Annotated in this window: 59 protein-coding genes, 1 tRNA gene and 1 riboswitch (1 of these 61 running past the window's edge); of the genes, 24 read left to right on the top strand and 36 right to left on the bottom strand. The window is 65.8% G+C overall.

The window, feature by feature from the left end; all coding sequences use genetic code 11:
* From DC366_RS14415 to DC366_RS14395, 5 genes are all read right to left on the bottom strand, one after another.
* On the bottom strand, positions 1-338 hold the 5' end (the start) of the coding sequence (locus DC366_RS14415; protein ID WP_108692937.1) for a phosphomannomutase/phosphoglucomutase. Its footprint begins 1,156 nt before the window's first position; 338 of the gene's 1,494 nt are visible here — the first part of the coding sequence; it begins with the start codon at positions 336-338; the stop codon falls past the left edge of the window.
* Between the two features lie 115 nt (positions 339-453).
* Complete coding sequence (locus DC366_RS14410; RefSeq protein WP_108692936.1) at positions 454-2,085, bottom strand: KpsE/RkpR family capsule polysaccharide export protein; 1,632 nt, start codon at positions 2,083-2,085, stop codon at positions 454-456.
* The gene (locus tag DC366_RS14405) at positions 2,063-2,722 is read right to left on the bottom strand and encodes an ABC transporter ATP-binding protein (RefSeq protein WP_108692935.1); all 660 of its coding nucleotides are present in this window, start codon (positions 2,720-2,722) and stop codon (positions 2,063-2,065) included. The genes DC366_RS14410 and DC366_RS14405 overlap by 23 nt, the downstream gene beginning before the upstream one ends.
* A 188-nt stretch (positions 2,723-2,910) precedes the next feature.
* Positions 2,911-3,939 carry a permease gene (locus tag DC366_RS14400; protein ID WP_108692934.1) on the bottom strand — a complete coding sequence of 343 codons (1,029 nt, stop codon included), beginning with the start codon at positions 3,937-3,939 and terminating at the stop codon, positions 2,911-2,913.
* Entirely contained in the window at positions 3,932-4,276 is a 345-nt protein-coding gene (locus DC366_RS14395; RefSeq protein ID WP_108692994.1) for an ArsR/SmtB family transcription factor, read from the bottom strand. The genes DC366_RS14400 and DC366_RS14395 overlap by 8 nt, the downstream gene beginning before the upstream one ends.
* Before the next feature lie 107 nt (positions 4,277-4,383).
* Here DC366_RS14395 and DC366_RS14390 point away from each other — a divergent pair, with 107 nt between their 5' ends.
* On the top strand, positions 4,384-4,974 hold the full coding sequence (locus DC366_RS14390; RefSeq protein ID WP_108692933.1) for a uracil-DNA glycosylase family protein: 591 nt from the start codon (positions 4,384-4,386) through the stop codon (positions 4,972-4,974).
* Positions 4,967-5,746 carry an SseB family protein gene (locus DC366_RS14385; RefSeq protein ID WP_108692932.1) on the top strand — a complete coding sequence of 260 codons (780 nt, stop codon included), beginning with the start codon at positions 4,967-4,969 and terminating at the stop codon, positions 5,744-5,746. The genes DC366_RS14390 and DC366_RS14385 overlap by 8 nt, the downstream gene beginning before the upstream one ends.
* 36 nt (positions 5,747-5,782) lie before the next feature.
* Here the strand turns inward: DC366_RS14385 and DC366_RS14380 are convergent, their stop codons facing one another.
* The 6 genes from DC366_RS14380 to DC366_RS14355 all read right to left on the bottom strand — a co-directional run bounded on the left by DC366_RS14380 (position 5,783) and on the right by DC366_RS14355 (position 12,439).
* On the bottom strand, positions 5,783-6,718 hold the full coding sequence (locus tag DC366_RS14380) for a 2-hydroxyacid dehydrogenase (RefSeq protein ID WP_108692931.1): 936 nt from the start codon (positions 6,716-6,718) through the stop codon (positions 5,783-5,785).
* Between the two features lie 4 nt (positions 6,719-6,722).
* Positions 6,723-7,862, bottom strand: coding sequence for a rod shape-determining protein RodA (gene rodA / locus DC366_RS14375; protein ID WP_108692930.1), 1,140 nt, complete (start codon positions 7,860-7,862; stop codon positions 6,723-6,725).
* The gene (gene mrdA / locus DC366_RS14370) at positions 7,859-9,799 is read right to left on the bottom strand and encodes a penicillin-binding protein 2 (RefSeq protein WP_108692929.1); all 1,941 of its coding nucleotides are present in this window, start codon (positions 9,797-9,799) and stop codon (positions 7,859-7,861) included. The genes rodA and mrdA overlap by 4 nt, the downstream gene beginning before the upstream one ends.
* Positions 9,796-10,341, bottom strand: a complete 546-nt coding sequence (locus DC366_RS14365; protein ID WP_108692928.1) for a rod shape-determining protein MreD — start codon at positions 10,339-10,341, stop codon at positions 9,796-9,798. The genes mrdA and DC366_RS14365 overlap by 4 nt, the downstream gene beginning before the upstream one ends.
* A complete protein-coding gene (mreC, locus tag DC366_RS14360; RefSeq protein ID WP_108692927.1) occupies positions 10,334-11,281 on the bottom strand; it encodes a rod shape-determining protein MreC in 948 nt (315 codons plus the stop codon). The genes DC366_RS14365 and mreC overlap by 8 nt, the downstream gene beginning before the upstream one ends.
* Positions 11,282-11,392: 111 nt before the next feature.
* Positions 11,393-12,439: a rod shape-determining protein gene (locus tag DC366_RS14355; protein WP_076531468.1), complete on the bottom strand. Its 1,047-nt coding sequence runs from the start codon at positions 12,437-12,439 to the stop codon at positions 11,393-11,395.
* A gap of 227 nt (positions 12,440-12,666) precedes the next feature.
* On the opposite strand from DC366_RS14355, the gene DC366_RS14350 reads away from it, so the two are divergent.
* Genes DC366_RS14350 through DC366_RS14340 form a run of 3 tightly spaced genes read left to right on the top strand, consistent with a single transcriptional unit; the run spans position 12,667 to position 14,142 of the window.
* Entirely contained in the window at positions 12,667-12,873 is a 207-nt protein-coding gene (locus DC366_RS14350) for a hypothetical protein (protein ID WP_108692926.1), read from the top strand.
* 34 nt (positions 12,874-12,907) lie between these two features.
* Positions 12,908-13,774 carry an urea carboxylase-associated family protein gene (locus DC366_RS14345; RefSeq protein ID WP_108692925.1) on the top strand — a complete coding sequence of 289 codons (867 nt, stop codon included), beginning with the start codon at positions 12,908-12,910 and terminating at the stop codon, positions 13,772-13,774.
* A complete protein-coding gene (locus tag DC366_RS14340; protein WP_108692924.1) occupies positions 13,771-14,142 on the top strand; it encodes a cupin domain-containing protein in 372 nt (123 codons plus the stop codon). Before DC366_RS14345 ends, DC366_RS14340 begins: the two co-directional genes overlap by 4 nt.
* A 33-nt stretch (positions 14,143-14,175) precedes the next feature.
* On the opposite strand, the gene DC366_RS14335 is transcribed toward DC366_RS14340, so the two are convergent.
* Entirely contained in the window at positions 14,176-14,913 is a 738-nt protein-coding gene (locus DC366_RS14335) for a leishmanolysin-related zinc metalloendopeptidase (protein ID WP_108692923.1), read from the bottom strand.
* 235 nt (positions 14,914-15,148) lie between these two features.
* The gene (gene ctaD / locus DC366_RS14330) at positions 15,149-16,822 is read right to left on the bottom strand and encodes a cytochrome c oxidase subunit I (RefSeq protein WP_108692922.1); all 1,674 of its coding nucleotides are present in this window, start codon (positions 16,820-16,822) and stop codon (positions 15,149-15,151) included.
* A gap of 236 nt (positions 16,823-17,058) precedes the next feature.
* Here ctaD and DC366_RS14325 point away from each other — a divergent pair, with 236 nt between their 5' ends.
* A complete protein-coding gene (locus DC366_RS14325) occupies positions 17,059-17,565 on the top strand; it encodes a hypothetical protein (RefSeq protein WP_133176217.1) in 507 nt (168 codons plus the stop codon).
* A 141-nt stretch (positions 17,566-17,706) separates the two neighbouring features.
* Here DC366_RS14325 and lipB read toward each other — a convergent pair whose 3' ends face one another.
* Positions 17,707-18,357 carry a lipoyl(octanoyl) transferase LipB gene (gene lipB, locus DC366_RS14320; protein WP_108692920.1) on the bottom strand — a complete coding sequence of 217 codons (651 nt, stop codon included), beginning with the start codon at positions 18,355-18,357 and terminating at the stop codon, positions 17,707-17,709.
* Positions 18,358-18,480: 123 nt separating this feature from the next.
* Here lipB and DC366_RS14315 point away from each other — a divergent pair.
* Positions 18,481-18,566: transfer RNA gene (locus DC366_RS14315), tRNA-Leu, on the top strand.
* A gap of 31 nt (positions 18,567-18,597) precedes the next feature.
* Here DC366_RS14315 and panC read toward each other — a convergent pair.
* Together panC and panB are read right to left on the bottom strand one after the other, a co-directional pair.
* Positions 18,598-19,446, bottom strand: coding sequence for a pantoate--beta-alanine ligase (gene panC, locus DC366_RS14310; RefSeq protein WP_108692919.1), 849 nt, complete (start codon positions 19,444-19,446; stop codon positions 18,598-18,600).
* Positions 19,443-20,282 (bottom strand): 3-methyl-2-oxobutanoate hydroxymethyltransferase, encoded by an 840-nt coding sequence (panB, locus tag DC366_RS14305; protein ID WP_108692918.1) that lies wholly within the window; start codon positions 20,280-20,282, stop codon positions 19,443-19,445. Before panB ends, panC begins: the two co-directional genes overlap by 4 nt.
* Positions 20,283-20,507: 225 nt before the next feature.
* Here panB and DC366_RS14300 point away from each other — a divergent pair, with 225 nt between their 5' ends.
* Positions 20,508-21,338 carry a hypothetical protein gene (locus DC366_RS14300; protein WP_133176216.1) on the top strand — a complete coding sequence of 277 codons (831 nt, stop codon included), beginning with the start codon at positions 20,508-20,510 and terminating at the stop codon, positions 21,336-21,338.
* 107 nt (positions 21,339-21,445) lie between these two features.
* Positions 21,446-22,465 (top strand): type I glyceraldehyde-3-phosphate dehydrogenase, encoded by a 1,020-nt coding sequence (locus DC366_RS14295; RefSeq protein ID WP_108692916.1) that lies wholly within the window; start codon positions 21,446-21,448, stop codon positions 22,463-22,465.
* Here the strand turns inward: DC366_RS14295 and DC366_RS14290 are convergent.
* Positions 22,449-23,132, bottom strand: a complete 684-nt coding sequence (locus DC366_RS14290; RefSeq protein WP_108692915.1) for a tyrosine-protein phosphatase — start codon at positions 23,130-23,132, stop codon at positions 22,449-22,451. The genes DC366_RS14295 and DC366_RS14290 overlap by 17 nt on opposite strands.
* A gap of 134 nt (positions 23,133-23,266) precedes the next feature.
* Between DC366_RS14290 and DC366_RS14285 the strand changes: the two genes are divergently transcribed.
* Entirely contained in the window at positions 23,267-24,484 is a 1,218-nt protein-coding gene (locus DC366_RS14285) for a pyridoxal-phosphate-dependent aminotransferase family protein (protein WP_108692914.1), read from the top strand.
* On the opposite strand, the gene DC366_RS14280 is transcribed toward DC366_RS14285, so the two are convergent.
* Genes DC366_RS14280 through smpB form a run of 5 tightly spaced genes read right to left on the bottom strand, consistent with a single transcriptional unit; the run spans position 24,481 to position 28,449 of the window.
* Positions 24,481-25,581, bottom strand: coding sequence for a pyridoxal phosphate-dependent aminotransferase (locus DC366_RS14280; protein WP_108692913.1), 1,101 nt, complete (start codon positions 25,579-25,581; stop codon positions 24,481-24,483). The two genes, DC366_RS14285 and DC366_RS14280, sit on opposite strands and share 4 nt — an antisense overlap.
* Before the next feature lie 39 nt (positions 25,582-25,620).
* Positions 25,621-26,805 (bottom strand): amino acid aminotransferase, encoded by a 1,185-nt coding sequence (locus DC366_RS14275; protein ID WP_108692912.1) that lies wholly within the window; start codon positions 26,803-26,805, stop codon positions 25,621-25,623.
* A gap of 1 nt (position 26,806) precedes the next feature.
* On the bottom strand, positions 26,807-27,664 hold the full coding sequence (sseA, locus tag DC366_RS14270) for a 3-mercaptopyruvate sulfurtransferase (protein WP_108692911.1): 858 nt from the start codon (positions 27,662-27,664) through the stop codon (positions 26,807-26,809).
* 60 nt (positions 27,665-27,724) lie between these two features.
* Positions 27,725-27,973 carry a hypothetical protein gene (locus DC366_RS14265; protein WP_108692910.1) on the bottom strand — a complete coding sequence of 83 codons (249 nt, stop codon included), beginning with the start codon at positions 27,971-27,973 and terminating at the stop codon, positions 27,725-27,727.
* On the bottom strand, positions 27,973-28,449 hold the full coding sequence (gene smpB / locus DC366_RS14260) for an SsrA-binding protein SmpB (protein ID WP_108692909.1): 477 nt from the start codon (positions 28,447-28,449) through the stop codon (positions 27,973-27,975). The genes DC366_RS14265 and smpB overlap by 1 nt, the downstream gene beginning before the upstream one ends.
* A gap of 137 nt (positions 28,450-28,586) precedes the next feature.
* On the opposite strand from smpB, the gene DC366_RS14255 reads away from it, so the two are divergent.
* The gene (locus tag DC366_RS14255) at positions 28,587-29,630 is read left to right on the top strand and encodes an aldo/keto reductase (RefSeq protein ID WP_108692908.1); all 1,044 of its coding nucleotides are present in this window, start codon (positions 28,587-28,589) and stop codon (positions 29,628-29,630) included.
* Here the strand turns inward: DC366_RS14255 and DC366_RS14250 are convergent.
* Positions 29,627-30,487, bottom strand: coding sequence for a helix-turn-helix domain-containing protein (locus DC366_RS14250; protein WP_108692907.1), 861 nt, complete (start codon positions 30,485-30,487; stop codon positions 29,627-29,629). The two genes, DC366_RS14255 and DC366_RS14250, sit on opposite strands and share 4 nt — an antisense overlap.
* Positions 30,488-30,594: 107 nt before the next feature.
* Here DC366_RS14250 and DC366_RS14245 point away from each other — a divergent pair, with 107 nt between their 5' ends.
* Positions 30,595-30,801, top strand: coding sequence for a DUF2061 domain-containing protein (locus DC366_RS14245; protein ID WP_108692906.1), 207 nt, complete (start codon positions 30,595-30,597; stop codon positions 30,799-30,801).
* A complete protein-coding gene (locus tag DC366_RS14240; RefSeq protein ID WP_108692905.1) occupies positions 30,794-31,678 on the top strand; it encodes a fatty acid desaturase in 885 nt (294 codons plus the stop codon). The genes DC366_RS14245 and DC366_RS14240 overlap by 8 nt, the downstream gene beginning before the upstream one ends.
* An 18-nt stretch (positions 31,679-31,696) precedes the next feature.
* Here DC366_RS14240 and DC366_RS14235 read toward each other — a convergent pair whose 3' ends face one another.
* The 3 genes from DC366_RS14235 to DC366_RS14225 form a co-directional block, all read right to left on the bottom strand.
* Entirely contained in the window at positions 31,697-32,392 is a 696-nt protein-coding gene (locus DC366_RS14235; RefSeq protein ID WP_108692904.1) for an NUDIX hydrolase, read from the bottom strand.
* 4 nt (positions 32,393-32,396) lie between these two features.
* Positions 32,397-32,786: a DUF983 domain-containing protein gene (locus DC366_RS14230; protein ID WP_108692903.1), complete on the bottom strand. Its 390-nt coding sequence runs from the start codon at positions 32,784-32,786 to the stop codon at positions 32,397-32,399.
* Positions 32,787-32,897: 111 nt separating this feature from the next.
* A complete protein-coding gene (locus DC366_RS14225) occupies positions 32,898-34,310 on the bottom strand; it encodes a diguanylate cyclase (RefSeq protein WP_243405142.1) in 1,413 nt (470 codons plus the stop codon).
* An 87-nt stretch (positions 34,311-34,397) separates the two neighbouring features.
* On the opposite strand from DC366_RS14225, the gene DC366_RS14220 reads away from it, so the two are divergent.
* From DC366_RS14220 to DC366_RS14205, 4 genes are read left to right on the top strand one after another with little or no spacing between them, the layout of a single operon-like run.
* The gene (locus DC366_RS14220) at positions 34,398-34,682 is read left to right on the top strand and encodes a DUF3572 domain-containing protein (RefSeq protein WP_108692901.1); all 285 of its coding nucleotides are present in this window, start codon (positions 34,398-34,400) and stop codon (positions 34,680-34,682) included.
* Positions 34,679-35,392, top strand: a complete 714-nt coding sequence (locus DC366_RS14215) for an HAD family hydrolase (protein WP_108692900.1) — start codon at positions 34,679-34,681, stop codon at positions 35,390-35,392. The genes DC366_RS14220 and DC366_RS14215 overlap by 4 nt, the downstream gene beginning before the upstream one ends.
* A complete protein-coding gene (locus DC366_RS14210) occupies positions 35,389-36,297 on the top strand; it encodes a DMT family transporter (protein ID WP_108692899.1) in 909 nt (302 codons plus the stop codon). Before DC366_RS14215 ends, DC366_RS14210 begins: the two co-directional genes overlap by 4 nt.
* A 60-nt stretch (positions 36,298-36,357) precedes the next feature.
* Positions 36,358-37,920, top strand: coding sequence for a trimethylamine methyltransferase family protein (locus DC366_RS14205; protein WP_108692993.1), 1,563 nt, complete (start codon positions 36,358-36,360; stop codon positions 37,918-37,920).
* Positions 37,921-38,049: 129 nt separating this feature from the next.
* Here DC366_RS14205 and DC366_RS14200 read toward each other — a convergent pair whose 3' ends face one another.
* The 4 genes from DC366_RS14200 to DC366_RS14185 are packed head-to-tail and all read right to left on the bottom strand — an operon-like array spanning position 38,050 to position 41,118.
* On the bottom strand, positions 38,050-38,787 hold the full coding sequence (locus DC366_RS14200; RefSeq protein ID WP_108692898.1) for an ABC transporter permease: 738 nt from the start codon (positions 38,785-38,787) through the stop codon (positions 38,050-38,052).
* On the bottom strand, positions 38,784-39,506 hold the full coding sequence (locus tag DC366_RS14195) for an ABC transporter ATP-binding protein (RefSeq protein ID WP_108692897.1): 723 nt from the start codon (positions 39,504-39,506) through the stop codon (positions 38,784-38,786). Before DC366_RS14195 ends, DC366_RS14200 begins: the two co-directional genes overlap by 4 nt.
* On the bottom strand, positions 39,503-40,174 hold the full coding sequence (locus DC366_RS14190; protein WP_108692896.1) for a TenA family protein: 672 nt from the start codon (positions 40,172-40,174) through the stop codon (positions 39,503-39,505). Before DC366_RS14190 ends, DC366_RS14195 begins: the two co-directional genes overlap by 4 nt.
* Positions 40,171-41,118, bottom strand: a complete 948-nt coding sequence (locus DC366_RS14185) for an ABC transporter substrate-binding protein (protein ID WP_108692895.1) — start codon at positions 41,116-41,118, stop codon at positions 40,171-40,173. Before DC366_RS14185 ends, DC366_RS14190 begins: the two co-directional genes overlap by 4 nt.
* Before the next feature lie 102 nt (positions 41,119-41,220).
* A riboswitch (TPP riboswitch) is annotated at positions 41,221-41,325 on the bottom strand.
* A gap of 162 nt (positions 41,326-41,487) precedes the next feature.
* On the opposite strand from DC366_RS14185, the gene DC366_RS14180 reads away from it, so the two are divergent.
* The 3 genes from DC366_RS14180 (at position 41,488) to DC366_RS14170 (ending at position 45,023) form a co-directional block, all read left to right on the top strand.
* Entirely contained in the window at positions 41,488-43,239 is a 1,752-nt protein-coding gene (locus DC366_RS14180; RefSeq protein ID WP_165802922.1) for a DUF4153 domain-containing protein, read from the top strand.
* A gap of 63 nt (positions 43,240-43,302) precedes the next feature.
* On the top strand, positions 43,303-43,890 hold the full coding sequence (locus tag DC366_RS14175; protein ID WP_108692893.1) for a heme NO-binding domain-containing protein: 588 nt from the start codon (positions 43,303-43,305) through the stop codon (positions 43,888-43,890).
* A gap of 17 nt (positions 43,891-43,907) precedes the next feature.
* Positions 43,908-45,023 (top strand): diguanylate cyclase domain-containing protein, encoded by a 1,116-nt coding sequence (locus DC366_RS14170; protein ID WP_341476699.1) that lies wholly within the window; start codon positions 43,908-43,910, stop codon positions 45,021-45,023.
* 152 nt (positions 45,024-45,175) lie between these two features.
* On the opposite strand, the gene mnhG is transcribed toward DC366_RS14170, so the two are convergent.
* The 6 genes from mnhG to DC366_RS14140 are packed head-to-tail and all read right to left on the bottom strand — an operon-like array spanning position 45,176 to position 51,126.
* On the bottom strand, positions 45,176-45,565 hold the full coding sequence (gene mnhG, locus DC366_RS14165) for a monovalent cation/H(+) antiporter subunit G (RefSeq protein WP_108692892.1): 390 nt from the start codon (positions 45,563-45,565) through the stop codon (positions 45,176-45,178).
* A complete protein-coding gene (locus tag DC366_RS14160) occupies positions 45,562-45,831 on the bottom strand; it encodes a K+/H+ antiporter subunit F (RefSeq protein ID WP_439331662.1) in 270 nt (89 codons plus the stop codon). The genes mnhG and DC366_RS14160 overlap by 4 nt, the downstream gene beginning before the upstream one ends.
* A 14-nt stretch (positions 45,832-45,845) precedes the next feature.
* On the bottom strand, positions 45,846-46,346 hold the full coding sequence (locus tag DC366_RS14155) for a Na+/H+ antiporter subunit E (RefSeq protein ID WP_108692890.1): 501 nt from the start codon (positions 46,344-46,346) through the stop codon (positions 45,846-45,848).
* A 1-nt stretch (position 46,347) separates the two neighbouring features.
* Positions 46,348-47,889: a monovalent cation/H+ antiporter subunit D gene (locus DC366_RS14150; RefSeq protein ID WP_108692889.1), complete on the bottom strand. Its 1,542-nt coding sequence runs from the start codon at positions 47,887-47,889 to the stop codon at positions 46,348-46,350.
* Positions 47,886-48,254, bottom strand: a complete 369-nt coding sequence (locus DC366_RS14145; RefSeq protein WP_108692888.1) for a Na+/H+ antiporter subunit C — start codon at positions 48,252-48,254, stop codon at positions 47,886-47,888. The genes DC366_RS14150 and DC366_RS14145 overlap by 4 nt, the downstream gene beginning before the upstream one ends.
* A gap of 1 nt (position 48,255) precedes the next feature.
* Positions 48,256-51,126, bottom strand: coding sequence for a monovalent cation/H+ antiporter subunit A (locus DC366_RS14140; RefSeq protein ID WP_108692887.1), 2,871 nt, complete (start codon positions 51,124-51,126; stop codon positions 48,256-48,258).
* A gap of 103 nt (positions 51,127-51,229) precedes the next feature.
* Here DC366_RS14140 and DC366_RS14135 point away from each other — a divergent pair, with 103 nt between their 5' ends.
* Genes DC366_RS14135 through DC366_RS14120 form a run of 4 tightly spaced genes read left to right on the top strand, consistent with a single transcriptional unit; the run spans position 51,230 to position 54,462 of the window.
* Positions 51,230-51,505, top strand: coding sequence for a LysR family transcriptional regulator (locus DC366_RS14135; protein ID WP_165802921.1), 276 nt, complete (start codon positions 51,230-51,232; stop codon positions 51,503-51,505).
* Positions 51,506-51,539: 34 nt separating this feature from the next.
* On the top strand, positions 51,540-52,667 hold the full coding sequence (locus DC366_RS14130) for a molybdopterin cofactor-binding domain-containing protein (RefSeq protein WP_243405141.1): 1,128 nt from the start codon (positions 51,540-51,542) through the stop codon (positions 52,665-52,667).
* Positions 52,664-53,206 (top strand): (2Fe-2S)-binding protein, encoded by a 543-nt coding sequence (locus tag DC366_RS14125; protein ID WP_108692884.1) that lies wholly within the window; start codon positions 52,664-52,666, stop codon positions 53,204-53,206. The genes DC366_RS14130 and DC366_RS14125 overlap by 4 nt, the downstream gene beginning before the upstream one ends.
* 41 nt (positions 53,207-53,247) lie before the next feature.
* Positions 53,248-54,462, top strand: coding sequence for a cytochrome c (locus tag DC366_RS14120; protein WP_207768727.1), 1,215 nt, complete (start codon positions 53,248-53,250; stop codon positions 54,460-54,462).
* The last annotated feature ends 518 nt before the right edge of the window (positions 54,463-54,980 follow it).

Here is a 54,980-nt window from a genome sequence, read left to right as displayed (position 1 = left end):
GCAGGTGCATCCAGATGAAACTGCGCGAAATAGGCCATCGGGCTGAGCGCAGGGCCGATATCCAGCACCTTGATCCCGGCCTGCATCAGGCCCAGCATCAGCGCGTTCTTGATCGTCAGCGAATAGTCGCGGTAATCGTTGCCGACCGCGATCACCGGGTCGATCCCGCGCGCGATCATCTGCGTGCCAAGGCCGAGGCCAAGCGCCGTCATGCCGGGCAGGTTGATCTCCTCGGGGTATTTCCAGCGCGCGTCATATTCGCGAAACCCAGTGGGCGCGATCATCGGATCGCGCAGGAATTCCCAAGTATTCGGCGTCACGGTAGGGGCGGGTTTCATCACGGCGTAAATCTCACTTGTTCGAAAGGCGCATGTTGCCCGGACGCCTCGGCGCACCCGGATAAGAAACGGATCGTTGACCGACGCGATGCCAGATCGCGCCCGTAAATTCAATTCACGATGACACCTGTTCGCGCAGGATCGACGCGGTCAGCGAAATCATCAGGTAAATCCCGGCAAAGACCAGAAACGCCAGAATCGTGTTTTCGAACGCCCGGGGATAGGAGGCATCCTGCGAGGCAAGCGGCTTCACGCTGACGGTCAGATAACGCACCTGCTTGTTGGCCTCGCTCGTGCTCATCCTCTGCGCCTCAAGCGCGGCCTGAAGCACCATGTCGGCGGTCAGCAGATCGGCCTGCGCCATCTGGATATCGGCCGTCTGGGAGGCGAGCGAGGCGGATTCTTCGGTCGCGTCCGTCAGGCGGGCGCGCTGCTTGCTCAGCTCGCGTTGCAGCACGCCTATTTCGCTGGTCAGCGCCTCGACCCTGGCACTGTTGGGCCTTGCGTTGTTCATCTGCGTGTTCAGCGCCAGCTGCTTTTCCTGCAACTGCAATTCGACATTGCCGATCAGCGAGCGGATGTTGGCAATCTCGCCCTCAGGGTCCAGGACGCTGCCCTCCTGCATGGCGACCAGCTGGCGCTGCGCCTCGCGGCGCTCTTCCTTGGCCTGCTCAAGGCTGGCGGTCGAGGATTCCACGGCATCCTCGCGCTTGCGGCGGGACAGCTCGTCAACGCGCTCTTCGGCATAGTTGATCAGCTTGCGCGAGAATTCGGCGCTGACCTCGGGATCGGCGGTGGAGACCTCCATGCGCAGCACGCCTTCGGTCGGATCATAGCCGATCTTCATGTATTTCTTGTAAAGTTTATACGCTTCCTCATTGCTGGCATCCGCGTCCAGACGCTGGATCGGGTCGATCCATGGCTGGCTGAAATGCTCGCGAAAGCCGACATCGCGATCAAGACGCAGCATCGCGTCCTTGGACATCAGGTAGGATTGCGTCGCGATCGCGTCCTGGCCGGTGGCGAACTGGCTGGGCAGTTTGAAGCCGCCCATCCCGCCGGCCCCGCCGCCATCGGCGGACAGGATCAGGAATTCGGACTTGGTCGAATACATCGGCGTTGCGACGTTGTAATAATAGTATCCGGCCAGCACCGTGGGCAGAAAGACGAACGCCGCCAGCCGCGTGAAGAGCAGCAGCAGCTTGCGCCGGCGCCGGCGGCCGATATCGCGCTGGATGCGCATGATTTCCTCGCCGCGCCTGTCGGCTGGGCTGAGATGCGTGGAGGGCAACATGGTCTGCGCGGGGACCGTCTGCGGCAGTTGCACGCGCTGCGCGTCCACGTCGCGGCCCTTGGCAGGAACCATGTCACCGTCGCCCGGCTGCTCATCGTCGGCGACCAGTTGCAGGATGGACGACCGCTGGAACGGATCGATCCCCTTGGCGCGCAACAGGCGTATGGCGTCGAAATCCGATGTCGGTGCCAGCCCGTGCTTTTGCGCCACGCGCCGCGCCATGCGCAGCTGCCTGCCGGTCAGCCCCTCGCGGCGTATGTCGTCGATGCTCTGCGATACGCTCATTTCGCGCGCGCTGCTGACATCGCCGCTGCGCGCGGCGTCCTGCGACGTGCCCTCGGGCCGCTCGCCGGGTGCGTGCGCGTCGTCTGCGCCTTGCTGCCCTGTGGCCTGATGCACGATGTCGGCGCTGCGGCGAATGCGAAATTTTCTAGCCTTGGGTTTCGTAGTCATAAAGCTGTTTTGCCTCTTCCAAGGTGTCGAACATATAGAGCTGCCCGCCCATCAGCACAGCGGCGGAGGTTGCGAATTTCTCCAGCGTGGCGGGTGAGTGGGACACGATCACGACCGTCGTCGTCTCCAGCCGCTCGCGCAGGATCTCGCCCGCCTTGCGGTTGAATTCCACATCGGTCGAGCTGGGCATGCCTTCGTCGATCAGGTATATATCGAAATCCAGCGCCAGCATCAGCGAAAAGGTGAAGCGCGATTTCATACCGGCGCTGTAGGTGCCCAGCGGCTGATCGAAATACTCGCCCAGATTGCACATCCAGCGGCAGAACGCCTCGACATAGTCGGGATCCAGGCCATAGAGCCGCGCGATGTAGCGGCTGTTCTCCATCGCGGAAATCTTGGTGATGACCCCGCCCATGAAGCCCAGCGGAAAGCTGATGCGGCAGCCGCGCCTGATTTCGCCCTCGTCGGGTTTCTCCAGCCCGGCCATCATGTTGATCAGCGTCGTCTTTCCCGTGCCGTTCGGCGCAAGAATGCCGATGGAGCGGCCCAGCTCGACGCGAAAGCTGACCTTCTCAAGGATCACCTTGCGCTGTGTGCCGGTCCAGAAGGACTTGCTGACATTGTCGAATTCGAGCATGCGCTCTCCGAAAACCGCGAAATGCCCGCTTGGTCTGGGGCGCTGGGGCCGCACCCGGCCCGCAGTGATTCCCCTTTATGGAGGATGGCGCCAACTATATACAGGGATTCAAGGCAGAAATGTGCCGCGCGGCGGTAAAAACCCGCCCTGATATCGTGGCTTTTAGCTGATATGGAAACAGTTCACCGTCACGCCACTGCCTGCCATGCCAGCCCGGCCAGAACCGCGCCGATCATCGCAAGGCCGATATAGGCCGCAAAGATGCGCGGCTTGACCAGCGCCCAGACGGCAATCGCGGCCGGAATGCAGCTGACCCCGCCGGCCAGGACAAAACTCATGGCGGCGCCCTGGCTCATCCCCTGCGCCAGCAGCGCGTCGACCATCGGCACGGCGGCATAGCCGTTCAGGTAGGCCGGCGCGCCGACGAGGGCGCCCAAAAGGATCGGCGTGACGCCGGTGCCGCCGAGCGCGCCCGCGACCGCCTCGGCCGGGATGTGGCGCAGCATCAGTGCCTCGATCAGGTAGGCAAGGCTCAGCCATTTCAGCAGGAACATCGCGTTGGTGGCCGCCACCTGCCCGAAGGTTTCGCGCCGGTCGGCATGTTGCCAGAATTTCCAGACGGGCGCGCCCTCGTAGGGTTTCTTGCTGCTGCAGCAGCCGCCGCACGACGCGGGGTTGGAGCGAAGCGGATCGGCAAAGAGCGGGCTGCGCGACAGGGCCATCACCGCAAATCCGCCCATCAGGCCAAGGCCCAGCGCCGCCAGCGTCTTGGCCAGCGCAAACTCCCATCCCAGCGCGGCGCTGGTGATCGCGAACATCGCCGGATCCATCAGGGGCGAGGCCAGCCAGAACGCCATGACCGCCGCCAGAGGCGCGCCGAGGGCCAGCATCGCGGCGATGAAGGGGATCACCTCGCAACTGCAAAAGGGCGCGATGCCGCCGACCAGCGCGGCGAGGAAGATCATGCGCACCCGGCCGCCCTGAAACGCCTTGGCAACCAGCCGCTCGGCCCCCGACGCGCGCAAGTAAGCGACGGCAAGGACCGCGAAGGCGATGAAGGGCGCGGTGTGCCACATCGCTCCGATGGTGAAGATGACGGTGTTCCAGAACTCCCCCGGCTCGAAGATCGCCACGAGCGCGAGGATGATCGCCAGCGCCGCCCATGCGCGGTCGATCCGGCGCCTGGGGCCGTGGGTATGTGCCGCTGTTTCAGCCATGATCGTGCTCCTCGCAGGGGGCGATGCTGTCGGCGCAGCATTCGCGCAGCAGGAATTCGGAAAGGGTGCGCAATTCGTCATAGGCGACGGCCGCGCAAATGATGCTGCGCCCGCGCCGTTCCTGCCGCACAAGGCCCGCCATCGCGAGGATCTTCATGTGATGCGTCAGGGTGGAGCCGGCAACGCCGCTGCGCGCGCCCAACTCGCCAATGCTCAGCCCTTCGGGACCGGCGCGCACAAGCGCGCGCAACACGCCAAGGCGCTGTTCGCTGCCCAAGGCGGCAAAGGCCGAGGCGGTGATCGCCAGATCGGCGTCGGGGAGGGGGGACTGTTCCATGATTCTCGAAATATCGAACTTGGCGCGATCCCGCAACCATATTTCTAAAATCATCGAAATATGGCGCTCCGCTTGGATTTCCCCGCGCGGCGGCATATCTGCGAGCCATGCCCGACCTTCCCAAGCAGATCACCCGTTGCCGCCTCTGCGCCGACCGCTTTGCGGCGACGGCGACGGCGCATCGCCCGCGTCCGGTGGCGTGGTTCGCGCCCGGCGCGCGGATGCTGGTCGCGGGGCAGGCGCCGGGGGCGCGGGTGCATGCATCGGGCGTGCCGTTCGACGATGCCTCGGGCGACCGGCTGCGCGATTGGCTGGGGCTGGACCGGGCGGCGTTCTACGACCGCTCCCGCGTGGCGATCGTGCCGATGGCGTTCTGCTTTCCGGGCTATGACGCCAAGGGCAGCGATCTGCCCCCGCCCGCCATCTGCCGCCAGACATGGCATGACGCGGTGATGGCCGAGCTTGCCCCGATCCGCCTGCGCGTGTTGGTGGGCGCGCACGCGCACCGCTATCACCTGGGCGCGCGCGGCAGCGTGGCGCAGATTGTGGCGAACTGGCGCGCCCATGCGCCCGAGGTTTTCGCCTTGCCGCATCCGTCATGGCGCAATACCGCTTGGATCAAGAAAAATCCGTGGTTCGAGGCCGAGGTTCTGCCCGCCTTGCGTGCCCGCGTGCAGGAGGTGATGAGCGATGGCTAAGACGGAACTGGACCGCGCTCACGCGGCGATGGAGGCCGGGGACGGCGCGGAGCGGCTGGGATTTTACCACGCGCTCGCCGATTGCCAGCTGTTCGTGCTGCTGACCGAGGAGGCGCGGGGCGACGACATCTCGCCGCAGACCTATGATCTGGAAGGGGTCGCGCATGCGCTGGCCTTCGATACCGAAGCGCGGCTGGCCGAATTCACTGGCGCCATCGCGCCCTATGCTGCGCTGCCGGGGCGCACTCTGGCGGCGATGCTGGCGGGGGCGGGGGCGGGGCTGGCGCTGAACCTTGGGGTTGCGCCCTCGGCGATCCTTTTACCGCCCGAGGCGCTGATCTGGCTGGACCGGACGCTGGGGCAGGGCGGCGGCGCCGAGGGCGGCGCGCGACCCGAGGCGCTGACCGCGCCGCAAGGCGTGCCGCAAGCGGTGCTGAGCGCGCTCGATGCCAAGCTGGCCCGCGCGGCCGGGTTGGCGAGCCATGCATGCCTGACCGGCGCGCGCTATGCGGGCGGCGGGGCGGGGCATCTGCTGATTTTCATCGGCGCGGCGGCGGGGGCGGAGACGGTGCTGACCCGCGCGGTGTCCGAGGCGCTGACATTCTCCGGTGTCGAGGCCGGCACGCTCGACGTCGCCTTTGCCGGGACGGGCAGCGCATTGGCCGAGCGGGCGGAGCGCGTCGGATTGCGGTTTGACCTGCCGAAACCCGAGACGCCCGCGCGAAGGGCGGCGCCGGGATCCGATCCATCGAAGCCCCCGAAACTGAAATAGTTCGACGGACCGGCTGAGACGTGCCGGGGCGCGGCCTTAGTATCCCAGATCGCGGTCCACCAGATGCAGCAGCGGCTCGCCCGCCTCGCTGCGGCGGATGTTCTCGGCGATGACCTCGCTCGCCGTATCCTCGCGCGTCTCGGACGCGACATGCGGCGTGACCGTGACCGAAGGATGCGCCCAGTAGGGATGCTCGGGCGGCAGCGGCTCTACCCGGAACACATCCAGAGTGGCATGCGCGATATGCCCGCTGTCCAGCGCCTCCAGCAGCGCCTGATCGTCGATCAGCGGGCCGCGGCCGGGATTCACGATGAAAGCGCCTTCCGGCATGAGGGCCAGCTTTTGCGCGTTCAGCAGGTTCTCGGTCTCCGGCGTCTTGGGCAGCAGCAGCACAAGGATCTGCGCCGTGCCAAGCGCCTGGCGCAGCCCGCTTTCGCCGTTCAGGCAGCGCACGCCGGGCACGTCCTTGGCCGAGCGGCTCCAGCCCGTCACGTCAAAGCCGAGCGCGACCAGCGCCTCGGCGCACGCCGTGCCAAGCGCGCCGAGCCCGAGGATCGTGACGGGACGGTCCTGCGCCAGAGGCGGATTGACCTTGCGCCAGACGCCGTCCTGCCCGTGAATATGCGTGTCCATCCCCAGATGATGGCGCAGCACATGGCCGGTGACCCATTCCACCATGCCTTGCGTCAATCCATGATCGACCATCCGCGCCAGCGGCTGCGTCAGGGTGGGGTTGCTCACGACATCCTCGACCCCGGCCCAGAGGTTCAGCACCGCCTTGCAGCGCGTATAGGGCGAGAAATCCTGCACCGGCCCGTTCGGGGCCAGGACGATGTAATCCACCTCCTGCGGCGCGATATCGGTGGACAGGTTGAAATCCGTGACACCCGCCGCGTTCAGCGCCGCGGTCAGGGGCCGCTCGTATTGGGGCCAGCGCGCTTCGAGGGCGGCGAACAGGATATTGATGGTCATGGATCTACCTTGGCTTGTGGACATGTGCGCTTTGGACCATGCCGAAACCCAGCAGCAGGATCAACATGGCAGAGCCGCCATAACTGACCAGCGGCAGCGGCACACCCACGACAGGCGCAAGCCCCATCACCATCGACATGTTGACCGCGAAGAACAGGAAAAACGTCGCCGCGATCCCCAGCGTCAGCAGCGACGAGAAACGGTCGCGGTTCGTCATCGCGGTGCTGATGCAGAACACGATGATCAGCGCATAAAGACCCAGAAGGGAGATCGCGCCGATAAAGCCGAATTCCTCGGCCAGCGTGGTAAAGATGAAGTCGGTATGCTTTTCCGGCAGGAAGTTCAGCCGCGACTGCGTGCCCTGCATGAACCCGCGCCCCGTCCAGCCGCCCGAGCCCAGCGCGATCTTGGACTGCGTGATGTGATAGCCCGCGCCCAAGGGATCCTGGGAGGGGTCCAGAAAGGTATCGATGCGGCGAAACTGGTAGTCGGCCAGCAATTGCCAATCGGTCCCGCGGCTTTTGAGGACGGTCGTCACAAGGCCGATACCGGCCGCGATGACCGCCGCGAAATAGGCCCAATGGACCCCGGCCAGAAACATCATGCCACCGCCGGCCGTGATCAGCAGGATCGACGTGCCCAGATCGGGCTGCGTCAGCACCAGATAGACCGGGATCAGGATCAGCACGACGGGCAGCAGCACCCATAGCGGGCGGGAGGTCTTGTGCAGCGGCAGCCAGTCGTAATAGGCCGCCAGCGCCATCACCAGCGTGATCTTCATCAGCTCGGACGGCTGCAGCCGCAACACGCCCAGATCGATCCAGCGCTGCGCGCCCATGCCGATACTGCCGAACATCTCGACCGCAACCAGAAGCGCCAGCGACACCGCATATGCCAGACCGGCAATGTTGCGCCAGAACCAGATCGGCACCATCGCCGCCGCCAGCATCAGCGCGAAACCGACGCCAAAGCGTTTCATCTGCGGGTCCATCCACGGCTCGGCCGAGCCGCCGGCGACGGAATAGAGCATCAGGAACCCCACGCAGGCCACCGCCGCGAGCAGCAGCGCCAGCGGCCAGTTGACATAGAGGATCTTGCGCAGGCCCGTGGGAACGCTCTTGACCGAATATTCCAGATAGCTCATGCGCGGTCGCTCGGCTTGGGGCCGTATTGGGGGCGGGCATTGCGCAGGCGCTCTTGCTGGGTGCGGATGCGGCCCTGATCCGCGGCCGGATACGCCTCCAGCGGCGGGTCGCCCTTGTAGAGCGCCTGAAGCGTCACGTCGCGCGCGATGGGGGCCGCCACGGACGAGCCGCCGCCGCCATGTTCGACCACGACCGCCACGGCAACGCGCGGATTGCTCGCCGGGGCATAATTCACGAACAGCGCGTGATCGCGCCGCTCCCAGGGCAGGTCCTCGTTGCGGCGCACGCCCTGGGCGCGTTCGGCGGCGGTGATGTTGCGCACCTGGCTGGTGCCGGTCTTGCCGGCCATTTCCATGCCCTCGGCGACAATGCGGCTGCGGTAGGCGGTGCCGCGCTTGTTGTTGGACACGTCATACATGGCGCGCCGGATGTTGCGCAGGTTGTTCTGGTTCAGGCCCAGATCCTCGCCATGGCCGGTGGGCGCCTCGACGCCGTCGATCGATTTGATCAGGCGCGGCGTTACCGCGCGCCCCGTGGCGATGCGCGCGGTCATCACCGCCAGTTGCAGCGGCGAGGTCAGCACGAAGCCCTGCCCGATGGACGAGTTCACGCTATCGCCGATCACCCATTCGGCCCCGCGCGCGGCGCGTTTCCATTCCTTGGTGGGAATCAGGCCGTCGGCGACGCTGGTCATCGGCAGATCATGCGTCACCCCAAGCCCGAGCCGACGCGCCATGTCGCTGATCCGCTCGATCCCCACGCGCAGCGCCATGTCATAGAAATAGACATCACAGCTTTCGCGCAGGGCGCGGTAGAGGTCGACATTACCATGCCCGGCCCGTTTCCAGCAGTGGAAGCGTCGCCCGGCCACTTCCAGGTGGCCGGGGCAATAAACGGTGTCATCCGCCGTCGCCTGTCCGTCCTCCAGCGCGGCCAGCGCCGTCACCATCTTGAAGGTCGAGCCGGGCGGATAGACGCCCTGCACGGCCTTGTTGGGCAGCGGGCGATACTTGTTGTCCAGAAGCGCCTTGTAATCGGCCACGGAAATGCCGCGCACGAACAGGTTGCTGTCAAAACCCGGGGTCGAGACGGTCGCCAGGATATCGCCCGTCTCGCAATCCATCACGACGACAGCGGCGCTTTCGCCCTCCAGCCGCGCGTGGATATAGGATTGCAGGTTGCTGTCGGTGGTGATCTGGATGTCCTTGCCGGCCACACCCTCGCGGCGGTCCAGCTCGCGCATGACACGGCCGGCGGCGTTCTGCTCGATCCGCTTGGTGCCGGCCGTGCCGCGCAGCATGTCCTCGCGCCGGGCCTCAAGCCCGATCTTGCCGATCTGAAAGCGGGGGATCAGCAAAAGCTGGTCGGGCGCGTCGATCTGTTCCAGGTCGCGGTCGCTGACCGGGCCGACATAGCCCAGCACATGCGCGTATTCCTGATCCATCGGATAGCGGCGCGACAGGCCCACTTCGGGGCGCACGCCGGGCAGGGCAGGGGCGTTGACGGCCACGCGGCTGAGCTCTTCCCAGCTGATGCGGTCGGCGATGGTGACGGGATGGATGCGCGAGCGGCGCATTTCCTCGCGCGCGCGCTCCAGCTCTTCGGGGTCGAGCGTGATGAGCTTTCCCAGGCGCGCGATCGTATCCTCGACATCGCCGGCCTCCTCGCGCTCCAGAATGATGCGATAGCTGGGCACGTTCTCGGCCACGACCAGACCGTTGCGGTCAAAGATCTGGCCGCGCGCGGGGGGGATCAGCCGGATCTTGATGCGGTTTTCCTCGGCCAGCAGGCGGAACTGGTCGGCCTGATCGACCTGAAGATGCCGCATCCGCCACGCCAGAAGCCCCAGGAACCCCGCCTGACCCGCGCCCAGCAGCAGGCCGCGCCGGGTGATGCGCTTCTGGCTGAGCGCGGAATCGCGCGATGCCCGTTTCATGTGCCGAACCTCCTGCCGCCGCTGACCGATTCGCCCGGTCTGGCCTTGCGTACGCCAGTGATCATCGCCGAAGCCAGGACCACCAGCGGATAACATAATGCCGTCATCGCCATTTGCATCAGGCTAAGCGCCAGCGGCGCCTGCGGCACCATCAAAACGGCGAGGGTCAGCCGATAGCCGATGACGATGGCCCCGATCATGACCGCCACGGTGATCCATTCGGCGCCAAAGCCCCGGTCGCGCAGACCCGGCGCGCGCGCCTTCAGCGCCTCGCAGCCCAGCACGACCAGCGCGGCCCAGAGGCCGGGGGGCCGCTGAAACATCAGGTCCGCCAAGAGGACCAGAAGCGCGATCAGCAGCGCGGGCGCATAGGCCGGGCGCCGCAGCACCCAGGCAAAGCTGAGCGCGGTGATCAGGTCCGGCCCCGCCCATCCGCGCGGAACGGTGCTGAGCGGCAGGATGCGCCAGAAGATAACCATCAGGCACAGCGCCGCAAAAACCGCGCGCATCGCCCAGATATGCAGCCGCGAGCGATCAGCCATCGACGGGCTCGCCCGGCTCGGGCGCCTCCGGCGGACCGGCGCTTGCCTCCGGCCGGACCTCCGCGGGCGGCGCGGGCGGGCCGCCGGGCGCGATCAGATCGCCGGGCGTGTCGATGCGCGGGCTGGCATGATCGCGCAGCACGCGCAGGAACTCCAGCCGCTCGTAATCGGCCGCAAGGCGCAGGCGCAGGCGCCCGCCGGGATCGGCGGCAACGCGCCCCACCAGCAGGCCGGCGGGAAACACCCCGCCATCGCCCGAGGTGATCACGCGGTCGCCGGGCCGCACCTTGCCTGCGTCCTCCAGGAAATCGATGGGGGGCGCGACGGTGTTGTCGCCGAGGATCAGCGCCCGCTGGCCCGAGGGTTGAACGGTGACAGGGATGCGGCTGGATGTATCGGTCAGCAGGATCACGCGCGCCGAATTGTTGCCGACGCCCGAAATCCGCCCCACAAGGCCCAGCCCGTCCATCGCCGCCCAGCCATCGACGATGCCGTCGCGCGCGCCGACGTTCAGCAACACCGACTGGCGAAAGGGCGAGCCGGAATCAGCGCTGACAACGCCGGTCACATAGGTCAGGCGCGGATCCAGCCGCACGTTGTTTAGATCCAGCAGGCGCGCGTTTTCCTGCTCCAGTTGCAGCGCGGCCTCTTTCCAGGATTGCATGCGCTGCAATTCGCGGCGCAGCTCCTGATTTTGCTGGTAAATGCGCTGGTAACTTTGGAAATCGCGGAACAGGTTCACGGTGCCGGTCACGGGCGCCATCGCCCAGTCCAGATTTGGTACGACCTTGTCGATCACGGCGGCGCGGAACCGTTCGACCCGCGGGCTGTCGATGCGCCACAGCAGGAACAGCCCCAGAAGGCAGACGATCAGGACACCCAGCAAAAGCCGCTTGAGCGGGCCGGCATAGTCTTCGGTCTGTTTGCGGTCCTTCGCCAAATGGAGCTTCCCTTGGAAAGGGGTGGATGGGGCGGCACCATAGCGGCGCACTGCGCGCCGCGCATGTCACATTTGCGCGCGGACGCCGCAATTGCGGGGCCGGCCCGGTGCCTAGCTGTCGTAATCTATGGCGTGGCGCAGCTGTTTTTCAAACTCCAGCGCCTTGCCCGTGCCAAGCGCCACGCAGTTCAGGCTCTCGTCCGCGATGCTGACGGCCAGACCTGTCTGCTCGCGCAGTGCAAGATCCAGATCGCCCAGCAATGCGCCGCCGCCGGTCAGCATGACGCCGCGGTCCACAATATCGGCGGCCAGATCGGGAGGCGTTGCCTCCAGCGCGGTCATCACCGCCTCGCAGATCTGCTGCACCGGCTCGGACAGGGCCTCGGCCACCTGGGCCTGGCTGATCTCGGTTTCCTTGGGCACACCGTTCAGCAGATCGCGGCCGCGGATCTTCATCGTCTCGCCGCGTCCGTCGTCGGGCATGCGCGCGGTGCCGATCGAGGTCTTGATCCGCTCGGCGGTGGCGTCGCCGATCAGCAGGTTCTGCTGACGGCGCAGGTAGTTGATGATCGCCTCGTCCATCCGGTCGCCGCCGACGCGGACCGAGCGGGCATAGACGATATCGCCCAGGCTGAGCACCGCGACTTCGGTCGTGCCGCCGCCGATATCCACCACCATGTTGCCGGTGGGATCGGTGATCGGCATGCCCGCGCCGATGGCGGCCGCGATGGGTTCGGCAATCAGGCCCGCGCGGCGGGCGCCTGCGCTCAGCACCGACTGGCGGATCGCGCGTTTTTCAACGGGGGTCGCGCCATGCGGAACGCACACGATGATCTTGGGTTTGGAGAATGTCGTGCGCTTGTGAACCTTGCGGATGAAATGCTTGATCATCGCCTCGGCTGTATCGAAATCGGCGATGACGCCTTCGCGCATCGGGCGAATCGCCTCGATGCTGCCGGGCGTGCGGCCCAGCATCAGCTTGGCGTCCTCGCCCACGGCCAGCACCTTTCGCACGCCGTCCTTGACGTGGTAGGCCACGACCGACGGCTCCGACAGGATGATGCCACGGCCCTTGACGTAGACCAGCGTATTCGCCGTTCCAAGATCTATGGCCATGTCCGAGGTGAACATCCCCGGAATTCTGCTCAGTATGGACATGAAGGGCGGTGTCCTGTCTTTGGATGCAAAAGGGCGCCGGGCGAGTCTGTCCGGCTGGCTTGCGCCCTTATAGAGATGCCGCCGGCGCGGTTAAAGGGGCTGTTTCGGGCATATCAGCATCAACTTGCCGGTCCGCGCGCCCCTTGAGCAAGGGTTGAGGGGCGAAGCGGCGGCCCTAGCTGAAGCTCTGCAGCTTACACAGCGTCGGCGTGAAAGGAGAACACATCATGGTGATCGTCGTCGACTTGATCGTGGCCTTCGTCCTCGTTCTGATCTTCTCGGACCGCCGGACGCGTAACTGCCGCTGGCGCGAGGACCGGACGCTGGACGCCGGGGACGGGCGCGCCTATCGCTGCATGACATGCGGCGCGATCGACCATACCACGACGGGCCGGCCACCGAAGGATTGCAAGGCGGGCACGGAGACGCTTTAGTGGCGCCGCGACCAACCTGATTGCGAGGCTGACAATGACCGAACCCGATGATGCCGCCGCCCGCCGCGCCGCGGCGCCCGTGATCTGCTATCCCAACGAGACACTGCCGCAGCCTGATCTGGCGCTCTACCGCGCCGCGCGCGTGGGCGCATCGAAGACCGCCGAGGTTCTGGCCGCGCCCCGCGATGCCGCCGCGTTCCGCGTGCCCGCCGGGCATTTTTTCCGCATCACCTCGGTCGACGGGCCGCAGGTGGGCGATCTGAACCTGTGGAGCGTCGATGATCTGACCGAGCGTTTCTATTCGGGCAAGACCCGCGCGCTGCACGGCACGCATATCACGACGGGCGAGCGGATGTGGTCCAGCCTGCCGCATCTGCGCCCCATGGCGACGGTGATCGAGGATACGCTGAACTGGTACGGGATCGACGAATACGGCGGATCGGTGCATGACGTGATCGGCACGCGCTGCGATCCCTATACCGGTCATCTGCTGGCGGGCACGCAGTATCATCACTGTTGCCACTCCAACCTGACCCGCGCGCTCAGCGACGAGACGGGCCTGCCGCTGCATGAGGCCGAGCGCCACGTTCATGACGTCCTGAACGTCTTCATGTGCACCGGCTTTACCCGCGACACGGGGCAGTATTTCATGAAGGCCAGCCCCGTGCGCCCCGGCGATTACATCGAGTTTTTCGCCGAGATCGACCTTCTGGGCGCGCTCAGTGCCTGCCCCGGGGGTGATTGCTCGGCCCAGCATTCCAGTGACGCGGCGGCGTGTTTCCCGCTGTTGGTCGAGGTTTTCGCCCCCGCCCCCGGCGCGCTGGAGGGGTGGAGCAGCCCGGCGCGCAGCGGCTATGACGGCACCCACGGGCGCGGGCCGGTCGCGGGGCGCGCCGGATGATCGGCTATGCCCCCGGAGACGATGTCGGTCCGCTGGAAGACTGGCCGCTGGACAATCCGGCCAGCAATTACGTGATCTTGCGCGGCACCCCGCGCACCTCGGGGCGCATCGACGCGGGCGGGCCGGGGCATGACACGCGCTTCGGCACCTGGCGCTGCACGCCGGGCGCCTTTCAATGCACCGAGCAGGGGGACGAGTTGATGACCATCCTCGCCGGCCGCTGTCGCCTGACGGACCACGGAACCGGAGAGGTGCGCGACCTTGGCGCCGGCGACAGCCTGTTCGTGCGGGACCGCAGCCGCGTGACCTGGGACGTGTCCGAGGAGGTGACGAAGGTGTTTTTCGGATGGAAGGCGGGCGGGTATTGAGGCGGTAGCCGCATGTGACAACCTGTCGACAATCTATCGCAGAACAACGGGCGTCGTCCGCTCCATTCGGCACAAGGTGCAACTGCGCACCGCCTCGAACACGCCCTGCAAGGCCAGTTCGCGAAAACTGGGCAGCGCGAACGGATCTGCGCGGCTGAAATCCACCTCATAGCCCAGATCCTCGAACGAGGCGATCGACATGCGGCTCAGCGGGCGGGCGGTGCCCGATAGAAACCCGGTCAGCAACTCGTCACCGAAAATCAGCTCGCGCCAGTGCCCTTCGCGCGTTCCCGTCCCCCCGGTATTGGCCACCGGAACGCCCTTTCCCCCGTCCGGATCGAGACTTGCGAATTCACGTGAAGCCGCCGGTCCGACAAAGCGTGGATCCATCGTGCCCGTCCCCGCGATCAGGTTCTTGCGGACCCAGAGGGTTCCGAAGCCCAGGACATGGGCCATTTCATGCAGGATGACGTCCTCGAAACTGCCCGCGGTTTCAAGGTCGATCACATCCGCCCGGTCAAACTCCATGAGGCCGACCAGCGGCAATTCGCAACCGGGCCGCAACACGGTCGGCCCGGCGCGGCCCAGAACGCCGCCGGGGCCATCCAGATCGGCAATCGTCGCATCGATCCGAACGCCGGTCAGATCGGCCCCCTCGAACTGGATCGGGTCGAACACGGTATTTATGATCGCGTCCCACTTGGCAGCCGCGCGCTCGAAGACCGCCCGACGCGCGATGGTGAAGTCACCTGAAAAAACCAGTGTAATCATGTCTGATCTGCTTTGCGCTGATGATGCCCTCCGAGACTAGCTGCAGCTGTGCTGCCTGGGAAACCAAGCAGTGCCGGGTCGGCGTGGATCTGCCAAAAAAAAATGCGTCATCGGCTGAAAAGCGGATGAATCCGGTCGGCGCCAGCCGCGCCGCGCAGGGGCTTTCGTCCTGCCAAGTCAAAAAAGGCCCCGGATCGCTCCGGGGCCTTTCCTCAATTTCAAACCGAGCAGCGCCTTAGTGCGCGTGGCTCTTGTCCCAGTCTTCGCGCTTGGGAAGCTGCTCGAACGTGTGCTCGGGCGGAGGGCTGGGCAGGGTCCATTCCAGCGTGTCCGCGTATTCGTTCCACGGGTTTGCCTCTGGCGAGGGTTTGCCGCGCAGCAGCGAGTAGACCACGATCCCGAAGAAGAACACGAAGCTGGCGAAGGAGATGAACGCGCCGATCGACGACCAGTAGTTCCAGACCGCGAAGGCCTCGGGGTAGTCGATATAGCGGCGCGGCATGCCCTGACGGCCCAGGAAGTGCTGCGGGAAGAACGTGAGGTTCGCACCGATGAACATCGCGTAGAAGTGCAGTTGCGCCGCCCATTCGGGATACATCTTGCCGGTTATCTTGGGGAAGTAGAAATAGACCCCTGCGAAGATGGCGAACACGGCCCCGAGGCTCATCACATAGTGGAAATGCGCCACGACGTAATAGGTGTCGTGATAGGCCCGGTCGAGACCCGCCTGCGCCAGCACCACGCCGGTCACGCCGCCCACGGTGAACAGGAACAGGAAGCCGAACGCCCACATCATCGGCGCCTTGAACTCGATCGAGCCGCCCCACATCGTCGCGATCCAGCTGAACACCTTCACCCCTGTCGGCACCGCGATGACCATCGTCGCCAGCATGAAATAGCTCTGCTGCGTCAGCGACATGCCCACCGTGTACATGTGGTGCGCCCAGACCAGGAAGCCCAGCGCGCCAATCGCGATCAGCGCCCAGACCATCGGCAGGTAGCCGAAGATCGGCTTCTTGCTGAAGGTGGCGATGACGTGGCTGATGATGCCGAAACCGGGCAGGATGATGATGTACACTTCCGGATGGCCAAAGAACCACAGGATGTGCTGATACAGGATCGGATCGCCCCCACCGGCCGGGTTGAAGAACGTCGTGCCGAAGTTGCGGTCCGTCAGCAGCATCGTGATCGCGCCCGCCAGAACCGGCAGCGCCAGCAGAATCATCCACGCGGTGACAAAGATCGACCATGCGAACAGCGGCACCTTGAACAGGGTCATGCCCGGCGCGCGCATGTTCAGGAATGTCGTGATCATGTTGATCGCGCCCAGGATCGAGCTGGCCCCGGAGACGTGGACCGCGAAGATGGCCAGATCCATGGAAATGCCCGTCTCGTTCGTCGACAGCGGCGGATAGAGCACCCAGCCGACGCCCGATCCCAACTGCCCGTTGCCGCCCGGCGCCAGCAGGGAGGCAACGCCCAGCGAAGTACCCGCGACATACAGCCAGAAGCTGAGGTTGTTCATGCGCGGAAACGCCATGTCCGGCGCACCGATCTGAAGCGGCATCAAATAGTTGCCGAAACCGCCGAAGAGGGCCGGAATCACCACGAAGAACATCATCAGGACGCCGTGATAGGTGATCATCACGTTCCAAAGGTGTCCGTTCGGCGTGCAGGTGGCGCCCGCATCGGCAATGAACCGCGCGCCCTCAAGGCACATGTATTGAACACCCGGCTCCATCAGTTCGAGGCGCATGTAGACGGTGAAAAGAACGGATATCAGGCCGACAAACGCCGACACGACAAGGTAAAGGATACCGATATCCTTGTGGTTCGTGGACATGAACCACCGGGTGAAGAACCCGCGCTCGTCGTGGTGGTCATGGCCATGAATGGCTGCATCTGCCATTGGGTGCCTCCTGCTGGTATGGGTCCGGGCGCCTTTTGCGATGCTGCGGGCGCGCGGGTATCTGGTGGGTGTTTTAGTGCGCCGGGCGCAGGCGGGCAACGCAAGAGTTTGACCCAGATCAAATAAAATTGTCGCACCCCCTTAAAAATCGGGGGCTTGCCGCGTCCTTGCCGAAACCCTACCGACAATGACCGGCGCGGTAAATCCCGCCCCGTGGCGTTATCGCGGCGAAAAAGATGTGCGATGCGGGAACCAATTTAACCGGCGCGGTGTTGATGCCCCGAACGACGCCACAGACCGGCACACAGCAGGAGGGCGTCTTTTTGAACCTAGGAGGAACGATGACCAATTTTCGCAAGCTGACCACCGCCACCGCCGCCCTGACACTGGGCACCCTGATGTCCACCACGGCGTTTGCCGACAACCACAGCATGAAGTGCAGCGATTACAACGCGCTGAGCGCCGATGACCAGATGGCGCACGCTCAGGAGTGGAGAGCCGGACGCGAGGCTGCCCGTGACGAAGCGCGCGGCGACGATGGCGCAGACGTTACTGCGACCGAAAACGCAAGCGACGATGTCGAGGTCGATGGCGGCCGCGAGGAAGCCCGCGACGAAGCCATGGGGTCCGATGAGGACGTTGTTGCGATGATGTCCGAGTTTTGCACAACGGACGATTCGCAGATGACCGGCGATTTCCGTCATCCGTCCGAAGATCCGGCGGCCATCCCCGCCCAGGAATAACGCTGCCACGTCCCGGCTGCCGGTCTTCCCGTCCCTTCTGAATACCGGCGGCAGGCATAGCGTTATGGCCCGCAATCCCACACCGGGGTTGCGGGCTATTTTACTGCCGCGGCTTCGCTGTCAGTGCGGTGAAAGCCGCGTTCAGGACGGAAAAATGGTATCGAACTGGCGGCGCAGTGCCACGTCCACATCTTCCATGGTCACGGGCAGGCCTAGATCCACAAGGCTGGTGACGCCGTGCTCGGCGATCCCGCAGGGCACGATGCCGCTGAAGTGGTCCAGATCCGGCTCCACGTTGATGGAGATGCCGTGAAAGCTGATCCATTTGCGCAGGCGGATGCCGATGGCGGCGATCTTTTCTTCGGGCACGGCGCCCGCGGCCGTCAGCGGCTTGTCCGGGCGCTGCACCCAGACGCCCACGCGGCCCGGGCGCAGCTCGCCCCTGATGTTGAACTCATCCAGCACAGCGATGACCCACGCCTCCAGCTGGCTGACGAAGGCGCGCACATCGCGCCCGCGCCGCCCGACATCCAGCATCACGTAAACCACCCGCTGGCCCGGTCCGTGATAGGTATATTGCCCGCCGCGCCGCGCCTCGAAAACGGGGAAGCGATCGGGATCGGTCAAATCCTCAGGCCGTGCGGACGTCCCCGCCGTATAAAGCGGCGGATGCTCCAGCAGCCACACCAATTCAGGCGCATCGCCGCGCAGGATGGCCGCGACGCGGTCCTCCATGACAGCCAGCGCCGTTTGATACTCCGTCAGGCCGGGCGATATTTTCCATTCCACCATGCGGGCGGAATACACCGCCCGCGCGCCGGTGGGAAGCGTGGCCGCGCGCCTTCGCAGAAACGCGGATTTTACGCTTCACAAATCACGCGCGAGGCGCTAAACGCCGTGGCATACCATGACTGTGCGGTCGTGGCGGAATGGTAGACGCGCAGCGTTGAGGTCGCTGTGGGGTAAAACCCGTGGAAGTTCGAGTCTTCTCGACCGCACCAAACTCCAGCTTTTCATGCCCGAACCTCGGCGTCAGCGCTCCACGGCGATGTTGTCGATCAGGCGCACGCCGGCCAGCCATGCGGCGGCGAAGAGCCGGGCGGGGCGGCTGGGTGTGGTCAGCAGGCTCAGATCGTCATTCGCGCGCATCTCGATGTAATCGACATCGGTGAAACCGGCCTGCTTGAGCGCCGCGATGGCCGCGCGCTGCGCCTCCTCGGCAGGGCGGCCCGATACGATGGCGGCGGCCATCTGTTCCATCTGCTCGACCAAAGCGGGCGCGATGGTGCGGGCGCGGTCCGACAGCAGCAGGTTGCGCGACGACATCGCCAGCCCGTCGATCTCGCGGATCGTCGGGCAGCCGTGAATTGTAACCGGCATGTCCAGATCGCGGACCATGCGGCGGACCACCTGCAATTGCTGAAAGTCTTTTTCGCCGAAAAACGCGTCTGTCGCCGAGGTCTGGGCCAGGAGTTTCGCGACAACCGTGGTGACGCCCGCAAAGTGGCCGGGGCGGTGGATGCCGTCCATCACCTCGGTCAGGCCGCTGACGGTCACGGTCGTGGCAAAGCCGTCCGGATAGATCTGATCGACGTCCGGCACATAGATCGCATCGACGCCGTGACGGGCCAGCCGGGCCGCATCGGCCTGCTCGGTGCGCGGATAGCGCGCCACATCCTCGGGCGTGCTGAACTGGCGGGGATTGACGAAGATCGTCACGATCACGCGGTCGCAGACCCGTTTGGCGGCGCGGGCCAGCGACAGGTGGCCGTCATGCAGCGCGCCCATCGTCGGCACCACGCCGATCCGCGCGCCCGCGTCGCGCCAAGGCAGGATTGCGGCGCGCAGATCGGCAAGGTTGCGCACGATCGGCGCACTCATGCGCCGGGCGCTTTCGCGGGGGCCTCATCGGCAAAGACGTGCTCGGCTGCGGGAAATGCGCGCGCGCGCACCTCGGCGGCATAGGCGGCGATCGCGGCCTCGCCATCGGCGCCAAGCTGCGCGTAACGCTTGACGAATTTCGGCTTGAAGGCGGTAAACAGCCCCAGCATGTCATCCACCACCAGCACTTGGCCGTCACAGCCGGCGGAGGCGCCGATGCCGATGGTCGGGATCGCGATTTCGGACGTGATCCGGTCGGCCAGCGCGGCGGGGATCTTTTCCAGCACGACGGCAAAGGCGCCCGCATCGGCCACCGCCTGCGCGTCCTCGCTGAGATGTTTGGCGGCGGCGCCGCGTCCCTGCACCTTGTAGCCGCCCAGCGTGCCCACCGCCTGCGGCGTCAGGCCGATATGGGCCATCACGGGCACTCCGCGCGCGGTCAGAAAGCGGATCGTGTCCGCCATATGCGCGCCGCCCTCCAGCTTGACCGCTGCCGCGCCCGTCTCGCGCATCAGGTGCGAGGCGTTGCGCATCGCCTGGCGCGGATCCTCTTCGTAGCTGCCGAAAGGCATGTCGATGACCAGCATCGCACGGTCCAGCCCGCGCGCGACGGCCTGGCCATGCATCACCATCATCTCCATCGTCACGCCGACCGTCGAGCGCATGCCGTGCAGCACCATGCCGACGCTGTCGCCGACCAGCACGAAATCGCAATGGGCGTCCATCATGCGCGCCATCGGCGTGGTATAGGCCGTCAGGCTGACGATGGGCGCGGCGCCCTTCATGGCGCGGATATCGGTCGGAAGCGGGGCGGACTGGCGGGCTGTGGCGCTCATCTGGCGGGCCTCGAATTTGGTAGCGATGCGGCGATGCCTAGCAAGGTTTCGCCGCAAGTGCCACTGATGTATTCTGGCGGCGATCCGCCGGGGCGCTTGCACGTCGCGCGCAAACCACTAGGGGTGGTGCAGCGATTCGCGCGGCCTATTTGTGATATAACGGGGGGCGACAGGCGCCCGCCCGCGTGCGACACTTTGTTATCCGATCCCTTGGGAGGCCCCGTCTTGCGGCACATGCCATCGAAATTCTCCGCGCTTCTCCGCGCCGCCTTGTGCGCGCTGCTGGTGGCGGCGCCGTGGTCCGGCGCGGCCATGGCGGCGGCGTCCGGCGGCAAGACCGTGCAGGAAGCGGTCAGCCGCGCCGACCTGATCCGCCTTCTGGGCCGCCTGCACGAGGACGAGACCGTGCGCGCCGACCTCAGCAAGCTGGGCTTCAAGGGTGAAAACCTGGAACTGGCGACACAGCACGCGGCGAACATGCTGCGCGATCCTGTCATCGCCGGCTATATCGCGGACCGGGTGATGGCCGTGCGGGCCGGAACCAGCGCGCCGATGGCGCGGGCGCAGGGCCTTTTGTGGGGCGTCATCGACCAGGGGCTGGGGCATTTGCCGCTGGTCGAGTTGCAATATTACTATCTGGTCGAGCAGGCCGTTCTTGGCGCGATGCCGGTGCATATCTGCGGGCAGGCCGTGCGCGGCAGCCTCGCGCCCGACCGCATGGCCGATGCCACCGCCCGCGCCGCCGCGCGGCTCAACACGGCGGGCTTGCGCAATTATTACCGCATACAGCTGCGCGCGGCGCAGCTGGGGGCCACGCGCGGACAGCTGAAAACAACGCCGAAACGAGCGGCCCGCGCCGAGGCGCTGATTTTTGCCGCGCTCAGCCGCCATATCGCGCAGGAGCCTGACGCCGCGCGCATCATGGACAGTTTCGCCAACCTGCCGACGGTCGACAATCGCCGCGCCTGCCGCGCCGGCAAGGTCTTCATCGACGCGGTGTTGACGCTGGAGGGGCGCGAGTTGCACGAGGCGCTGATTCAGCTGAGCCTGCCCTGAGGGCTCTGGCCGCGATCGCCTGAGCCGCGACGAAAGTGCCAGCGGGGGTGGCGGGTGCGGTTCGGGCGCGCTAACGATTGCGTGTCCACGCCCCGGAGACAGACAAGATGCCCCATCCCCCCGTCAAGATTGCCATCAACGGTTTTGGCCGGATCGGCCGCGCCATCCTGCGGATCCTGCTGAAGGGGCGCGCCGATATCGAGCTGGTGCTGATCAACGAGATCGAGCCGCTGGAGATCTGCGCCTATCTGTTCGAATATGACAGTGTCTATGGCACTTGGCCGGGCAAGGTCGAGGTGGCGCCGGAGGCGTTGATACTGAACGGCCGGTCCGTCGCCTTTCACTCGGTCCCGGATCTGCGCCAGCTGGATCTGAGCGGTGTCGATCTGGTGCTGGAATGCACTGGCATGGCCGGCAAGCGCGCCATGGCCGAACGCGGGCTGCAGGCCGGGGCGCGTGCGGTTCTGGTCTCGGGCCCGGCGGCGGAGGCCGACGTGACGCTGGTGCTGGGCGCGAACGAGGAGGCGCTGGGCGATCAGCGGATCATCTCGAACGCGTCCTGCACCACCAACGCGCTGGCGCCGCTGGCGCGGCTTCTGGACGCGGCCTTCGGGATCGTGTCGGGGCAGATGACGACGGTGCATTGCTATACCGGCAGCCAGCCGACCGTGGACAAGCCGCGCGGCAATCTGGAGCGCAGCCGCGCCGCCGCCCTGTCGATGGTGCCGACGACAACCAGCGCGCGGGGCCAGATGGAGCTGGTCCTGCCTGCGCTCGCCGGGCGGATCGAGGCGCGGGCGATCCGCGTGCCGACGGCCAGCGTCTCCTGCATCGACCTGACCGTTCAGACGGCGCGCCCCGTCGCCGCGGCCGATGTCAACGCGGTCCTGCGCGAGGCGGCGCAGGACGGGCCCCATGCGGGGGTTTTCGGCTGGACCGACAAGCCGCTGGTGTCGTCCGATCTGCGCGCGCGGCCCGAATCGATCATCATGTGCGGGCGCGAGACATCCATCGCGGCGGGCGGCCTTGTCCGCGTCTTTGGCTGGTATGACAACGAGTGGGGCTTTTCGTGCCGCATGCTGGACATGGCGGCACGGATCGGCGCGCGGCTCAGAACCAGGGCTTGAAGCGGGCGTCAAAATCGGCCTGAACGGCGGTGTTGTCGTATTCGGTCCGCACCCACTCTTCAAAGCCGATGCCAGTCTCGCGCTGGCGGGCCTCGAACAGATCCAGGATGTAGTCCAGCACCCCGGTGCGCGAGCGGCGCACATGCAGGAACCGCAGGCCCAGCATGCGGCGCGCCTCGGCCACCGGGCGCCCTTCGATCACCATGAGATAGATGGCAGAGGCAAATCCGGCCCGGTCGGCGCCCGATTTGCAATGCATCACGAACGGACGCTCGATGGTGCGGAAGGCGTCGATGACCGCCTGGATGTCTTCGGGCGGGGCGGCATAGCGCGCGTGCAGCGTCACGTCCACAAGGGTCAGCCCCAGCGCGGCGCAGCTTTCCTTTTCGGTCAGGTAATGTGCGGCGCCCGCAGCGCCGCGCAGGTTGAGGATGGATTTGACGCCCATCTTCTTGAGCCGGGCAAAGCGTTTATGCGTCGGATGGTTCGAGCGCCAGACGCCCGGCGCCACCTCGTACTGGTTGGTCCAGATGCCGCGCAGGATGGCATGATCGAACCACAGGTTGTAGATATGCGCGCGGCGCCGGTTTTCGGGCGTCGAGAGGTCCGTGTTGTAGGATTGGCGCAGGTTCCGCTCCCATTCGGCTAGTTTCTGGAAGAGAGTCATGCGGGCCTCGGCGCTGCGTCAGGAATGTCAGGGTCTAGACGCCAGCGCCCGGCAAGGCAAGCGATGCGGGTGGATTGACGCGGGCGCGGGCGCCGGCAAATCTGCGCGGACATGGCGGCCGAAGGGAGAAGGCGATGAGCGGACCAGACGAGCGCGGCGCATTGGCGGGCGGGCGCAGCTACCTTGCCATTCCCGGCCCCTCGGTGGTGCCGGACCGGGTGCTGAACGCGATGCACGCGGCGTCGCCCAATATCTATGCGGGCGCGCTGATCGACATGGCCGATACGCTGCTGCCGGACCTCAAGCGCGCCGCGCGCACCGCGCATCATGCCGCGATCTACATCGCCAACGGTCATGGCGCTTGGGAGGCCGGTTTTGCCAACGTGCTGGCGGCGGGGGACGGTGTGCTGGCGCTGATCACCGGGCGGTTCGGACATGGCTGGGCCGATATGGCGGCGCAGATGGGCGCGGACGTCACGCGCATGGATTTCGGCCGCGCGGCGCCCATCGACGCGGCGCAGGTCGAAGAGGCGCTGCGCGCCGATACCGCCCACCGGATCAAGCTCGTGGTCGCCACGCATGTGGACACGTCCAGCTCGGCGCTCAGCGATCTGGCGGCGGTGCGCGCGGCGCTGGATGCGGCGGGCCATCCCGCGCTGCTGATGGCCGATTGCATTGCCTCCTTCGCATGCGACCGGTTCGAGATGGACGCATGGGGCGTCGATATCGCCGTCACGGCCAGCCAGAAGGGGCTGATGATGCCGCCGGGCCTTGCCTTCGTTTTCTTCAGCGACAAGGCGGCCGAGGCGCGGCAAAGGTTGGAGCGCGTCAGCCCATACTGGGACTGGACGCTGCGCGCGGCGCCCGATCAGTTCTATCAGTATTTTTTCGGCACCGCGCCGACGCATCACCTTTATGGCCTGCGCGCGGCGCTGGACATGATCCACGCCGAGGGGATGGAAGGCGTATGGGCGCGCCACGACCGCCTCGCCCGCGCGATCTGGGCGGCGTGCGGGATATGGGCCGAAGGCGGCGCGCTGGCGATGAACATGGCCGATCCGGCCCATCGCAGCCGTGCGGTCACTGCGCTGTCGCTGCCCGCGCCGCGTGCAAGCGATCTGCGCAACTGGCTGGAGGCCGAGGCAGGCGTCACGCTGGGCATCGGCCTTGGCATGGCCGAGCCGGGCGATCCGGCGTGGCACGGGTTCTTTCGCATCGGGCATATGGGTCATGTCAACGCGCATATGGTGCTGGGCGTTCTGGCCAGTATCGAGGCGGGGCTGGTCGCGCTGGACATCCCGCACGGCTCCGGCGCACTGGGCGCGGCGGCGGCGGTGATCGGCGGGTCTTAGCGGCCAGCCTCGGCCAGTGCGCGGGGCAGTGCGTCCGCCAACAGCGCCAGATCGGCGGGCGTGCCGCAACTGATGCGGATGCAGCGGTTTTGCGGCACCGCGAAGGGCATCCGCACGAAAACGCCCTGCCGACCCAGCGCCTCCAGCACGGCGCGGGCGAAATCGCCGTCCCTGCCGCAATCCACGCTGACGAAATTGGTGGCCGAGGGGATCGCGCTCAGTCCGTTCCGAGCGGCGATGCGCGTGATCTCCTCCCGCGCGGCGGCAACCTTGGCCTGCACATGGGCCAGCCAACGGGTGTCCTCAAGCGCGGCCAGCGCGCCGACCTGCGCCGCACGGTTCATGCCGAAATGATTGCGGATCTTCTCGAACTCCGCGATCAGCGGGGCAGGCCCCATGGCATAGCCGACACGCGCGCCCGCCAGCCCATGCGCCTTGGAGAAGGTGCGCATGCGGATCACGAGCGCATCGTCGATGGCGACAGGCGCGGCGGCGGGGGCAAATTCGACATAAGCCTCGTCCAGGACCAGCAGCGCGTCCTCGGGCAGCGCATCGAGCGCGGCAGTGATCGCGTCCCCGTCATGCCACGTGCCCATCGGGTTGTCCGGGTTCGCCAGATAGACCAGCTTGGCCCCCACTTCGGCGGCGCGCGCCATCAGGGCGGCGGGATCTTCGAAATCGTCGCGATAGGGCACCTTGTGCAGCGTGCCGCCATGGCCGGTGACATGGTAGTTGAACGTGGGATAGGCGCCATCCGACGTGACCACCGCATCGCCCGGCGCGATCATCAGGCGCACGAGGTATCCCAGCAGCCCGTCAATGCCTTCGCCCACGACGATATTTTCGGGCGCGATACCGTTCTGCGCGGCCAGCGCGTGGCGCAGATCGAAACTGGTCGAGTCGGGGTATTTCCAGATCTCGTCACAGGCGGCCTTCATCGCGTCCAGCGCCTTGGGCGAGGGGCCGAAGACGCTTTCATTCGCGCCAAGGCGCGCGGCAAAGGGCGCGCCGCGCGCGCGCTCCATCGTTTCGGGCCCGACAAAGGGAACGGCGGCGGGCAGCGACTGGATCAGGCGGGTTGTGCGTGTATCGGACATGGGCGCACTAAACGCCAAGGCGCGCGGCGGTGCAAGCCGTCAGAGACCCACATCCAGCATCGCGCGCGTGAGCGCGGGTATGTCGCGCGCGTTCAGCCCGGCGATGTTGATGCGCCCGTCGCCGACCATGTAGATGGCGTGCTCATCGCGCAGCCTGTCGACCTGCCCGGGGCTGGCGCCGATGCGCGAGAACATGCCGCGATGATGCGTCAGATAGGCAAAGCGGTCCGAGCCCGACGCCTCGGCGAGCGCCTGCGCCAGATCGGTGCGCAGGGACATCATGCGCGCGCGCATGCCCTCCAGCTCGGCCTGCCAGTCGGCGCGCAGGGCCGGATCGTCCAGCACCATCGTCACCAGCCGCGCGCCGTGATCGGGCGGAAAGGAATAGCTTTGCCGGTTCAGATGCGTCAGCGCGCCTTGCGCCTGCGCGCGCAGGCCCGCGTCCTGCATGATCGCCATCAGGATGCCGGTCCGCTCGCGGTAGATGCCGAAATTCTTCGAGCAGCTGGCCGCGATCAGCACCTGCGCGCAGCCATCTGCAATGGCGCGCGTGGCGGCGGCGTCCGCATCGATCCCGTCGCCGAAGCCCTGATAGGCCAGATCGATCACCGGCACGGCGCCGCGCGCGTTCATCACCTCGATCAGCGCGCGCCAGCCTTCCGGGTCCGGATCCGCGCCGGTCGGGTTGTGGCAGCAGCCATGCAGAAGCACTGCATCCCCGGCCTCAAGCTGCGCCAGATCCGCCAGCATGCCATCCGTGTCAACGGCATGGGTGGCCGGATCGTAATAGCGGAACGGCACGGCCTCGATCCCCAGATGGGCAAGGATGCTCAGGTGGTTGGTCCAGGTCGAATCGGTCACGAAGACGCGCGCGCCGGGGCGCGCCATCTGCAAAAGCTCGAACCCCTGGCGCACCGCGCCGGTGCCGCCGGGCGTGGCGATGGCGGCCACGCGGCTTTCGGCCACGTCGCTGCCCAGGATCAGGCGGCGCATCGCGTCCAGATAGGCCGGATCGCCGGGCAGGGATGTATAGGTCTTGGTATCCTCGGCCTGCCAGAGCCGTTGCTCGGCCGCCTTGATGCTGCGCATGATCGGAGTGGCGCCGCCTTCGTCCTTGTAGACGCCGACGCCCAGATCGATCTTGTGCGCCCGGCTGTCGCCCGCGAGCTGCTCCTTCAGCTTGAGGATGCCGTCAGCGGTTTGCGGCGCCAGCAGGTGCAGCATGTCAGGCGTCCCCGGTAGCGACCGGGACCGTCGGGAAGGCGCCCCATTCGGACCACGATCCGTCATAGAGCGCATGATCCGTCACGCCGATCCGCTCCAGCGCAAGGTTGATGATCGCCGCCGTCGTGCCCGATCCGCAGGTGGTGATGACCGGCTTGTCCAGATCGGCGCCCGCGGCCTCGAACACGGCGCGCAGGGCGTCGGGATCCTTCATCGTGCCGTCCTCGTTCAGAAGGTCGGTATGCGGCACGTTGCGCGATCCGGGGATGTGGCCGCGGCGCAGCCCTTCGCGCGGCTCGGGCGCCTCGCCGCGAAAACGTGCGGCGGGCCGGGCGTCCAGAATGGTGTGATCGCCCAGCTTGGAGGCGGCGGCCATCTGCGTGACATCCTTCACCATCTGGTTCTGCCGGCGCACCGTCATGTGCCGGTCGCGCACGATGGGGGCCATGTCTTCGGTCGGGCGCCCCTCGGCCTGCCATTTGGGCAAGCCGCCATCCAGCACGGCGATGTTGCGCTGGCCCATCAGCTTGAACAGCCACCACACGCGCGCGGCCGAAAACAGGCCATGCGTGTCATAGACCACCACCTGATGGCCGTCGCCGACACCCATGGCGCGCAGGCGCGACATGAATTTCTCGGTCGCGGGCGCCATATGCGGCAGGTCCGAGCGGTGATCGCTGATTTCCTCGATATCGAAGAAACGCGCGCCGGGAATATGGGCGGCCTCGTATTCTTCCCGTGCATCGCGCTGCGTGCCCGGCAGGAACCACGTCGCGTCCAGAATCCGCAGGTCGGGATCCTTCAGATGCGCGGCCAGCCACGCGGTCGAGACCAGAATTCCCGGATCGTCGTTTGCCATATCAGCCCCTCTTTTCAGCTATATCCTGACTATATGCGCCCCGCCGTCAAGGCAAGCGCATCAGCCGCCCGCGCGGCGCCGCACCGCTCCGGCGAGCGCGGCCAGCCCGGCGCCGGCCGCGGCGCCCGCCGCCGCATGCATCGACGCCAGGGGCCCGGCCTTCAGACCCGGCCCGACCAGCCCCAGCAGATACCACGCCGCCGCGCCCGCAATGATGCCCAGCACGGTCGCGACCGGCAGGGCCAGCGCGCCGCGCCGCAATGCCGCGCCGCCCACCGCGCCGCAAAACATCGCCGCCAGCATCTCCATCAGCGGTGATCCTTCAGCAGACGCTGCTTTTGACGGCCCCAGTCACGCTTGGCCTCGCTCTCGCGCTTGTCGTGGTTCTTCTTGCCCTTGGCGATGCCGATCTTCAGCTTGGCCAGCCCGCGATGATTGAAATACATCACCAGCGGCACCAGCGTCATGCCCTTGCGCTGCGTGTCCGACCACAGCCGCGCCATCTCGCGCCGCGACACCAGCAGCTTGCGCTTGCGCTTTTCTTCGTGGCCGAAGGTCTTGGCCTGCTTGTAGGGCGCGATATAGCTGTTCACCAGCCACAGCTCGCCATCCTCGACGCTGGCATAGCTTTCGGCAATGTTCGCGCCGCCCTCGCGCAGGGATTTCACCTCGGACCCCTCAAGGATGATACCGCATTCGATATCGTCCTCGATGGCGTAATCGTACCGGGCGCGCCGGTTCTCGGCGATTACCTTGTAATTCTTGTTTTCGTCTTTTTGTGCCATGAACGCGATCTAATCATGCCCCGCGCCCGTGTCCAGCAATAGGCGTAGCGGTCTGAGGACTGCCCCGGCCTATTTTGCGCGTGACGGCCCGCGGCAATTCGCTAGGGTGCCGCGCAAAAGTAAAAGGACTTGCCGCGATGAAGATGAACTCCCTTGGCCGCACCGGCCTGATGGTGTCCGAGCTGTGCCTGGGCTCGATGACCTGGGGCACCCAGAACACCGAGGCCGAGGGCCACGCCCAGATCGACCGCGCGCTGGAGCGCGGCATCAACTTCATCGACACCGCCGAGATGTATCCCGTCGCGCCCAAGACCGCCGAAACCCAAGGCCGCACCGAGGAGGTGATCGGCACGTGGCTGGCGGCCACCGGGCGCCGCCGCGATGTCATCATCGCCAGCAAGATCAACGGGCCGGGCATGAGTTATGTCCGGGGCGGCGCGCCGATCACGGCGCAGACGATTCCGCAGGCTGTCGAAGGCTCGCTGAAGCGCCTTCAGACCGATCACATCGACCTTTATCAGCTGCACTGGCCCAATCGCGGCAGCTATATGTTCCGCCAGAACTGGGCTTATGATCCGTCGGGCCAGGATACTGCCGCCGTGCTGGACAATATCGCCGAAACGCTGGAGACGCTGGCCGCCGAGGTGGCGCGCGGCACGATCGGCCATGTGGGGCTGTCGAACGAATCCGCCTGGGGCACCGCGCAATTCCTGCGCCTTGCCGAGGCAAACGGCTGGCCGCGCGTGGCCAGCCTCCAGAACGAATATTCGCTGCTGTGCCGCCTTTATGACACCGATCTGGCCGAGCTGAGCGCCCACGAGGATGTGGGCCTGCTGGCCTATTCGCCCCTCGCGACGGGGCTTTTGAGCGGCAAGTATCAGGGCGGCGCCGTGCCCGCGGGCTCGCGCAGGTCCATCGTCGACGATCTGGGCGGGCGCACGACGACGCGCGCCTTTGCCGCCGTGCAGGCGTATCTGGACATCGCCGCGCGCCACGGGCTGGACCCGTCGCAGATGGCGCTGGCCTGGACGCTGACGCGGCCCTTCATGGCGTCCTCGATCTTCGGCGCGACCACGATGGAGCAACTGGACCTGGCGCTGGGCGCGGCGGACCTCACCCTGTCGACCGAGGTTCTGGACGAGATCGACACCGCCCATCGCGCGCATCCCATGCCGTTCTAGCGCAGGTCGCGGGCAAGATCCTCCAGATAGGCGGGCATGTCGCGGTCCGATACGGACGCCTCGCGCAGCAGGTGATCGAAATGCTCGGTCAGGGCCTGCACGCGCTCGGTATCGCGGAAGGCCATGTAGTTGCGCCCGATATAGAGCACCGCCAGAAGCGGGCCGAAAATGGTGATGGGCGCCGAATAGACCCGGCGCGCGTCGAACAGATAGAGCCGCAAACGCGGATAGAGCTGCCGGGTCACGTCGATCAGCAGATCCATCTGCGCGCGCCGCACGTCCAGCGGCAGGCCGCTGTAATACCCTTCGGCATGCGCAAAGCTGTGCAATTCGTACAGCGGCATCGCGATCTCGTAATCGGACTGCGCGCCGCGCATCCAGTTCAGCCGGTCCTCCGACGCGCCGATCACCTGATCGGTGCTGCGCCCCAGATGCGGCTCGTATTCCCATTCCAGCATCGCGCGCGTCTTGAGCATGTCGGACATCGCCGCCGGCACGTGCCGGATCTTGTAGCCCGCCGCCTCCTTGTGCCACTCGAAGATCTGCGCATCGACGGCGGCGCGCGGCGCCTCGGTCAGCGATAGCGAATTGGCCAGGATATCGGCCGCCGTTTCGGGCCGGTCCGTCAGCCCCAGCAGCCAGTCGGCCGAGACGCCCAGACTGCGCGCGCATTCGCCCACCACCTGCGCATTGGGCAGCCGCGCGCCCGCACCGCCCAGCAGTTGCGACACGGTCGAGCGGTCCACGCCGATCGCCCGGGCCAGCGCGCTCTGGCTCATCCGCCTTCTGCCCATCGCCTCGCGCAGACGCGAGCGAAACAGCGTGGCGCGGGCGCGTTTGTCCGTTTTTACCATCATTGGTGATAATTATCACGTTTGCGGGGGAATGTTAACTGCAAACAGAATGGGCACCGCGCCGGGGCCGTCGTATTCCTGAGTGCATCAACCAAACAATCGGAGGATTTATGGAACGCCCCAAGCGCACGGTGGTCAAGGCCGTCATCTGGAACATCAACGGCCTGTTGGTGATGAGCCTTGTCGGCTATGTCATGACAGGCTCGGCCGGGGTGGGCGGCCTGATGGCGGTGGTGAATACGGCGATCGGGCTGAGCCTTTATTTCCTGTACGAGCGGATCTGGTCGCGCATCTCCTGGGGCCGTTTGAATGCGTGAGATCGAATGGCCGACGCTGGCGCTGACGGTCGCGGTTTATGCGCTGTGGGTGGTGGCCACCATCTGGGCTTCGACGTTTTGGCTGCCGCTGGGCATCGTGCTGGCCACGCTCGCGATTGCGCAGCACTCGTCGCTGACCCATGAGGTGCTGCACGGCCACCCCTTTGCCAACCAGCGCCTGAACGAGGCGACGATCTGGCCCTGCCTTGGCCTTTTCGTCCCCTATGCGCGGTTTCGCGACACGCATCTGGCCCATCACCGCGATGCGCTGCTGACCGATCCCTATGACGACCCGGAATCGAACTATCTGGACCCGGTCGTCTGGACGCGTCTGCCGCGCGCACTGCGGGCTGTGCTGCGGTTCAACAACACGTTGCTGGGCCGCGTCATCATCGGGCCGGTCGTGGGAATGGCCCTGTTCTTGCGCGGCGACTGGCGCGCCATCCGGGCGGGGGATGCGGCGATCCGGCGCGCGTGGTTGTGGCATCTGGCGGCGATCCTGTCGGTGCTGGTCTGGGTCTGGGTATCGCCGATGCCGGTCTGGGCGTATCTGATTGCGGCCTATGGCGCGCTGTCGCTGCTCAAGATCCGCACGTTTCTGGAACATCGCGCGCATGACCGTGCAAGCGGGCGCACCGTCGTCATCGAGGATCGGGGGCCATTGGCGCTGCTGTTTCTCAACAACAATTATCACGTGGTGCATCACATGCATCCGCGCGCCGCGTGGTACCGCCTGCCGGCGCTTTATGCGCAGAACAAGGCGCATTACCGGGCGCGCACTGACGATTACGTCTATCGCAACTACGCCCAGATCTTCCGGCGCTACCTGTTGCGAGCCAAGGATCCGGTGGCGCATCCGCTCTGGCCGCGCCCCTGATGTCCCGGGGGGGGGGGGCTATTGCAGCGGACTGGCCCCGTTGAGGCGCAAGAAGAGGCTCTCTTCGTCGTCGTTCCGGAAAAACGGGATCGAGGCGGGCGGCCCCGCATTGTTGCCCCGCGCCGCGATCTCGGCCAGCACCACCTCGGTGATGAAGGGCAGATCGAAACGGCGCGCCTGCGATAGCGGAATCCATTGCAGATGCGACAGCTCTTCGCTGGCGGCGCTGAAATCATCCGGATCGCCCGCGATCTGATCGGCGTCGATCAGGAAGAACCGCGCATCGAACCGGCGCGGGCGGCCCGGCGGGGTGATGGCGCGGAAGACGAATTGCAGCGCGCCGGCATCGGGCACATATCCGCGCTCGGCAAAAGCGGCCCAGTCGCCGGGAACGGGGCAGGACCACGCGCCGGGGCGCCCGATGATCAGGCCCGATTCCTCCCACAGCTCGCGAATGGCGGCGGCGGCCAGTGCGCCCGCAAGGCCCGGCGCGCTGGCCTCCTGCAGCCGGTCCGCGCAGAGCGGCGGCAGCGGAGCGGCCAGCGGGACCGCGGTATCGCCGGGATCGACGGCGCCGCCGGGAAAGACGAATTTGCTGGGCATGAAGGCCGCCGCCGCGCCGCGCTGGCCCATCAGCACATGCTTTTCGACGCCGTCATCGCGCAGCGCGATCACCGTTGCCGCATCGCGAATCGCTCCGGACGGATCTGTCACGCCCTCACGCCTCGGAGCCGAAGCCGTGCATCTGGCGCGCCCATTGAAACGCCACGACCGCGCCCTTGAGCCGCGGCAGAAGATAGAGCGACAGGCCCACGCAGCCGATGGCGAAAATGGTGAACAGGATCAGCGGATCGGGGCGAAACTGCACGAACACGATATGCAGGGCCGGCGCCATGATATGCCCGACGAACAGGATCGTCAGATAGGCCGGGCCGTCATCGGCGCGATGCTGTGAAAGATCCTCGCGGCAGACCGCGCAGCTGTCACGCACCTTGAGATAGCTTTTCAGCAAGGGGCCCGACCCGCAATTGGGGCATTTGCAGCGAAATCCTTTCCGAAGCGCGGGCCACAGCTCGCGTTCGGAAGATGTCGGAATGGTGTCGGTCATGGATGCCTCGAAGCGTGATTGCCTGCAATTTGTCGCAGCTTGGCGAAAATTGAAAGGGCAAGCTGACGCATCGCACGCAGTCGCGCGGTTTTGCCGCGCAGGCGGCGTGCCCTACGCGGCGGGCCGGGCGCTGATGGTGACCGTGTTGCGCCCGCGCGCCTTGGCGCGATAGAGCGCACCATCGGCCTGCTCCAGCAGCGTATCCAAGCTGGGCCCGGCGGTTTGCTCGGTATGGCCGCTGCGCCCCATGGCGACGCCGATGCTGATGGTGACGGGCACCGGCCCGCACTCTCCCTTCAGCATGATCCCGGCCCCGGCAATGCGCCGACAAAGCCGGTCCGCGGTGCGCCGCGCCTCGTCCCCGCAGGCGCCCGGCATGATGATCAGAAACTCCTCGCCGCCGATGCGCGCGACCAGATCCCCCTCGCGCACGCCCGCGCCCAAGAGGTCCGCGACGTGGCACAGAACGCGGTCCCCGGCCGCATGGCCAAAGCGGTCGTTGATCCGCTTGAAGTGATCCAGATCGGCGACCATCACGGCGAAATCCCGTGTCCGGTCATCCGGCGCCAAGGCCAGATCGCGCAGGAACGGCATCGCGAACCGGCGGTTGTAGAGCCCGGTCAGCGGATCGATCATCGCCGCGCGCAGCCCGTCATGCAGGCGCGTGCGCAGCTGGTCGATTGCCTGTTTGCGCTGGATCTGGCGGGTCAGGCGCAACGTCCATTCCGGCAGGTCCACGTCGCCCACGATCACGTCATTGGCGCCCATGTCCAGCAAGCTGGCCGCAAGTGGCTGGCAGGCGGCGGGCACCACCGCCACGATGCGGCTGTGGCGCGCTTCGGGCGCGGCGCGCAGCTCGGCCATCAGCTCCAGCCCGGTCGCCCCGGCGGCAGGATCGCCCGCGGTGCCGGGGATCAGCAGCACGAATACGTCGGCGGCCGGCGCGCCCGGCGCGGAGGTGACCGGCCCGCCGGCGCGCAGCGCGGTGACCTGGTGGCGGCAGGCGCTGCGCAGCCGCGTGCGCAGCGCCATCGCATCGGACATCTGCAGGCCCAGAAGCGTGATCCGCCCGGGCCGGTCAAACCCGCCCTGCGCCTCGCCGAAACCGGCGGCGCAATCGGTGCCGGCATTCAGCCGCATGTCCTGAAGCGCATGGTGCTGTCGCAAAAGGCCCCGCAGGCGCGCCAGCATGATCCGCTCCTCCACCGGCTGCGTGATCACGTCATCGGCCCCGGCATGCAGCGCGCGCACACGTGCCTGCGATGTGTCGTCCGGCAAAAGCGCAACGATCGGGATGACGGCAGTGCCCGCCCCGGCGCGCAATGCGGCGATCAGCCCAGCGGATTCCATATCCGGCAGCGCCGCGCCGACGATGATCAGATCGGGGCGCCCTGCGCGCGCCATCTGCAGCGCATCGGTGCCCGACGACGCCTGCGTCACCTCGAAATGCGCCGCCGAAAGTTTCACTTTCAGCACGATACGGTTGGTCGCCACCGCATCGACGATCATGATTTTGCCTGACATGGGCCACGCCCTTTCTGACTTGCCCTTTTGTGATCTCTGACTATCCATGCAAGTAGTTAAGAAAACCTTTCCGGGAATTTTACACTTATGCCGACTACGCGGGAATCCGCCGAAACCCTCGCCTTGCAATGCCTCGGCTGGCTGCTGGCCAATGACGATTTGCTGCCGGTCTTCATGGGTGCGACAGGGGCCGGGCAGGATGATCTGCGCCGGGGCGCCTCGGATCCCGCGTTTCTGGGCGCGGTTCTGGATTTCGTGATGATGAATGACAATTGGGTGATCGAGTTCTGCGCCTTTGCAGGCGTTGCCAACGATGCGCCGATGCGCGCGCGCCATGCGCTGCCGGGCGGCGAGCAGGAGCATTGGACATGACGGACCCTGTGCGCCGGGCCGATATCGGCGGCATCATCTTTGACAAGGACGGCACGCTGTTCGATTTCCATACGACATGGGCCGACTGGACGCGCGATCTGCTGGATGCGCTGGCGGCCGAACATGGTGCGTCCGCGGATACGCTGGCGCGCGCGGTGGATTTCGATCTGGCCGCCGGCCGCTTCCTGCCCTCCAGCCCGTTGATCGGCGCAACCAGCGGCGAGGGCGCGGCGCTCTTGGCCGCCGCCATCCCCGGCGCCGATGCGCAGCGGATCGAGGATCAGATCCGGCTGACCTCGGCCGATGCGCCGCTTGCGCCAGCGGTGCCGCTGGCACCATTCCTGACAGGTCTTGCGGCGCGCGGGCTGAAACTGGGGCTGGTGACGAACGATACCGAATACGGCGCGCGCGCTCACTTGGGCAGTGCCGGTGTGCTGGACCATTTCGATTTCATCGCCGGCTATGATACCGGCCACGGCGCCAAGCCCGAGGCGGGCGCCCTGCTGGCCTTCGCCAAGGCGATGGGAATGGCACCGCGCGACGTGGCCATGGTCGGCGACAGCACCCATGATCTGATCGCCGGGCGCGCGGGCGGGATGCATACGCTGGGCGTGCTGACCGGCATCGCCGAGACACCGGAGCTGGCGCCATATGCCGACGCGGTCCTGCCCGATATCGGGCATATCCCCGCCTGGCTGGACGGGGCGTGAGGGGGCATCCGGCCTTTGGACTGGCGCTGGCGGCCTTCGGCGCGCTGACCCTGACGCCGGACGCGATGTTCCTGCGCCTGTCCGAGATGAGCGGACCCCAGATGATGGGCTGGCGCGGCATTTTCATGGGCGCGTCGCTGCTGATGATCTGGGCGCTTGTGTCGCGGCGGCGCCGCGCGGATCTGGCGGCGGCGGGCACCGGCGCGGGGCTGGCCATCGTGGCGTGCCAGTTCTTCAACTCGACGCTTTTCGCGCTGGGGATCGCGGGCGCGCCCGTTGCTATGGTGCTTTTCGGCGTCGCGACCACGCCGATTTTCGCCGCACTCTTTGCCTGGGTGCTTCTGGGCGAGCGGACGGCGCGCGCAACATGGATCACCATCGCCGTGGTGACGACGGGGATCGGCATCGCCGTGCTGGGCGGCTCGGGCGCGGTGGCCACGGCAGGCGCGGTCGTGTTCGGCGCCTTCGCGGGGCTGGGCGTGGCGGCGATGCTGGCGATGAACTTTGTCGTGCTGCGCGCGCATCCGCAGCTGCCCATCCCGCTTCTGATCGGGCTTGGCGCGCTCTGCGCCGGTGCGGCGGGCGTCAGCGTGACCGGCCCGGCGCAAATGCCGGATGGCAATGTCTGGGCGATCGCCGTTACCGGCTGCATCATACTGCCGACCTCGTTCATGGCGCTGTCCTTTGCCTCGCGCTATACGGCGGCCGCGAATGTCAGCCTGCTGCTGCTGCTCGAGACCGTGCTGGGCCCGGTATGGGTCTGGCTGGCGCTGGGCGAGGCGATGACGCCGATGATGCTGCTGGGCGGGGCGATCGTGGTGGGGGCGATCGCGCTTTACCTGATGCACGCGCGGCGCGCGGTGCGGCGCGGGATCGCAAAAACGACAAACCTTGCCGCAAAGTGAATGACGTCCCGACGCGCCGCGTGGTTCGATGGACCCGTGCCAGCGCGAAAGGAGGCGCACATGACCGAAGAGCTGCAACGCCGCAGGCGGACAGGCGGACGGTCCGGCAATGCCCAGCGGCGCGGCACCGCCGTGATCGAGCAGATGCCGTGGCAGCCGCCCATAAACACCGACCGCCCGACCGAACCCCTGGACGATGCAGGCGTCGCCGCGATCCATGAAGGCGCGATGCGCATCCTCGAAGAGATCGGGATCGAGATCCTGAACGCCGAGGCGCTGGACGTGTTCCGCGCAAGCGGTGGCTGCACGATTTCGGGAACGAACCTGCGCATGGGCCGCGATTTCGTGATGGAAGAGGTGGCCAAGGCGCCGCCCGAATGGACGCTCACCCCCCGCAACCCGGATCGGCAGATCACCATGGGCGGGCGGCATCTGAATTTCGGCAACGTGTCCTCGCCCCCCAGCTATTGGGACATGGCGCTGGGCCGCAAGGTGACCGGCACGCGCGAGATGTGTGCGAACCTGTTGAAGCTGAGCCAGTATTTCAACTGCATCCACTTCATCGGCGGCTATCCGGTCGAGCCGCAGGATATCCACGCCTCGGTGCGCCACCTCGACGTGCTCTATGACAAGCTCACGCTGACCGACAAGGTTGCCCATGCCTATTCGCTGGGAAAGGAACGCGTCGAGGACGCGATCGAGATGGTGCGCATCGCAGGCGGGCTGAGCCATGCCGAGTTCGACGCCAGCCCGCGGATGTTCACCAACATCAACTCCACCTCGCCGCTCAAACATGACGAGCCGATGCTGGACGGCTGGATGCGGCTGGCGCGGCGCGGGCAGGGCCTTGTGGTGACGCCCTTCACGCTGGCAGGGGCGATGGCGCCGGTGACGCTGGCGGGCGCCGTCGCGCAATCGCTGGCCGAGGCGCTGGTCGCCGTGGTGCTGGCGCAGCTGGTGCGCCCCGGCGCGCCCTGCGCGATCGGCACGTTCACCTCCAACGTGGACATGAAATCCGGCGCTCCGGCCTTTGGCACGCCCGAATACATGCGCGCCACCCAGATGACCGGGCAACTCGCGCGGCTCTACAGGCTGCCGATGCGCGCCAGCGGCGTCTGCGCGGCCAACGTGCCCGACGCCCAGGCCACATGGGAGACATCCAACAGCCTGTGGTCGGCCGTCCAATCCGGCACGCACATGGTCTATCACGCGGCGGGTTGGCTGGAGGGCGGGCTGATCGCCAGCCCCGAGAAATTCGTCATGGATTGCGAGATCCTGCAGCATATCCAGCGCTACATGGACCCGACACTGACCCGCACCGGCCCGGACGAGATCGCGCTGGAGGCCATCGCGCAGGTCGGCAATCAGGGCCATTTCTTTGGCATCCAGCATACGCAGGACCGCTATACGACTGCGTTTTACCAGCCATTCCTCAGCGATTGGCGCAACTACGAGGCATGGGAGGCCGCAGGCGGCATCTGGACCGCGCAGCGTGCGCATCAGACATTCCGCGACATCATCGCCAGTTTCGAGCCGCCCCCGATGGATGCGCCCATACGCGAAGAGCTGGCAGATTTCGTTGCGCGCCGCAAATCCGAAGGCGGCTGCCCGACCGATTACTGAGCGCACTTCAAAACGCCGCCGCGCCTGCGTCTGTCGTCGTTATGAGTATTTGGACCAAGATGAAGCCAGCTGCCCGCGCCTTCATCTTGGCAAAAATACTCATAATCCATGGTTGGCGATCCTGCGCGGTCAGGCGTTCCTGTCGAGCGTGGCGCGGCAGGCGCGATCGACGGCGGCGTGCAGCAGGACGGTAAAGACGGCAAGCACGATCAGCGCGGCGAACATCAGATCGGTTTTCGCGCGGCCATTGGCCAGCAGCATGAGGTATCCCAGCCCCTTCGATGCGCCCACCCATTCGCCGATGATCGCCCCGATGGGCGCATAGACTGCCGCCAGCCGCAGGCCGGAGGCAAAGCCGGGCAGTGCGGCGGGGATGCGGATATGCCGCATGACGCGCGCGGGGCTGGCGCCCATCAGGCGAGCCATGTCGATCCACGCCTGCGGCGTGCGCATCAGCGCGTCGAAGAAGGCCGACGTCACCGGGAAATAGATCACGAGCAGCGTCATCACCACTTTCGAGCCGATGCCATAGCCGAACCAGAGCGTCAGGATCGGCGCCAATGCGAAGACGGGCACCGCCTGGCTGAAGATCAGCATCGGACGCACCAGCGCGCGGGCGACCGGGGACGCGGCCAGAGCGATGGCTGTCGCGGCGCCCAGCACGGCGCCGAGGCCGAGCCCGGCCAGCACTTCGATGGCGGTGATCATCGTATGATGCGCGATCAGCGCGCGACTGCCCCAGAGCGTTTGGGCCACGAGGGCCGGGCCGGGCAGGATGAAGCGCGGCACACCGGTCACGATGATGATCGCCTGCCATCCGGCAAGCGCGACGAGGATCGAGGCAAGGACACTGGCGCCGCGCGTCATGGCGTGCTCCGCAATTCGGCCAAGAGCGCGCCTTGGGTCTGCAGCGTGGCGGGATCGTCCACCGCCCGCGGCGGCGCACCGGGCGCGGGCGCGCGGCGGCGCAGACCATCCTGGTCGAGAATGAGGATCGCATTGCCCAGCCGCGCGGCCTCGGCCGGGTCATGGGTCACCATCAGAACGGTGCGCCCGTGCAAAAGCCGGGCCGTCAGATCCTGCATCTGCACGCGGGTGCGTGCATCCAGCGCCGAGAAGGGCTCGTCCAGCAGGATGATCGGCCGGTCCTCCATCAGGGTGCGGGCCAGCGCGGCGCGCTGGCGCTGTCCGCCCGACAGGGTGGCCGGGCGTTTGCCCGCATGATCGGCCAGCCCGACCTCCTCCAGCAGTTGCGCGGCCCGGTGCGCGTCGGCTTCTGTTCCGCGCAGGCGCGCGCCCAGCGTCACATTCTCGATGACGGTGAGCCAGGGCAGCAGCAGATCCGACTGTGCCATCAGACCCACCCGCCCGCTGAGCGCCGCGCCGTCAGTGGCGCTTAGCGTCCCAGTCAGGTCGGCCTCGTCCGCGATACCGGCGATCAGGCGCAGCAGCGTGGATTTGCCCGCGCCCGACGGGCCGAGAAGGCAGGTCCACTGGCCTGCGCCCGCCTCCAGCCGGACCTGCGGGATCAGGGGCGCGCCGCCGATGGCGACGCGGCCCTCCAGCGTGATGCCCGGCGCCGTCATCCGGTCAGGCCCATGTCCCAGAATCCGATTTCCAGCCGCACCGCGGTGGCAAAGCGCTGTGACAGCGCGTCCCAGCGGGGCGACGCTTGCGGCGACGGGCCCAGTCGGCGGGCGACGGCGCTGTCCAGAAGCGCGCCGACCTCGTGGCAGGCCGTCTGCATCGCGTCGCCTGCATAGGTTTCGATCCAGTCACCATAGGATGCATTTCCCCGGCTCGAGGCGAGCCGCAGGCCAATCTCGCCATAGCCCAGCACGCATGGCACCAGCGCCGCCAGCAGGTCCAGAAAATCCCCCGAATGGCCCGCATCCAGGACATAACGCGTGTAGGCGATGTTCTGTACCGCCTCGGGCGCGGCGAAAAGCGTGGCCTCATCTATCCCCTCGCGTGCGCAAGTGGCGACGTGAAGCGCGATTTCCTCGTTCAGCAGCACGTCCAGCGCGCGGGTGGCAAAGCGCATCTCCGCGACCGTGCCCGCCTTGACCACCGCCAGCGCCCAGGCGCGGGAGAAGTGGATGAGGAACACGTAATCCTGCACCAGATACCGCAAGAACGCCTCACGCGGTAGCGTGCCGTCCTTCAGTCCCTCGACGAAAGGATGGTGCGTATAGGCGTGCCAGTCCTGCGCCGCCTCGGCGCGCCATGCGGCAAAGGTCTCGCCATACATCAGTCTGCCTCCGCCGCCGCGTTCGGATCAATGGCCAGTTGCGAGACAGCGCGCGCGCCGGTCAGCAATCCAGCCTCGCCGAGGAATCGCTCGAATTCGGCGTAGCGGCCCGTATCGACCGCGGCGGGGCGCAGGGCGAAACGCGGGATCGTGTCCAGCCAGGCGCGCGCGTTCAGCTTGTCATCCAGCTCGGGCGCCGTGGATTTGAAGATCTCCCAGCTTTGGCCGGGATGGTTGACGATGTATTGCGTCGCCTTTTCGGTCGCGCGCATGAACCGGGCGATGCGCGCGCTGTCCATCGTCTCGGGGTTGGCGACGTAGATCAGCTCGTCATAGGACGGCACGCCGACCTCCTCGAGGTAGAAACAGGTGCCGGGTACGCCCTCGATCTCCATCTGATTCAGCTCGAAATTGCGATAGGCGCCGATCACCGCATCGACCTGACCGGACATGACGGACGGGCCGAGCGACCAGTTGACGTTGATCATCTCGACCTCGTCCAGCGCGATGTCATGCGCCGACAGGATCGCGGCCAGCAGGGCCTCTTCGACGCCGGCAACCGAATAGCCGATCTTGCGGCCCTTCAGGTCCGCGACGGAGGCGACGGGGCCGTCCTTCAGCACCAGCAGGCAGTTGAGCGGGCTGGCGATCAACGTGCCGACGCGGATCAGCGGCAGCCCCTCGGCCACTTGCAGATGCAATTGCGGCTGGTAGGACAGGGCCAGATCGACCTGGCCCGCCGCCACCATCTTGGGCGGGGCCGAGGCATCGGCCGGCGCGATCATCTCGACCTCAAGTCCCTCATCGGCGAAATAGCCGCGCTCCTGCGCGATCACGATGGGTCCGTGATTGGGATTGATGAACCAGTCCAGCACGACGGTCATGCGGTCCTGCGCTGCGGCAGGTCCGGCGATCAGAAGGGCGGCAATAAGGGCGAGGCGTTTCATGGCGGCTCCGGCTGTCAGGGCCACGGCAAGGGCCGGGGCAAGTGGGCGGGGGCCAGCGAACGGACGCAAAGAGCGGAAAATGGCGCGGGCACGCGTGTGGCAGTGCCTGCAATCTCCGTTCCCTACGCCGGTACTGACCGGATCAGGTTCGATGGGTCGGCTGCTGCCTCTCAGCCCCGGCAATGCGGAGCACCCCAACGGATGCAACAAGCGTATCAACCCCGCCGCCGGGTGGCAAGGCGGCAAAATCCGGACCGCGCGCCGCCGCGCACCGGCAATCCGCGGACGACGGCAGCACGAAATTTCGGCGATTTAGCTATTGGGCAAAACGCTTTAGGCTGCGCCAGGTTCAACCTGCGGAGGCGCGACATGATTCCCCAACTTCCCATCGCGTCGGCGCGGCTGACCTTTGCCCTTGTCGGGGCGGTCTCGGGCCTGTGCGTCTGGGCGCTGGCCGAGATCGTGCCGGATGTCATCGAAAATCCACGCATCGTTTTGCTGCTGATTGCGGCGGGCCTTGGCTTTTTCACCGTGCTGCTTGCGCTGCTGGGGCCGGTGCGCCTGGGCGTTGCGGCCGCGGCGGGCTTGGGCATGTCGGTTCCGGCGGCGGCGCTGCTGCTATGGGCAAGTTTTCGCCACGCGCAGGTCGAGCCGTTTCTGAACGAGGGCTACGGCATCGCGGCATTTTCCTGGCTTCTGGCCATTGGCGTGCCGTTCGTCGTGGCGGGCTTGCAGCGCCATGGCGGCTGGCGCCATTACGGGATGCTGTTCGATGCGGCCTGGGCGCTGGTCGTGCGGTATTCGGCGGCGTGGCTTTTCACTGGCGCCATGTGGCTGGTGCTGCTGCTGTCGGACCAGTTGCTGGGCCTTGTCGGCATCCACATCATCGATCGGCTGATCGACATCGGCCCGGTGCCCTACCTGATAAGCGGCCTGGCGCTGGGCCTTGGCCTTGCGATCGTGCATGAGCTGAGCGATCTTCTGTCGCCCTTCCTGGTGATCCAGCTTCTGCGCGTATTGCTGCCCGCGCTTCTGGTAGTTCTGGCGATCTTCATCGCGGCGCTTCCCTTTCGCGGTCTTGGCAATCTCTTCGGGCAGTTTTCAGCCGCCGCGACCCTGATCGCGGTGACGGTGGCGGGGATCACGCTGATCACGACGGCAATCCACCGCGATGACGGAATGTCGGTGCAGGGGTTTGGCATGCTCAGCGCCACGCGTCTGCTGAGCCTGTTGCTGCCGGTTCCGGCGGCGCTGGCGCTGTGGGCGATAGGGTTGCGCGTGGCCCAGTATGGATTGACGCCCGACCGCGTGGCGGCGCTGATCGCAGCGCTGATCGTGCTGGTATACTCGCTGGCCTATGCGGCGGCCCTCGTGCGGCGCAGCGGCTGGCGGCGCGGCCAGCGCGCGGTGAACCGCTGGATGGCGCTGGTGACGCTGGCCATCGCGGCGCTGTGGCTGACGCCCGCGCTGAACGCCGAGCGGCTGTCGACAACCAGCCAGATCGCGCGCGCCGAGGCGGGCGCGCCCAAGGACACGCTTGCCTTGTGGGAGATGGCCCATGAATGGGGCATCGCCGGCAAACGCGGCCTTCGCCAGCTTGAAACCCGCGCGAGGGGCGCGGGTGACGAAGCCATGCTGGCGCTGATCGAAAAGGCGCGCAACAGCAGCGCGCGCTGGACCTACAACCAGGCCGCGGCCGGGGATATCGCCACGCTGGACGGTGTCGTGCCACTGCGCCCTGAGGGTGCGGCCCTGCCGGACGGCGCGCTGGACATGCTTGAGGCGAATGCGCGGCGAGAGATCCACGCCGCATGCGCGCGTCGCCTGCCCGGGGGGCATCCGGGCTGCGTGATCGTGGTCGCCGCCTTTGATCCGCTGGCCGGAGACGAGCGCGCCATCGGCTTTTTTGCCCAGGGCGACGACGGTGCGCGCCTGATCGCCTATGAGATCGAGGACGGACGGCTGACCGAGCGGGGCTATGCCCGCGATATTCTGGGAGGAAGCTATCCTTACGTGTCCACGGCGATGATGGTCGAGATTTTCGAGGGCCGTTTCCGGCTGACCTCGGCGCCGCGCACGGTGCTGGACGTGGACGGGATGATGCTTTTTCCGGAAAATTGAAGATGTTCGGACTTTGTTAAGGGGCTTCATGCATAGCTGAACGGGCAAGAAGCGAGGAACGACATGCATGGGATGATCAATCGGGCCATCGAACGGTTCGTGCGCGATACCTATGGGCGCGATATCTGGGGCACCGTGATGCGGCGCGCGGGCCTCGACTATTCCGAGTTCGAGGCGATGCTGACCTATGATGCGAAGGTCACGCATGACGTCCTGTCGGCCCTCGGCAGCGTTCTGGACCGCCCGCAGCAGGACATTCTTGAGGATATCGGTACATATCTCGTATCGCATCCCAAGGTGGAGGCGCTGCGCCGTCTTTTGCGCTTTGGCGGCCCCACATTTACCGAGTTTCTGCACTCACTGGATGATCTGCCCGCGCGCGCACGCCTCGCGGTCCCCGATCTGGTCCTTCCGGATCTGGAACTGCGCGAGCACGGCAGCGGCCATTTCAGTGCATTCTGCCGCGGCCAGACGGCCGGATGGGGGCATGTGGTGGTCGGGCTGCTGCGTGCGCTGGCCGATGATTACGGCGCTTTGGCCGTGCTGGAGCACAAGGGTGCGCGCGGCGATGCGGAGGTGATAGACATACAATTGCTGGCGGTAGAACACGCCAGCGGACGCCGTTTCGATTTGGGGGTAGGGACCGGATGAAGATGCAGGAAGGCGCCTTGAGTGATCCGGCCTCTGTGCCCGCCGGCAGCGCGGCGCAATTCGCGGCGATGATGGACGTGCTGTGCCCGATGCACCTGATGCTGGATGCAGCCGGGCGTTCGGTCCATGCCGGACCAACCTTGATGAAGATGTTCGATGCTGCGCCGTTGATCGGCGTTCCCTTCCACGATCTGTTCGAGCTGCGGCGCCCGCAGATCGGCATGTCGGTGCCCGCATTGATGGACCACGCCGGAACGAAGCTGCACCTGCGCATGCGCAGCGCGCTGCAGACCGAATTGAAGGGCATGCTGGTGCCGCTGGCGCCCGGCACCGGCCCGGCGGGCGGCGCGCTGATCGATCTGTCTTTCGGCATATCGGTGGTCGATTCGGTGCGCGAATATGGCCTTACCAGCCGCGATTTTTCCGCCACGGACCTGACGGTCGAGATGCTCTACCTGGTCGAGGCCAAGACCGCCGCGATGGATGCCTCCCGCTCGCTCAACCAGCGCCTGCAGGGGGCGATGATCGCGGCCGAGGAGAAGGCGTATACCGATACGCTGACCGGGCTGCGCAATCGCCGGGCGCTGGACTACATGCTGGACCGGCTGGCCGAGGCCGAACATGACTTTGCGCTGATCCATATCGATCTGGATTATTTCAAGTCGGTCAATGACAGCATGGGACATGCGGCCGGGGATCATGTGCTGCGCGAGGTCGCGCGCATCATGATCGAGGAGACCCGCAGCGACGACACGGTGGCGCGCGTCGGGGGTGACGAATTCGTCCTCGTGCTCAAACGGCTGACGGACCGCTGCCGGGTTCATGACATCGCATCGCGCCTCATCGCCCGCCTGAAGCAGCCGATCGCGTTTGGCGGCAGGATGTGCCACGTCTCGGCCAGCGCGGGATCGGTCCTGTCATGCGATCATCCGCACCCTGACATGACGCGTCTCATGCTGGAAGCCGATACCGCGCTTTACGCGGCAAAGCGGAGCGGGCGGGGCTGTCATGTGGCGTTCACGGCGGATCTGAATCAATCGGTGGATGGCCTGATGCCTGCAGATGGCGTGGTCGAGCGGCGCGCGGCGCCTCGATCTTCGTCCTCGGACGCCGAAAAGGACGTTGGCGCCTGACGGATTTTGCCTCACGCAGGTGTGAGCGGAAACCCGCATGACACGCGCTGCGCTTGCATCCGCCGCGATTGCATCTCTCGGCCGCGTTCCGGCCCGCGCGTGGCAGGCCGCTGTCGGCGCTTTTTTGATCGGAAGACGTGCGCGGGCCCGTCTTATCCCTTGGTCTGCTCGGCCAGTTCCAGATCGGCTTCGGGCACGTTTAGGGTGGACCAGGTCTCGTCTTGCGGGGGCTGGGGCGGCTCGGGGCAGTTGCTTTTGTGCAAATTTACCTTGGCCATGAAATTGGCCGAAATCGGCGCAGTGACGAAGAGGAACGCCATGATCAGAACCTCGTGGAAGGATCCAATACCGAACGCATAGGAATGGATCATCGACGCAAGCAAAAGCGCGCCGATCCCGACGGTGCCGACCTTCGTCGGCGCGTGCAGCCGCGTCATCGCATCGTTGAACTTCAGCAGTCCGATAGATCCGATGACCGAGAACGCGGCCCCGACGATCAGGCAAAATGCGATGGCATAGGCCGCGACGATTTCCCAGGTCATTCGATGATATCCCCTCTCAGCACGAAACGCGCATAGGCCACGGTGCTGACGAACCCGAGCATGGCGATGATCAAAGTGACCTCGAAATAGATGCCCGTGCCCTGGGCGATGCCCAGCAGCACGATCAATCCGATCGCGTTCACCACCATCGTGTCCAGCGCCAGTATTCTGTCGCCGACCCCGGGGCCGATGATCAGCCGGATCATCGCCATGATCTGTGCCGCGGCGACGGAAACGAACGCGATCCAAAGGGCGATGTTCATCATGTCGGTCGCAAGGCTCATGTGAATATCTCCAGCAGGCGGCGCTCGTAACGGTGCTTGATATCGTCCCGGACCGCGTCCGGGTCATCGGTGTGCAGTGCGTGGACCAGCAGGCTGTGCCCCTCGTCCGACAAGTCCGCCGAGACGGTGCCGGGGGTCAGCGTGATGGTGCCCGCAAGGATCGTGATCGCCTCGGGCTTGCGCAGATCCAGCGGGACCACCACCCAGGCGGGGCGCAGTTGGGCGTTCGGTTTCGTCAGGACGATCCACGCGACCTGCACGTTGGCCACCATGATATCCCAAAGCACGATCACGACATAGACGCTCATCCGGCCCAGCCGGAAACCGCGCGGCGTCTCGGGCCACCATGCCGCTGTGATCCACGGGATCAGGATGCCCAGGATCAGCCCGAACACCGCCATGCCCGGCGACAGCGTGTTTTGCAGCAAGAGCCACACCGCCGTCAGCAGCAGGGTCAGGATCGGGTGCGGAAGCAGCCAGTAGAAGGCGCGCGTCATCTCAATGCTCCTCTGCGGGGATGCTGAGCTTGCCGGGGGTCTCAAGCACGGTTGAGACATAGGGCGCCGGCGCAAAGAGTTGCGCGGCGATGGCGGTGGTATAGCGGTGCACAGGCCCGGCCAGAACCGTCAGCGCGGCGAGCAGCGCCAGGAGGCCGCCAACGGCAGTGTATGACAGCGCCGATGGGGGCGATGCGGGCTCCGCGCCTTCGGGGGGCGGGACGGCGCGCGCCTTCCAGAAGAGCGTGCTGCCCGCGCGCGCAAAGCCGACCAGGCTGATCAGGCTCGCGATCAGCACCGTCGCCCAGATCCACACCACCAGCGGCGCGTTTATCGAAGCGTCGAGGATCATCAGCTTGCCGGTAAAGCCCGACAGCGGCGGCAGGCCCACCATGGCGATGGCCGCGGCAAAGAACATCCCCGCCGTCAGGGGCGCGCCCGCGACCATCGGAGCGGCGCGCAGGTCCAGATTTTCGCGCCCGCTGCGCGCAAGATCGGCGATCAGGAACAGCGCCGCGCCCGCCAGCGTGGAATGCACGATGTAATAGAGCGCCGCCGCGATTCCGGCCTGGGTGAACAACGCGATTGCGATCATCACCATGCCCATCGACCCGATCACCGAATAGGCGACCAGCCGGTCGAGCTTGCGCGCCGCCAGCACGCCGATCATGCCGATGGCCAACGTGACCATCGCCGCCGGAAGCAGCCATACGCTGTGCAGGCCCGATGTGATCTCAAGGTCCGGCGGAAAGATCAGCGTATAGACCCGTATGATCGCGTAGCCGCCCACCTTGGTCATCACCGCAAACAGCGCGGCGACCGGGCCCGGCGCATTGGCATAGCTGGAGGGCAGCCAGAAATGCAGCGGCACGACAGCAGCCTTGATGGCGAAGACCAGCAGCAGCAGGACCGACGCCACGCGGATCCCCACGCTGCCGCCCTCATCGATCATCGCGACACGCCCGGCCAGATCGGCCATGTTCAAGGTGCCGGTCTCGGCATAGATCGCGCCGAGGGCGAACAGAAACAGGGTAGAGCCGAGCAGGTTGTAGAGCACATATTGCACGCCCGCCCGCAGCCGCCGGTTGCCGCCCGAATGGATCATCAGGCCGTAGGACGCGATCAGCAGCACCTCGAAGAAAACGAACAGGTTGAACAGGTCACCGGTCAGGAACGCGCCCATGAGGCCCATCATCTGAAACTGGAACAGCGCGTGAAAATGGCGCCCCCGCTCGTCCCATTTCGAGCCGATCGCGTAGAGCAGGACGAAAAGGCCCAGCACGGCGGTCAGCAGGATCATCATCGTCGCCAGCCGGTCCGCGACCAGAACGATGCCGAAGGGCGCCGGCCAGTCGCCCAGCCGGTACAAGGTGACGGTTCCGTCCGCCGCCTGCCACGCCAGCCCGGCGGCGATGGCGATCAGGGCCAGCACGCCGGCGGTGGACAGCACTCGCTGAATGGCGATGTGATAGCGCGCGGCCAGCACGATGAAGGGCGCGACCAGCGCGGGCAGGATGATGGGCAGGGCGATCCAGTGCATCATGCCGCGTCCTCGCGGTCCTGGCTCCGGCGTTTGGCCGGATCGCTTTCGGCGGGCTCGTTCACGTGGTCGTCATCGGCGCCCAGATAGGCCCCAAGCGCCATCATCACCACCACGGCCGTCATGCCGAATGAAATCACGATCGCCGTCAGCACCAGCGCCTGTGGCAGCGGATCGGTATACGTCTCGGCGTCGTTCAGGATAGGCGGCGCCGCGATGGTCAGCCGCCCGGAGGCAAAGAGGAACACGTTGACCGCATAGGTCAGCAGCGACACCCCGATGATGACCGGGAAGGTGCGCAATCTTTGCACCAGATAGATACCGGCGGCCGTCAGGATACCGATGGCGGAAGCAACGAGCAGTTCCATCTCAGACCCCCTTCGCCGGCCGTGTCGGCTCGCCGGTGTCGCGCGACGGATCGATGTCCATCGCATGCTCGCTGTCGGGAACATGCGCCCGGCGCGCCAGCCGCGAAAAGCTTTCGAGTGACAGCATCACCGCGCCGACCACGGCCAGAAACACGCCCAGATCGAACAGCGCGGCGGTGGCCAGCTCGAACTTCTCGAATGGGGGGATGCGGACATAGGCAAAATCGGACGTCAGGAACGGCTTGCCAAAGAACCACGATCCCATGCCGGTCAGCCCGGCCACCAGAACGCCGGTGCCGATGACCCCGTGATACGGATAGCGCAGCCGCGCCGTGGCCCAGCTGAATCCGCTGGCCATATACTGCATCACCACGGCGATCGACACGATCAGACCGGCGATGAACCCGCCACCGGGATCGTTATGGCCGCGCAGGAAGATGTAGAAGCCGACCATCAGCACGACCGGCATGATGACGCGGGTCAGCACCACCATCATCAGCGGATGGATGTCGCCTGCGCGCGGCTGGTCGGGCTTGCGGTTCAGAAGACGCGCGCGGATCGGACCGTCCAGCAGCGCCTCGGTCAAGGCATAGATCAGCAGCGCGGCGATGCCGAGCACGATGATCTCGCCGAACGTGTCGAAGCCACGGAAGTCGACGAGGATCACGTTGACCACGTTCGTGCCGCCCCCGCCCTTGTAGGAATTGGCCAGATGAAACGCCGAAATGGACTCGGCCACCGGATCGCGCAGCAGGTAATGATAGGCGATCGCCATCGCCCCGAGGCCCCCTGCAACGGCGACAACCGCATCGCGCGTGCGCCGCAGGACCGTCGATTCCACCGGCGTCGTGTTCGGCAGGAAGTTCAGCGCAAGCAGCATCAGGATCGTCGTCACCACCTCGACCGTGAACTGCGTCAGGGCCAGATCCGGCGCGCTGAAATAGACGAACCCGATCGACACGATCAGCCCGACGATGCCCAGAAGGATCAGCGAAAGCAGCCGGTTGCGATGCAGAAACACCAGCGACAGCGTCGCCGCGGCCAGCATCAGCCACGCGGCGATGGCAATCGCATCGAGCGGCATCATGTCATATGCGGCAGGGCCGACGGTGCCCGTGCTCCACGCATGCACGCCCGCGGCGGTGACCGTCGCCACCATGATCGCGCCGTATCTGGTGAAGGCGCCGTCATGCAGCGGCTGGATCAGCGCGCGCGCCGCGGCCACGGCGGCGGCGATGATACGGTCGAATATGACCTTTGCCTCGGGGCGCGGCGCCGCGTCCCACAGTCGCAGCGCGGGCGCGAACAGCGCCAGCAGGACAAGCGCGCCCGTCACGGCCGCGACCGACATCCACAGCGCCGGCACAAGGCCGTGCCAGATCTTGAAATGCACATCGGGCGCCACGGCAGTCGTGCCCAGAACCGCGCTTGTGACCAGTCTGACGAAGGGCTCTGCCAGAAACGGCGCAACACCGATGGCCACGACCGGCACGATCAGGATCGCGGGCGGCAGCCACATTCCAGCGCCGGGATCATGCGGCGTTTCGGGGTAATCATCGCGCGCCGGCCCGAAAAACGTGTGCGCGATCAGGCGGAACGAATAGGCCGCCGAAAACAGCGATCCGATCACGGCCAGTACCGGCACCAGCCACGGCGTGCCGAACAGCGTGGTATGCAGCGTCTCTTCCAGCATCATTTCCTTGCTCAGGAACCCGTTCAGAAACGGAATGCCGGCCATCGACAGCGCGCCGAGCGTGGCGATCACGAAGGTGATCGGCATCAGTCGCCGCAGCCCGCCCAGCCGCCGGATGTCGCGCGTATGCGCGGCATGGTCGATGATGCCCGCTGACATGAAAAGTGCCGCCTTGAATGTCGCGTGGTTGAGGATGTGAAACACCGCCGCCATCGCGCCGAATGCGGTCCCGGTGCCCAGAAGCATCGTGATCAGGCCCAGATGGCTGACCGTCGAAAAGGCAAGAAGCGCTTTCAGATCGTGTTTGAACAAGGCGATGACCGCCCCTAGCACCATGGTCAGCAAACCGGCGCCCGTGACCAGAACGAACCATTCGGGCGTTCCCGACAGAACCGGCCACAGCCGCGCCATCAGGAAAATTCCGGCCTTCACCATGGTGGCCGAGTGCAGATAGGCGCTGACCGGCGTCGGGGCGGCCATCGCATGCGGCAACCAGAAGTGGAACGGGAATTGCGCCGATTTCGTGAAGCAGCCCAGCAGGATCAGCAGCAGCGCAGGCACATAGAGCGGCGAGGCTTGGATAACATCGCGCCGCTCCAAGATGACGCTCAGATCATAGCTGCCCGCGGCCTGGCCCAGGATCAGCATCCCGCCGATCAACGCCAGGCCGCCCATGCCGGTCACGGTCAGGGCCATCCGCGCGCCTTGGCGGCCCTCGGGCAGGTGCTTCCAATATCCGATCAGCAGGAAGGACGAAAGCGATGTCAGCTCCCAGAAGATCAGCAACATCAGTATGTTGTCGCTCAGCACAATGCCGACCATCGCGCCTTGAAAGAGCAGCAGGTAGGTAAAGAATTCGCCCATGTTGTCGTCGCGCGACAGATAAAACCGCGCATAGACGATGATCAGCAGGCCAATCCCGAGGATGAGGCAGGCAAAGAAAAACCCGAGCGGATCCAGCATCAGATTGACGTTGAGCCCGATGCCGGGCAGCCAGTCGATGCCCGCGCGTACCACCTGCCCCGACAGGACCGCCGGTGCGTTGGTCAAAAGACCGATCAGCGCCGCCGCCGTCACCGCTCCGGTCACACCCGCACAGGCCTGCCGCCCGGCGGAATTCATCAGACCGGGCAAGAGCGCCCCCAGAAAGGGCAATAGGGCGACAAGGAAGAGGGACACGCGAACTCCTGATCTGCTGGCTGTGCCTATGTGGTCAAAATTCGTCTTGGGCTCAAGCAAAACCGACATCTTGGCGACCCATCACGCGAATGAGCCCGCGGCGATGGCGCCCCGCGTGCTGTCGCGGCGCGCACTGCGCTGCGCGCAAGGCAACGGTGCAAGCAGCCAGCATTGGATACCGGTTGTCGAGCTTAGCAGCTTCACGCGTGCGGGCGAGCGGCTGAACCTTACGCGGCCGGGTGTGAGCAGACTTATCAAGCTGCTGGGACGTAGATGCCGTTTTTTGCTGTTTGATCGCTCCAAGAATTGGGTCATTCCCACAGCCGAGGGGGAAATGCTGTCCGAGGAAGTCGATAGGGTTTTCCACGGCCTACGCTAACAAAATTCGGAGCGCGCAGATTTTGCGCCAGCAGATGTCCTCCAACGAAGGCGTCGCCGCGTCCGTATCGCTGTCGCCGGATGGCAAGGTGAAGCTGCGGCACATCGCTGTCGAGATCGGCACCGGCACGATCTCGACTCAGGCCATGATGTGCGCGCGATGGTTCGGCAAACCCGCCGATGAAATCGAGAGCGCCGCGCTGGACTGGGAACCGCTGGAAATGTTCGTGACCCTGAACCCTTTCGTGGTGGACAGGGAGCATCAGGAAGAGATGAAGCAGGATCCGCGCTGGACACCGGCCTTTGCCTCGGCCTCCAGCGCGACCAACAGCGCGTTCTATTTCACCCACGGCACGATCGAGGCCGGGCGGCTCATCCACGAATATGGCATCGTGCCCGCGGCGGCATCCCTCTGGGGCGTATCCGAGGACGCTGTCGCCGATGCGCGCTGGCAGGACGGCTCATTCGCCTTGCCCGATGGGCGGTCCCTGACATTGCCCGATATCGCGGCGAAAGCGCATGACATGCAGGGCGTAACCGGCGCGATGGTTCACGCCTTTGACCGCTGGGGCTGGGCCGAGGCCGATTTCGAGATCCTCGGGGAAACAACGCGCCGGCCGCTGGACGGTGTAGCCATCCAGACCGGCGCGCAAGATTGGACGCGGATCGAGCGAAGCAACGTCTTTTACATGGACCCGCAGGCTGACAACTCCAGCTGGTCACGATTCTCGGTGGCATCGGCACTGGTCGAGGTGAGCGTTAATCGCGGCACCGGCGAGACCAAATTGCTGTCTCACCACTCCAGTCTGGATTGCGGACGGATACTGGTCCCCGAGTTCGTATCGGGCCAGTTGCAGGGCGGGATTGCCATGTCTGTCGGACACGCTCTGTATGAAGGCCTGCCCTTGTATGAGGGCGGACCGGGACAGGGCGACTGGAACTTCAACCGCTACCGCCTGCCCCGTGGCAAGGATGTTGCCGTCTGGAAACAGACCGTAAACTATCTGCCGACGACCGAAGAGGAAAACTTCCCCAAGGGCATCGCGGAAGTGGTCCAGAACCCCACCGTCCCCGCCATTGCAAATGCGGTCGCAGACGCCGTGGGACACTGGATACGCGACCTGCCAATCACGCCGGAAAAGATCAAAGAGGTATTGTCATGAGCATTCCAACCCGCGACCTGAGCCTCACGATCAACGGCGAGACGATGGGCCCCGTCGAGGTGCCGGATGAGTTGACCATGATCGACTTTCTGCACGAATACGCAGGACTCACCGGCAGCCGTTTTGGCTGTGGTCAGGGTCTGTGCCGCGCCTGCGTTGTCATCGTCGATGACGAGGACGGCACAAGCCGCGAAATGCGCACCTGCATCACCGGCGCCCATTATTTCAACGGGCGTAAAATCCGCACCGTCGAGGGCCATGCAAAGCGCAACGAGGCCGGCGAAATCGAGGCCCTGTCACCGATTCAGGAGGCATTTCTCGACCACTTTTCGTTCCAGTGTTCGTATTGTGCGCCGGGATTCGTAAACGCCGCAACCGTATTGGTTGAAAAATTGCAGCGCGAGCCGGTGGCGCGGGACGACATCGACACCGTTATCGAGGATTCGCTGAACGACCATATCTGCCGATGCACCGGATACGTGCGCTATTACAGCGCCGTGCGCGAGGTGGTGATGAACACGCCGGGGCTTTTGAAATGAAGAGCATCCTAAAGTGGGTCTTGGCCGTTGTGGTCGTCGGCGTGATCATCGCGGCAACGGTGCCGCTGTGGCCGGTTCAATCGGACTATGACGAGCAGGCCGCCAAGGCAACGCTGGAAGGCAATCAGACGGAATTGGTTGCGCGGGGAAAATACCTGTCCGCAGCGGCCGATTGCGCCGCCTGCCATCAGTCGCCGGACGGCACGCCCTATGCCGGCGGCCTGCCGATAGATACGCCGTTCGGTGTGATCTATGGCACCAACATCACCCCCGATCCGGAAACCGGCATCGGCACCTACGGCTCAAAGGATCTGTTCCACGCGATTGTGGACGGCAAGCGTGGTGACGGCACCTGGCTATATCCGGCGATGCCTTTTGCGTCCTACCACGAAATGCGCCAGGAAGACAGCGACGCTATTTTCGCTTTCCTGCAAACCCAGGCGCCCGTCGCCCGCGAAAACCTCGCCCCCGAGCTTGGATTTCCGTTCAACCAACGGTGGCTGCTGTCTTATTGGAACCTCGTCAACCCCAAGGTAAGCCTGCCGCGATCCGCGTCTGCCGAGCAGACCGAAGGCGCCTATCTGACCGATGTTCTGGGCCACTGTCAGGAGTGTCACACGCCGCGCAATATCTTGGGCGGGTTGAAGTTGTCGCAGGCATATGAGGGCAGCGATCTGGGCGGCGGAATTCAGGGCCCCAGCCTGACGCCGACGGCGCTTGCGGGGCGCGGATGGACGGCCGAAGACCTGCGCGATTTCCTGAGCCGCGGGATGTCCCCGCAAGGCACCATGACCCTGGAGATGTACCCGGTTCTGCAACATTCGACCCAGTATCTGAGCGACGCGGACATTGCGAGTATTCAGACCCATCTGATGGGTGATGAACCGCTGCCCTCGAAAGACGTGCAGCCGACGCAGGTTACCGACACGGTGGCGCATGCCAAGGGCCGCGATACCTACGTCGCCCTGTGCGCAGGGTGTCATGGCATGGATGGCGGGGGCAAGCCGCACATCGCACCGCCAATGGTCACCAACACGAGTATCCGCCTGCCTGATCCGGGAAACCTGCTGAAAGTTCTGTTGGACGGAGTTGAAGAGCAACATTATCCCAACGGCGAGGTCATGCAGGAAATGCCCGGCTATTCTGACCTGCTTTCCACTCAGGAGGTGGTTGATCTCGCAAATTACTTGCGATCCGAATGGGGAGGGGCTGCAAGCTCCATAACGTCAGATGACGTTGATAAAGTCATGAACTAGCACTTGGACTGCCATTTGCTCTGACGTGGCTCCTTGGCGTTCGCATTGATAAGTTAGCTCTGTCGGGGGTTTGGTCCTCCTGGAGCGAATGGGATGAACCGTCTTCCCGCCAAACCGCGGTTGTTGTTGCGGGCATGGCAATTTTGGCAATCAGCACGAGGTTTCGCTGATGGTCGAGGACGTCTCCGGTGGCCGGATCGCGGACCAGCATTTCGTTGATCTGGCCGACCATTCGGCTTGAACCAATGGCGCGGCTCTGGACGGTGCTCGAAGCCGCCGAGCGTCTTCAATCTTCGTGCGAAAATATCGGCTGCCCTTCGTTCGCCAGATCTTGTCTTGGGGTGCGGTGCGCGTCTCGCAAAGCGGGCTTTTTTTCGCACCTTCTCAAGCTCTTTGGCGAGAATTGGAGCGGCGAGAGCCATTGAGTGTATCCCCATGATCGTAAGCCTTCGGCGAAGGCCGTGGGCGCGCCGTATTGATCAGAGGGGTTTGGGTGCGGCTTTTGGTTTACGCGGCTT

Source organism: Pelagivirga sediminicola, from assembly GCF_003072125.1.
GTDB lineage: Bacteria > Pseudomonadota > Alphaproteobacteria > Rhodobacterales > Rhodobacteraceae > Roseovarius > Roseovarius sediminicola.
This window is presented reverse-complemented; position numbering and strand designations above follow the sequence as displayed.

Bases quoted from the DNA above. Each gene is read 5' to 3' on its own strand.
- DC366_RS14410 (WP_108692936.1), bottom strand. From the start codon at position 2,085: ATGACTACGAAACCCAAGGCTAGAAAATTTCGCATTCGCCGCAGCGCC.
- DC366_RS14405 (WP_108692935.1), bottom strand. From the start codon at position 2,722: ATGCTCGAATTCGACAATGTCAGCAAGTCCTTCTGGACCGGCACACAG.
- DC366_RS14400 (WP_108692934.1), bottom strand. From the start codon at position 3,939: ATGGCTGAAACAGCGGCACATACCCACGGCCCCAGGCGCCGGATCGAC.
- DC366_RS14395 (WP_108692994.1), bottom strand. From the start codon at position 4,276: ATGGAACAGTCCCCCCTCCCCGACGCCGATCTGGCGATCACCGCCTCG.
- DC366_RS14390 (WP_108692933.1), top strand. From the start codon at position 4,384: ATGCCCGACCTTCCCAAGCAGATCACCCGTTGCCGCCTCTGCGCCGAC.
- DC366_RS14385 (WP_108692932.1), top strand. From the start codon at position 4,967: ATGGCTAAGACGGAACTGGACCGCGCTCACGCGGCGATGGAGGCCGGG.
- DC366_RS14380 (WP_108692931.1), bottom strand. From the start codon at position 6,718: ATGACCATCAATATCCTGTTCGCCGCCCTCGAAGCGCGCTGGCCCCAA.
- rodA (WP_108692930.1), bottom strand. From the start codon at position 7,862: ATGAGCTATCTGGAATATTCGGTCAAGAGCGTTCCCACGGGCCTGCGC.
- mrdA (WP_108692929.1), bottom strand. From the start codon at position 9,799: ATGAAACGGGCATCGCGCGATTCCGCGCTCAGCCAGAAGCGCATCACC.
- DC366_RS14365 (WP_108692928.1), bottom strand. From the start codon at position 10,341: ATGGCTGATCGCTCGCGGCTGCATATCTGGGCGATGCGCGCGGTTTTT.
- DC366_RS14355 (WP_076531468.1), bottom strand. From the start codon at position 12,439: ATGTCCATACTGAGCAGAATTCCGGGGATGTTCACCTCGGACATGGCC.
- DC366_RS14350 (WP_108692926.1), top strand. From the start codon at position 12,667: ATGGTGATCGTCGTCGACTTGATCGTGGCCTTCGTCCTCGTTCTGATC.
- DC366_RS14345 (WP_108692925.1), top strand. From the start codon at position 12,908: ATGACCGAACCCGATGATGCCGCCGCCCGCCGCGCCGCGGCGCCCGTG.
- DC366_RS14340 (WP_108692924.1), top strand. From the start codon at position 13,771: ATGATCGGCTATGCCCCCGGAGACGATGTCGGTCCGCTGGAAGACTGG.
- DC366_RS14335 (WP_108692923.1), bottom strand. From the start codon at position 14,913: ATGATTACACTGGTTTTTTCAGGTGACTTCACCATCGCGCGTCGGGCG.
- ctaD (WP_108692922.1), bottom strand. From the start codon at position 16,822: ATGGCAGATGCAGCCATTCATGGCCATGACCACCACGACGAGCGCGGG.
- DC366_RS14325 (WP_133176217.1), top strand. From the start codon at position 17,059: ATGTGCGATGCGGGAACCAATTTAACCGGCGCGGTGTTGATGCCCCGA.
- lipB (WP_108692920.1), bottom strand. From the start codon at position 18,357: ATGGTGGAATGGAAAATATCGCCCGGCCTGACGGAGTATCAAACGGCG.
- panC (WP_108692919.1), bottom strand. From the start codon at position 19,446: ATGAGTGCGCCGATCGTGCGCAACCTTGCCGATCTGCGCGCCGCAATC.
- panB (WP_108692918.1), bottom strand. From the start codon at position 20,282: ATGAGCGCCACAGCCCGCCAGTCCGCCCCGCTTCCGACCGATATCCGC.
- DC366_RS14295 (WP_108692916.1), top strand. From the start codon at position 21,446: ATGCCCCATCCCCCCGTCAAGATTGCCATCAACGGTTTTGGCCGGATC.
- DC366_RS14290 (WP_108692915.1), bottom strand. From the start codon at position 23,132: ATGACTCTCTTCCAGAAACTAGCCGAATGGGAGCGGAACCTGCGCCAA.
- DC366_RS14285 (WP_108692914.1), top strand. From the start codon at position 23,267: ATGAGCGGACCAGACGAGCGCGGCGCATTGGCGGGCGGGCGCAGCTAC.
- DC366_RS14280 (WP_108692913.1), bottom strand. From the start codon at position 25,581: ATGTCCGATACACGCACAACCCGCCTGATCCAGTCGCTGCCCGCCGCC.
- DC366_RS14275 (WP_108692912.1), bottom strand. From the start codon at position 26,805: ATGCTGCACCTGCTGGCGCCGCAAACCGCTGACGGCATCCTCAAGCTG.
- sseA (WP_108692911.1), bottom strand. From the start codon at position 27,664: ATGGCAAACGACGATCCGGGAATTCTGGTCTCGACCGCGTGGCTGGCC.
- DC366_RS14265 (WP_108692910.1), bottom strand. From the start codon at position 27,973: ATGGAGATGCTGGCGGCGATGTTTTGCGGCGCGGTGGGCGGCGCGGCA.
- smpB (WP_108692909.1), bottom strand. From the start codon at position 28,449: ATGGCACAAAAAGACGAAAACAAGAATTACAAGGTAATCGCCGAGAAC.
- DC366_RS14255 (WP_108692908.1), top strand. From the start codon at position 28,587: ATGAAGATGAACTCCCTTGGCCGCACCGGCCTGATGGTGTCCGAGCTG.
- DC366_RS14250 (WP_108692907.1), bottom strand. From the start codon at position 30,487: ATGATGGTAAAAACGGACAAACGCGCCCGCGCCACGCTGTTTCGCTCG.
- DC366_RS14245 (WP_108692906.1), top strand. From the start codon at position 30,595: ATGGAACGCCCCAAGCGCACGGTGGTCAAGGCCGTCATCTGGAACATC.
- DC366_RS14240 (WP_108692905.1), top strand. From the start codon at position 30,794: ATGCGTGAGATCGAATGGCCGACGCTGGCGCTGACGGTCGCGGTTTAT.
- DC366_RS14230 (WP_108692903.1), bottom strand. From the start codon at position 32,786: ATGACCGACACCATTCCGACATCTTCCGAACGCGAGCTGTGGCCCGCG.
- DC366_RS14225 (WP_243405142.1), bottom strand. From the start codon at position 34,310: ATGTCAGGCAAAATCATGATCGTCGATGCGGTGGCGACCAACCGTATC.
- DC366_RS14220 (WP_108692901.1), top strand. From the start codon at position 34,398: ATGCCGACTACGCGGGAATCCGCCGAAACCCTCGCCTTGCAATGCCTC.
- DC366_RS14215 (WP_108692900.1), top strand. From the start codon at position 34,679: ATGACGGACCCTGTGCGCCGGGCCGATATCGGCGGCATCATCTTTGAC.
- DC366_RS14205 (WP_108692993.1), top strand. From the start codon at position 36,358: ATGACCGAAGAGCTGCAACGCCGCAGGCGGACAGGCGGACGGTCCGGC.
- DC366_RS14200 (WP_108692898.1), bottom strand. From the start codon at position 38,787: ATGACGCGCGGCGCCAGTGTCCTTGCCTCGATCCTCGTCGCGCTTGCC.
- DC366_RS14195 (WP_108692897.1), bottom strand. From the start codon at position 39,506: ATGACGGCGCCGGGCATCACGCTGGAGGGCCGCGTCGCCATCGGCGGC.
- DC366_RS14185 (WP_108692895.1), bottom strand. From the start codon at position 41,118: ATGAAACGCCTCGCCCTTATTGCCGCCCTTCTGATCGCCGGACCTGCC.
- DC366_RS14180 (WP_165802922.1), top strand. From the start codon at position 41,488: ATGATTCCCCAACTTCCCATCGCGTCGGCGCGGCTGACCTTTGCCCTT.
- DC366_RS14175 (WP_108692893.1), top strand. From the start codon at position 43,303: ATGCATGGGATGATCAATCGGGCCATCGAACGGTTCGTGCGCGATACC.
- mnhG (WP_108692892.1), bottom strand. From the start codon at position 45,565: ATGACCTGGGAAATCGTCGCGGCCTATGCCATCGCATTTTGCCTGATC.
- DC366_RS14160 (WP_439331662.1), bottom strand. From the start codon at position 45,831: ATGATGAACATCGCCCTTTGGATCGCGTTCGTTTCCGTCGCCGCGGCA.
- DC366_RS14155 (WP_108692890.1), bottom strand. From the start codon at position 46,346: ATGACGCGCGCCTTCTACTGGCTGCTTCCGCACCCGATCCTGACCCTG.
- DC366_RS14150 (WP_108692889.1), bottom strand. From the start codon at position 47,889: ATGATGCACTGGATCGCCCTGCCCATCATCCTGCCCGCGCTGGTCGCG.
- DC366_RS14145 (WP_108692888.1), bottom strand. From the start codon at position 48,254: ATGGAACTGCTCGTTGCTTCCGCCATCGGTATCCTGACGGCCGCCGGT.
- DC366_RS14135 (WP_165802921.1), top strand. From the start codon at position 51,230: ATGGCGCCCCGCGTGCTGTCGCGGCGCGCACTGCGCTGCGCGCAAGGC.
- DC366_RS14130 (WP_243405141.1), top strand. From the start codon at position 51,540: ATGTCCTCCAACGAAGGCGTCGCCGCGTCCGTATCGCTGTCGCCGGAT.
- DC366_RS14125 (WP_108692884.1), top strand. From the start codon at position 52,664: ATGAGCATTCCAACCCGCGACCTGAGCCTCACGATCAACGGCGAGACG.